At 67.4% G+C, this 54810-nt stretch carries 64 protein-coding genes (1 of these 64 only partly in view); 33 read left to right on the top strand and 31 right to left on the bottom strand.

Annotation, left to right across the window (positions count from 1 at the left end):
* A protein-coding gene (locus AWC18_RS05140; RefSeq protein WP_234806427.1) for a glycosyltransferase family 39 protein crosses the window boundary here: on the top strand, positions 1 to 839 show its 3' portion. It extends 616 nt beyond the left edge of the window; 839 of the gene's 1455 nt are visible here — the last part of the coding sequence; its start codon lies beyond the left edge, outside the window; the stop codon is at positions 837 to 839.
* Here AWC18_RS05140 and AWC18_RS05135 read toward each other — a convergent pair.
* Entirely contained in the window at positions 833 to 1639 is an 807-nt protein-coding gene (locus tag AWC18_RS05135; protein ID WP_064996806.1) for a purine-nucleoside phosphorylase, read from the bottom strand. The two genes, AWC18_RS05140 and AWC18_RS05135, sit on opposite strands and share 7 nt — an antisense overlap.
* 43 nt (positions 1640 to 1682) lie before the next feature.
* On the opposite strand from AWC18_RS05135, the gene AWC18_RS05130 reads away from it, so the two are divergent.
* Both AWC18_RS05130 and AWC18_RS05125 read left to right on the top strand, forming a co-directional pair.
* Entirely contained in the window at positions 1683 to 2861 is a 1179-nt protein-coding gene (locus AWC18_RS05130; RefSeq protein ID WP_085137992.1) for a M20 family metallopeptidase, read from the top strand.
* A 197-nt stretch (positions 2862 to 3058) separates the two neighbouring features.
* Positions 3059 to 3943, top strand: a complete 885-nt coding sequence (locus AWC18_RS05125; protein ID WP_064996808.1) for a type IV toxin-antitoxin system AbiEi family antitoxin — start codon at positions 3059 to 3061, stop codon at positions 3941 to 3943.
* 112 nt (positions 3944 to 4055) lie between these two features.
* Here the strand turns inward: AWC18_RS05125 and AWC18_RS05120 are convergent, their stop codons facing one another.
* Positions 4056 to 4547 carry a gamma-glutamylcyclotransferase family protein gene (locus AWC18_RS05120; RefSeq protein WP_076049909.1) on the bottom strand — a complete coding sequence of 164 codons (492 nt, stop codon included), beginning with the start codon at positions 4545 to 4547 and terminating at the stop codon, positions 4056 to 4058.
* Positions 4548 to 4588: 41 nt separating this feature from the next.
* On the opposite strand from AWC18_RS05120, the gene AWC18_RS05115 reads away from it, so the two are divergent.
* The 4 genes from AWC18_RS05115 (at position 4589) to AWC18_RS21610 (ending at position 9194) form a co-directional block, all read left to right on the top strand.
* A complete protein-coding gene (locus tag AWC18_RS05115; protein ID WP_208858318.1) occupies positions 4589 to 6013 on the top strand; it encodes an NAD(P)H-quinone dehydrogenase in 1425 nt (474 codons plus the stop codon).
* A 54-nt stretch (positions 6014 to 6067) separates the two neighbouring features.
* On the top strand, positions 6068 to 7780 hold the full coding sequence (locus tag AWC18_RS05110; protein ID WP_064996811.1) for a glycerol-3-phosphate dehydrogenase/oxidase: 1713 nt from the start codon (positions 6068 to 6070) through the stop codon (positions 7778 to 7780).
* 28 nt (positions 7781 to 7808) lie between these two features.
* Positions 7809 to 8681, top strand: a complete 873-nt coding sequence (locus AWC18_RS05105; RefSeq protein ID WP_085137990.1) for a pseudouridine synthase — start codon at positions 7809 to 7811, stop codon at positions 8679 to 8681.
* A gap of 78 nt (positions 8682 to 8759) precedes the next feature.
* Complete coding sequence (locus AWC18_RS21610; protein WP_064996813.1) at positions 8760 to 9194, top strand: hypothetical protein; 435 nt, start codon at positions 8760 to 8762, stop codon at positions 9192 to 9194.
* A 93-nt stretch (positions 9195 to 9287) separates the two neighbouring features.
* Here AWC18_RS21610 and nei2 read toward each other — a convergent pair whose 3' ends face one another.
* Positions 9288 to 10037 carry an endonuclease VIII Nei2 gene (gene nei2, locus AWC18_RS05100; RefSeq protein WP_085137989.1) on the bottom strand — a complete coding sequence of 250 codons (750 nt, stop codon included), beginning with the start codon at positions 10035 to 10037 and terminating at the stop codon, positions 9288 to 9290.
* Positions 10037 to 14455, bottom strand: coding sequence for an ATP-dependent helicase (locus AWC18_RS05095; RefSeq protein ID WP_064996815.1), 4419 nt, complete (start codon positions 14453 to 14455; stop codon positions 10037 to 10039). The genes nei2 and AWC18_RS05095 overlap by 1 nt, the downstream gene beginning before the upstream one ends.
* 23 nt (positions 14456 to 14478) lie before the next feature.
* Between AWC18_RS05095 and AWC18_RS05090 the strand changes: the two genes are divergently transcribed.
* Both AWC18_RS05090 and AWC18_RS05085 read left to right on the top strand, forming a co-directional pair.
* Positions 14479 to 14991, top strand: coding sequence for a hypothetical protein (locus AWC18_RS05090; protein ID WP_234784367.1), 513 nt, complete (start codon positions 14479 to 14481; stop codon positions 14989 to 14991).
* Between the two features lie 29 nt (positions 14992 to 15020).
* Positions 15021 to 15368, top strand: a complete 348-nt coding sequence (locus AWC18_RS05085) for a hemophore-related protein (protein WP_234806426.1) — start codon at positions 15021 to 15023, stop codon at positions 15366 to 15368.
* A 2-nt stretch (positions 15369 to 15370) separates the two neighbouring features.
* On the opposite strand, the gene AWC18_RS05080 is transcribed toward AWC18_RS05085, so the two are convergent.
* The 3 genes from AWC18_RS05080 to mbp1 form a co-directional block, all read right to left on the bottom strand.
* Positions 15371 to 15691 (bottom strand): hypothetical protein, encoded by a 321-nt coding sequence (locus AWC18_RS05080; protein WP_085137988.1) that lies wholly within the window; start codon positions 15689 to 15691, stop codon positions 15371 to 15373.
* A gap of 12 nt (positions 15692 to 15703) precedes the next feature.
* The gene (locus AWC18_RS05075) at positions 15704 to 16378 is read right to left on the bottom strand and encodes a winged helix-turn-helix domain-containing protein (protein ID WP_085137987.1); all 675 of its coding nucleotides are present in this window, start codon (positions 16376 to 16378) and stop codon (positions 15704 to 15706) included.
* Between the two features lie 133 nt (positions 16379 to 16511).
* Positions 16512 to 16751 carry a microaggregate-binding protein 1 gene (mbp1, locus tag AWC18_RS05070; protein ID WP_064996819.1) on the bottom strand — a complete coding sequence of 80 codons (240 nt, stop codon included), beginning with the start codon at positions 16749 to 16751 and terminating at the stop codon, positions 16512 to 16514.
* A 155-nt stretch (positions 16752 to 16906) separates the two neighbouring features.
* Here mbp1 and AWC18_RS05065 point away from each other — a divergent pair, with 155 nt between their 5' ends.
* The 4 genes from AWC18_RS05065 to AWC18_RS05050 all read left to right on the top strand — a co-directional run bounded on the left by AWC18_RS05065 (position 16907) and on the right by AWC18_RS05050 (position 19215).
* Positions 16907 to 17278 carry a hypothetical protein gene (locus AWC18_RS05065; RefSeq protein WP_064996861.1) on the top strand — a complete coding sequence of 124 codons (372 nt, stop codon included), beginning with the start codon at positions 16907 to 16909 and terminating at the stop codon, positions 17276 to 17278.
* 165 nt (positions 17279 to 17443) lie between these two features.
* On the top strand, positions 17444 to 17755 hold the full coding sequence (gene usfY / locus AWC18_RS05060; protein ID WP_085137986.1) for a protein UsfY: 312 nt from the start codon (positions 17444 to 17446) through the stop codon (positions 17753 to 17755).
* A 237-nt stretch (positions 17756 to 17992) separates the two neighbouring features.
* Complete coding sequence (locus AWC18_RS05055) at positions 17993 to 18430, top strand: ATP-binding protein (protein ID WP_064996821.1); 438 nt, start codon at positions 17993 to 17995, stop codon at positions 18428 to 18430.
* Positions 18427 to 19215: an RNA polymerase sigma factor SigF gene (locus AWC18_RS05050; protein WP_064996822.1), complete on the top strand. Its 789-nt coding sequence runs from the start codon at positions 18427 to 18429 to the stop codon at positions 19213 to 19215. The genes AWC18_RS05055 and AWC18_RS05050 overlap by 4 nt, the downstream gene beginning before the upstream one ends.
* Positions 19216 to 19221: 6 nt before the next feature.
* Here AWC18_RS05050 and AWC18_RS05045 read toward each other — a convergent pair whose 3' ends face one another.
* Entirely contained in the window at positions 19222 to 20727 is a 1506-nt protein-coding gene (locus tag AWC18_RS05045) for an FAD-dependent oxidoreductase (RefSeq protein WP_085137985.1), read from the bottom strand.
* A 128-nt stretch (positions 20728 to 20855) separates the two neighbouring features.
* On the opposite strand from AWC18_RS05045, the gene AWC18_RS05040 reads away from it, so the two are divergent.
* Positions 20856 to 21440, top strand: coding sequence for a hemerythrin domain-containing protein (locus AWC18_RS05040; protein WP_085137984.1), 585 nt, complete (start codon positions 20856 to 20858; stop codon positions 21438 to 21440).
* Between the two features lie 9 nt (positions 21441 to 21449).
* Here AWC18_RS05040 and AWC18_RS21605 read toward each other — a convergent pair whose 3' ends face one another.
* Positions 21450 to 21605: a hypothetical protein gene (locus AWC18_RS21605; RefSeq protein WP_165607190.1), complete on the bottom strand. Its 156-nt coding sequence runs from the start codon at positions 21603 to 21605 to the stop codon at positions 21450 to 21452.
* A gap of 29 nt (positions 21606 to 21634) precedes the next feature.
* Entirely contained in the window at positions 21635 to 22525 is an 891-nt protein-coding gene (locus tag AWC18_RS05030) for a manganese catalase family protein (protein WP_085137983.1), read from the bottom strand.
* A gap of 171 nt (positions 22526 to 22696) precedes the next feature.
* Between AWC18_RS05030 and AWC18_RS05025 the strand changes: the two genes are divergently transcribed.
* Positions 22697 to 23875 (top strand): alcohol dehydrogenase catalytic domain-containing protein, encoded by a 1179-nt coding sequence (locus tag AWC18_RS05025; protein ID WP_064996827.1) that lies wholly within the window; start codon positions 22697 to 22699, stop codon positions 23873 to 23875.
* 49 nt (positions 23876 to 23924) lie between these two features.
* Here the strand turns inward: AWC18_RS05025 and AWC18_RS05020 are convergent, their stop codons facing one another.
* Positions 23925 to 24575, bottom strand: coding sequence for a cutinase family protein (locus AWC18_RS05020; protein WP_234806425.1), 651 nt, complete (start codon positions 24573 to 24575; stop codon positions 23925 to 23927).
* 165 nt (positions 24576 to 24740) lie between these two features.
* Here AWC18_RS05020 and AWC18_RS05015 point away from each other — a divergent pair, with 165 nt between their 5' ends.
* The 5 genes from AWC18_RS05015 to AWC18_RS21600 all read left to right on the top strand — a co-directional run bounded on the left by AWC18_RS05015 (position 24741) and on the right by AWC18_RS21600 (position 28263).
* Positions 24741 to 25154, top strand: coding sequence for a hemophore-related protein (locus AWC18_RS05015; RefSeq protein WP_420093311.1), 414 nt, complete (start codon positions 24741 to 24743; stop codon positions 25152 to 25154).
* A gap of 443 nt (positions 25155 to 25597) precedes the next feature.
* Entirely contained in the window at positions 25598 to 26167 is a 570-nt protein-coding gene (locus tag AWC18_RS05010; protein ID WP_085137981.1) for a type 1 glutamine amidotransferase domain-containing protein, read from the top strand.
* On the top strand, positions 26164 to 26514 hold the full coding sequence (locus AWC18_RS05005) for a hypothetical protein (protein WP_064996829.1): 351 nt from the start codon (positions 26164 to 26166) through the stop codon (positions 26512 to 26514). Before AWC18_RS05010 ends, AWC18_RS05005 begins: the two co-directional genes overlap by 4 nt.
* Before the next feature lie 17 nt (positions 26515 to 26531).
* Positions 26532 to 27989, top strand: coding sequence for an aminotransferase class I/II-fold pyridoxal phosphate-dependent enzyme (locus AWC18_RS05000; protein ID WP_085137980.1), 1458 nt, complete (start codon positions 26532 to 26534; stop codon positions 27987 to 27989).
* 118 nt (positions 27990 to 28107) lie between these two features.
* Positions 28108 to 28263 carry a DUF6131 family protein gene (locus tag AWC18_RS21600; RefSeq protein ID WP_165607191.1) on the top strand — a complete coding sequence of 52 codons (156 nt, stop codon included), beginning with the start codon at positions 28108 to 28110 and terminating at the stop codon, positions 28261 to 28263.
* Between the two features lie 24 nt (positions 28264 to 28287).
* Here the strand turns inward: AWC18_RS21600 and AWC18_RS04995 are convergent, their stop codons facing one another.
* Positions 28288 to 29229, bottom strand: coding sequence for an esterase family protein (locus AWC18_RS04995; protein ID WP_064996831.1), 942 nt, complete (start codon positions 29227 to 29229; stop codon positions 28288 to 28290).
* Between the two features lie 256 nt (positions 29230 to 29485).
* Here AWC18_RS04995 and AWC18_RS04990 point away from each other — a divergent pair, with 256 nt between their 5' ends.
* Positions 29486 to 30208, top strand: coding sequence for a cutinase family protein (locus tag AWC18_RS04990; RefSeq protein ID WP_085137979.1), 723 nt, complete (start codon positions 29486 to 29488; stop codon positions 30206 to 30208).
* A gap of 125 nt (positions 30209 to 30333) precedes the next feature.
* Here the strand turns inward: AWC18_RS04990 and AWC18_RS04985 are convergent, their stop codons facing one another.
* Complete coding sequence (locus tag AWC18_RS04985) at positions 30334 to 30645, bottom strand: STAS domain-containing protein (RefSeq protein ID WP_064996833.1); 312 nt, start codon at positions 30643 to 30645, stop codon at positions 30334 to 30336.
* Positions 30646 to 31299: 654 nt separating this feature from the next.
* Here AWC18_RS04985 and AWC18_RS04980 point away from each other — a divergent pair.
* Positions 31300 to 31965, top strand: coding sequence for a GAF and ANTAR domain-containing protein (locus AWC18_RS04980; RefSeq protein WP_420093310.1), 666 nt, complete (start codon positions 31300 to 31302; stop codon positions 31963 to 31965).
* 67 nt (positions 31966 to 32032) lie between these two features.
* Here AWC18_RS04980 and AWC18_RS04975 read toward each other — a convergent pair whose 3' ends face one another.
* Both AWC18_RS04975 and AWC18_RS04970 read right to left on the bottom strand, forming a co-directional pair.
* Positions 32033 to 32761, bottom strand: a complete 729-nt coding sequence (locus AWC18_RS04975; RefSeq protein WP_085137977.1) for an STAS domain-containing protein — start codon at positions 32759 to 32761, stop codon at positions 32033 to 32035.
* A 221-nt stretch (positions 32762 to 32982) separates the two neighbouring features.
* Positions 32983 to 33615 carry a PAS and ANTAR domain-containing protein gene (locus AWC18_RS04970; RefSeq protein WP_109559992.1) on the bottom strand — a complete coding sequence of 211 codons (633 nt, stop codon included), beginning with the start codon at positions 33613 to 33615 and terminating at the stop codon, positions 32983 to 32985.
* A gap of 303 nt (positions 33616 to 33918) precedes the next feature.
* On the opposite strand from AWC18_RS04970, the gene AWC18_RS04965 reads away from it, so the two are divergent.
* The 5 genes from AWC18_RS04965 (at position 33919) to AWC18_RS04945 (ending at position 37176) form a co-directional block, all read left to right on the top strand.
* Positions 33919 to 34398: an MPT63 family protein gene (locus AWC18_RS04965; protein ID WP_064996837.1), complete on the top strand. Its 480-nt coding sequence runs from the start codon at positions 33919 to 33921 to the stop codon at positions 34396 to 34398.
* A 119-nt stretch (positions 34399 to 34517) separates the two neighbouring features.
* Entirely contained in the window at positions 34518 to 35480 is a 963-nt protein-coding gene (locus AWC18_RS04960) for a TIGR03557 family F420-dependent LLM class oxidoreductase (RefSeq protein WP_085137975.1), read from the top strand.
* A complete protein-coding gene (locus AWC18_RS04955; RefSeq protein ID WP_085137974.1) occupies positions 35480 to 36163 on the top strand; it encodes a UdgX family uracil-DNA binding protein in 684 nt (227 codons plus the stop codon). The genes AWC18_RS04960 and AWC18_RS04955 overlap by 1 nt, the downstream gene beginning before the upstream one ends.
* Positions 36164 to 36271: 108 nt before the next feature.
* Entirely contained in the window at positions 36272 to 36952 is a 681-nt protein-coding gene (locus AWC18_RS04950) for a HemK2/MTQ2 family protein methyltransferase (RefSeq protein WP_272937685.1), read from the top strand.
* The gene (locus AWC18_RS04945; protein ID WP_085137972.1) at positions 36949 to 37176 is read left to right on the top strand and encodes a CDGSH iron-sulfur domain-containing protein; all 228 of its coding nucleotides are present in this window, start codon (positions 36949 to 36951) and stop codon (positions 37174 to 37176) included. The genes AWC18_RS04950 and AWC18_RS04945 overlap by 4 nt, the downstream gene beginning before the upstream one ends.
* 15 nt (positions 37177 to 37191) lie before the next feature.
* Here AWC18_RS04945 and AWC18_RS04940 read toward each other — a convergent pair whose 3' ends face one another.
* Complete coding sequence (locus tag AWC18_RS04940) at positions 37192 to 37398, bottom strand: Rv3202a family protein (protein ID WP_064996841.1); 207 nt, start codon at positions 37396 to 37398, stop codon at positions 37192 to 37194.
* Positions 37395 to 37811 carry a MerR family transcriptional regulator gene (locus tag AWC18_RS04935; protein WP_064996842.1) on the bottom strand — a complete coding sequence of 139 codons (417 nt, stop codon included), beginning with the start codon at positions 37809 to 37811 and terminating at the stop codon, positions 37395 to 37397. Before AWC18_RS04935 ends, AWC18_RS04940 begins: the two co-directional genes overlap by 4 nt.
* Positions 37812 to 37931: 120 nt before the next feature.
* Between AWC18_RS04935 and AWC18_RS04930 the strand changes: the two genes are divergently transcribed.
* Positions 37932 to 38354: an Hsp20/alpha crystallin family protein gene (locus AWC18_RS04930; RefSeq protein WP_076047383.1), complete on the top strand. Its 423-nt coding sequence runs from the start codon at positions 37932 to 37934 to the stop codon at positions 38352 to 38354.
* A gap of 573 nt (positions 38355 to 38927) precedes the next feature.
* Here AWC18_RS04930 and AWC18_RS04925 read toward each other — a convergent pair.
* The 4 genes from AWC18_RS04925 to AWC18_RS04915 form a co-directional block, all read right to left on the bottom strand.
* Positions 38928 to 39572, bottom strand: a complete 645-nt coding sequence (locus AWC18_RS04925) for an MEDS domain-containing protein (protein ID WP_272937684.1) — start codon at positions 39570 to 39572, stop codon at positions 38928 to 38930.
* A gap of 192 nt (positions 39573 to 39764) precedes the next feature.
* Positions 39765 to 40721, bottom strand: a complete 957-nt coding sequence (locus AWC18_RS04920; protein WP_085137971.1) for an anti-sigma factor RsbA family regulatory protein — start codon at positions 40719 to 40721, stop codon at positions 39765 to 39767.
* Positions 40722 to 40817: 96 nt separating this feature from the next.
* Positions 40818 to 40973 carry a DUF6131 family protein gene (locus tag AWC18_RS21595; protein ID WP_165607192.1) on the bottom strand — a complete coding sequence of 52 codons (156 nt, stop codon included), beginning with the start codon at positions 40971 to 40973 and terminating at the stop codon, positions 40818 to 40820.
* A gap of 15 nt (positions 40974 to 40988) precedes the next feature.
* Positions 40989 to 41222, bottom strand: a complete 234-nt coding sequence (locus tag AWC18_RS04915) for a hypothetical protein (RefSeq protein WP_076047347.1) — start codon at positions 41220 to 41222, stop codon at positions 40989 to 40991.
* Between the two features lie 195 nt (positions 41223 to 41417).
* On the opposite strand from AWC18_RS04915, the gene AWC18_RS04910 reads away from it, so the two are divergent.
* On the top strand, positions 41418 to 41921 hold the full coding sequence (locus tag AWC18_RS04910) for a universal stress protein (protein ID WP_085137970.1): 504 nt from the start codon (positions 41418 to 41420) through the stop codon (positions 41919 to 41921).
* Between the two features lie 81 nt (positions 41922 to 42002).
* A complete protein-coding gene (locus AWC18_RS04905; protein ID WP_064996847.1) occupies positions 42003 to 42416 on the top strand; it encodes a ChaB family protein in 414 nt (137 codons plus the stop codon).
* A gap of 51 nt (positions 42417 to 42467) precedes the next feature.
* On the opposite strand, the gene AWC18_RS04900 is transcribed toward AWC18_RS04905, so the two are convergent.
* On the bottom strand, positions 42468 to 43157 hold the full coding sequence (locus tag AWC18_RS04900; RefSeq protein WP_085137969.1) for an HAD family hydrolase: 690 nt from the start codon (positions 43155 to 43157) through the stop codon (positions 42468 to 42470).
* A gap of 79 nt (positions 43158 to 43236) precedes the next feature.
* Here AWC18_RS04900 and AWC18_RS04895 point away from each other — a divergent pair, with 79 nt between their 5' ends.
* Entirely contained in the window at positions 43237 to 45384 is a 2148-nt protein-coding gene (locus tag AWC18_RS04895) for a catalase (RefSeq protein WP_109559991.1), read from the top strand.
* A 4-nt stretch (positions 45385 to 45388) separates the two neighbouring features.
* Here AWC18_RS04895 and AWC18_RS04890 read toward each other — a convergent pair whose 3' ends face one another.
* Together AWC18_RS04890 and AWC18_RS04885 are read right to left on the bottom strand one after the other, a co-directional pair.
* The gene (locus AWC18_RS04890; protein WP_082960960.1) at positions 45389 to 45826 is read right to left on the bottom strand and encodes an STAS domain-containing protein; all 438 of its coding nucleotides are present in this window, start codon (positions 45824 to 45826) and stop codon (positions 45389 to 45391) included.
* A 192-nt stretch (positions 45827 to 46018) separates the two neighbouring features.
* A complete protein-coding gene (locus tag AWC18_RS04885; protein WP_064996850.1) occupies positions 46019 to 47029 on the bottom strand; it encodes an iron-containing redox enzyme family protein in 1011 nt (336 codons plus the stop codon).
* Between the two features lie 81 nt (positions 47030 to 47110).
* Between AWC18_RS04885 and AWC18_RS04880 the strand changes: the two genes are divergently transcribed.
* Entirely contained in the window at positions 47111 to 48094 is a 984-nt protein-coding gene (locus tag AWC18_RS04880) for a TIGR03557 family F420-dependent LLM class oxidoreductase (protein WP_085137967.1), read from the top strand.
* Between the two features lie 90 nt (positions 48095 to 48184).
* On the top strand, positions 48185 to 48469 hold the full coding sequence (locus tag AWC18_RS21410; protein WP_133054979.1) for a hypothetical protein: 285 nt from the start codon (positions 48185 to 48187) through the stop codon (positions 48467 to 48469).
* On the opposite strand, the gene AWC18_RS04875 is transcribed toward AWC18_RS21410, so the two are convergent.
* From AWC18_RS04875 to AWC18_RS04845, 7 genes are all read right to left on the bottom strand, one after another.
* Positions 48416 to 48778 carry a GNAT family N-acetyltransferase gene (locus AWC18_RS04875; RefSeq protein ID WP_082960961.1) on the bottom strand — a complete coding sequence of 121 codons (363 nt, stop codon included), beginning with the start codon at positions 48776 to 48778 and terminating at the stop codon, positions 48416 to 48418. The genes AWC18_RS21410 and AWC18_RS04875 overlap by 54 nt on opposite strands.
* Positions 48779 to 48783: 5 nt before the next feature.
* Entirely contained in the window at positions 48784 to 50577 is a 1794-nt protein-coding gene (locus AWC18_RS04870) for an acetyl/propionyl/methylcrotonyl-CoA carboxylase subunit alpha (protein ID WP_064996853.1), read from the bottom strand.
* A 91-nt stretch (positions 50578 to 50668) separates the two neighbouring features.
* Complete coding sequence (locus AWC18_RS04865; protein ID WP_064996854.1) at positions 50669 to 51085, bottom strand: SufE family protein; 417 nt, start codon at positions 51083 to 51085, stop codon at positions 50669 to 50671.
* 8 nt (positions 51086 to 51093) lie between these two features.
* Positions 51094 to 51993 (bottom strand): sulfurtransferase, encoded by a 900-nt coding sequence (locus AWC18_RS04860; RefSeq protein ID WP_085137966.1) that lies wholly within the window; start codon positions 51991 to 51993, stop codon positions 51094 to 51096.
* Between the two features lie 80 nt (positions 51994 to 52073).
* A complete protein-coding gene (locus AWC18_RS04855) occupies positions 52074 to 52715 on the bottom strand; it encodes a Maf family protein (RefSeq protein ID WP_085137965.1) in 642 nt (213 codons plus the stop codon).
* Positions 52716 to 52722: 7 nt separating this feature from the next.
* Positions 52723 to 52983, bottom strand: a complete 261-nt coding sequence (locus AWC18_RS04850; RefSeq protein ID WP_064996857.1) for an acyl-CoA carboxylase subunit epsilon — start codon at positions 52981 to 52983, stop codon at positions 52723 to 52725.
* A gap of 22 nt (positions 52984 to 53005) precedes the next feature.
* Positions 53006 to 54658: an acyl-CoA carboxylase subunit beta gene (locus AWC18_RS04845; RefSeq protein ID WP_085137964.1), complete on the bottom strand. Its 1653-nt coding sequence runs from the start codon at positions 54656 to 54658 to the stop codon at positions 53006 to 53008.
* Positions 54659 to 54810 lie beyond the last annotated feature (152 nt).

The following is a 54810-nucleotide window of genomic DNA, read 5'->3' as shown; positions in this document are numbered from 1 at the left end:
ACGCGGCACACGGCTGGCCCAATCTGGAATTCGCCCACGCGATGTCCGTGCGGATGGGCGGCCCGGTGGGCTCGCTGACCCAGCTGCCACTGCTGCTGCTCCTGTACGCCGGCCCGCTGCTGGTGCTGTTGTGGGTGATCGGGGTGCGGTGGCTGGCCTCCGACGAGGCCGTTGAGCACCGCTGGATGCTGGCGGTTCCCGCGGTCGCGTTGCTGCTGTGCGTCGTCACCGGCGGTCGGTGTTACTACGCGGGTCCTGCGCTGGTGGTGCTGTTCGCCGCCGGGGCGGTGTGGATCGAAGACGAGAATCCCGACCGGCCGCCGCGAGGCTGGGTGGTTGCACTGGTGGCCCTGTTCGCCGGCGCGGTCGTGTTCTGCCTGCCGGTCCTGCCGCCAACACAACAGACCATGTTGCGCCGCTTCAATCCCATTCCGATGGAGACCTACGGCTGGCCGCGATTCGTCGAGCAGGTCGCGGCTGCCGCGGCGCCGCTGCCCGACGACGTGCCGATCTTCACCAGCAATTACGGCGAAGCCTCGGCACTGCGCATTCTCGGCCCCGCGGCCGGCGTCGACCGTCCGGTGGTCAGTGGTGACAGCAGCTACGCCCAGTGGGGGCCGCCGCCCGGCGACGCCGGCACGGTGCTGTGCGTCGGCCGATTCCCGGTCGCGAAATTGGCGCAGTATTGGCGGCACGTCACCTACCTGGCGTCCATCAGATTCCCCAGCGGGGTGCACAACGGGGAGAGCTCCGCCAAGGTCTATCTGTGCGAGCAGCCCGTCGGCAGCTGGGAGACCATGTGGCCGCGGATGCGGCACAGCTCAGGGGTGAGCTACTGAGCTGACGGGGCGGGCAGCAGCGCGATCACGTCGGCGAGCAGCGCGCCCATGCGGGCCGCCGATTCCCGGCCGGCCGCCAGCACCTCGGCGTGACTGAGCGGCTCACCGGTGATCCCCGCCGCCAGGTTGGTCACCAGCGACAGACCCAGGACCTGGGCGCCCGCGGCCCGGGCCGCGATCGCCTCGTGCACGGTCGACATGCCCACCAGGTCGGCGCCCAGGGTGCGCAGCATCCGGATCTCGGCGGGCGTTTCGTACTGCGGACCGGCCATACCGGCGTAGACGCCCTCGGCGAGCGTCGGGTCGACCTGGTGGGCCAGCGCGCGCAGCGACGGGGTGTAGGCATCGACCATGTCGACGAAGTGCGCGCCCTCGAGGGGGGAGCGCCCGGTCATATTCAGGTGGTCGCTGATCAGCACCGGTTGGCCGACGTGGTAGCTGGTCCGCAGGCCGCCGGCCGCGTTGGTCAGCACCACAGTGTTGGCCCCGGCCGCCACGGCGGTGCGTACCGGTCGGACCACGTCGGCCAGCGGATGGCCCTCGTAGGCGTGGATCCGGCCGACCAGCACCAGCACCCGGTGCGAGCCGATCTGCATGGACATCAGCTCGCCGGTGTGGCCTGCCGCGGTGGGGGCGCTGAAGCCGGGCAGCTCGGCCATCGGCAGGGTTGCCGTCGCGGTGCCCAGGGCTGCGACCGCGGGCGCCCACCCGGATCCGAGCACGACCGCCACGTCATGCGTCTGCACGCCGGTGCGCCGGGCTACGGCCGCGGCCGCCTCAGTTGCCAGCGGTACCGTCACAGGCACTGAGTTTAGTGGCGCGCCACGATGGGATACTGCCTGAATGTCTCCAACGCCCGTGTCGCACGCCGTCGAGGCGTGGCTGGCGGTCTATGCCGAGGAATTGGTGGCATGGCGGCGGCATCTGCACCGCCACCCGGAGTTGAGCCGGCAGGAGTTCGCCACCACCCAATTCATCGCCGAGCGCCTCGCCAGCGCCGGGCTCAATCCCAAGGTATTGCCCAGCGGAACCGGCCTGACCTGCGACTTTGGTCCAGAAGATGGGCCGCGCGTCGCGTTGCGGGCCGATATCGACGCTTTGCCGATGACCGAACTGACCGGGGCGCCATACGCCTCGCTGGTGCCCGGGGTGACGCACGCCTGCGGTCACGACGCGCATACCGCGATCCTGATGGGTACGGCGCTGGCACTGGCATCCGCGCCGGAGCTGCCGGTCGGGGTGCGGCTGGTGTTTCAGGCCGCCGAAGAACTGATGCCGGGTGGGGCGATCGATGCGATCGCCGCGGGTGTGCTCAGCGGGGTCAGCCGGATATTCGCGCTGCACTGCGATCCGCGGCTGGAGGCTGGCCGGGTGGCCACCATCGCCGGACCGATCACCTCGGCGGCCGACACCATCGAGATCACCGTCCACGGCCCCGGCGGCCACACCTCGCGACCGCACCTGACCGCCGACCTGGTCTACGGGCTGGGCACGCTGATCACCGGGTTGCCCGGGGTGCTGTCCCGGCGTATCGATCCGCGGAACAGCACGGTGCTGGTGTGGGGTGCGGTGAACTCCGGGGTTGCGGCCAATGCCATACCGCAGTCGGGGCGTCTGGCCGGTACGGTGCGCACGGCCAGCCGGGACACCTGGGTGGCCCTGGAAAGCATCGTCGAAGAGGCGGTGGCCTCGCTGCTGGAGCCGCTGAATATCGAACACACGCTCAACTACCACCGCGGCGTGCCGCCGGTGGTCAATGAAGCGGTGTCCACACAGATGCTGACCCACGCGATCGAGGCCATCGGGCCCGAGGTGCTGGCCGCGACGCGCCAGTCCGGTGGCGGGGAGGATTTCTCCTGGTACCTGGAGCAGGTGCCCGGCGCCATGGCCCGCCTCGGGGTCTGGCCGGGCCGCGGCCCGCAACTGGATCTGCACCAGCCGACGTTCGACCTCGACGAGCGGGCTTTGGCCGTCGGCGTGCGGGTGATGGCCGGCGTCGTCGACCAGGCCGGCATGCTCTAGCTCCCCCCCTTCTCCGCGAGCGTGCCCCCCTTTTCGGCGAGCGTGCGTGTCTGTGCGCCGACACGCCGCGGATCCCGTACAACGACGCACCCTCGCGCCACCGCGGGGACTCCACAGTCCTGCCGTTGTCCACAGGAGACGCCCACCGGGCGGCAAGCGGGAAGCGATGTGCATTCCCGGCGTCGACGATCGGCCGCATGGACCAACGACTGCACCGGCTACTCGATCTGCAAGGCGGCGTGGTCACGTCCGCTCAGGCGCTGACCTTCCTGACCCGCCGCGGGCTGGAAGCAGAGTTGAAACACGGCCCACTGCAAAAGATTTGGTACGGGATCTACGGCTATGGAACAGTCACGACCGAGCTCCTTTTGCGTGGGTTGGACCTGGCGACCGATACTCGCGTCACGGTCTGTCTGGGGACCGCGGCTGCGGTACACGGGTTCGACACCGAGGAACCTGTCGATCTGCACGTCCTCAACCCGCCGCATCAACAGCTCCGGTCAGCCGACGGACTGGTCGTGCATCGGCGCGAGGGCGCCCCCCTGAGTGAAGTCGCGGGCCGGCCGGTGACTGCCCCGGAGTGGACGGCCATCGAGGTGGCCCGGTCGTTGCGCCGGCCCCGGGCGCTGGCCACGCTGGACGCTGCTCTTCGCAGCGGAACCTGCTCGCGCCGCGGGCTGCAGCGCGCGGCCAGTCGGCAGGCGGGCCGACGCGGCATCGTGGCCGTGCGTGAGCTGCTACCGCTGGCCGACCCGCTGGCCGAATCGGCGATGGAGAGCGAGTCGCGGCTGATGATGCTCGACGGTGGCTTGCCCGCCCCGGTCCTGCAGCATCAGATCGTGGACCGCGATCACCGGATCTGGCGAGTCGACTTCGCCTGGCCGAGCCGGCGGGTCGCAGTCGAGTACGACGGCGTGGTCTGGCATGAGGGGCCGGAGGCATTCGTCCACGAGCGCCGGCGCCGCGCCGCATTGCAGGAGATCGGCTGGGTGGTGGTGTCGATCATCGCCGACGACGTCCGGCGCCGGCCGTGGGAGACCATCCGCCGTATCGAGACCCAACTGGGGCGTGCTGCCGCCTGACCCGGGTCCCTGCCGGGTGAGCGTGCACCGTTGTACGGCATCCGCGGCGTGTCGCCGTACAAACACGCACCCTCGCGCCAAGGAGGAGGAGGAGGAGGAGGAGGAGGAGGAGCTAGGAGCCGGGGCCGATGTTGCGGGCCGGGCGGGTCTGCAGGTTGCGCACGTATTCCTCTGGGGCACCGGCGATCTGGGCGGCTTCGGCCACCACGCCGAGGTACCTCGCCGACGGCAGCCCGCGCTCCCAGGCGTCCACGACATACAGCCACGCCAACACCGGCGCGGGCTCGCTGTCGACCGGGTCCGAAGTGATCCCATCCACCCGGTCCACCCGCAGACGGATCTTCTTGTGGATGCCGAACTCCGAGCCTTCCCAGCTGTCCATGTTCTTCTCGTCCTCGGGAGTGACGTCGTAGAGCACGACGAAAACACTCGAGTCCGGGTCCTCGACCACCGTCGCCAGGGCGCCCTCCCAGCCGATGTCCTCACCGGCGAAGGTCAGCCGCCAGCCACGCAACCAGCCGGTGCCGGTCATCGGGGAATGCGGTGCCCGCTGCAGCATCTGTTCGGGATGCATGTTTGACCCGTAGGCGGCGTAGAGCGGCACGGCAGAAATCTTAACGCCACGCTCCAGATAGGTTAGTCGCTGTGACTCCTGCCTTGACGCGCATCGTGATCGTCGGCGGCGGCCCGGCCGGCTACGAGGCGGCGCTGGTTGCTGCCGCCAAGGGTCCCGAAGCGGTATCCGTGACGGTGGTGGACTCCGACGGCATCGGTGGTGCCTGCGTGTTGTGGGACTGCGTTCCGTCCAAGACCTTCATCGCTTCCTCAGGGGTGCGCACCGAGCTGCGGCGTGCCCCGCACCTGGGCTTCGACATCCATTTCACCGACGCCGAGATCGAGCTGAGCCAGATCCACGAGCGGGTGAAGTCCCTGGCCGCGGCGCAGTCCGCCGATATCCGCACCCAGCTGATCAACTCCGGTGTCGAGGTCATCGCCGGCCGAGGGGAGCTGATCGACGCCGAAGCCGGCCTGGCGCATCACCGGATTCTGGTCACCGAGCACGGCGGCGGGCAGCGTGTTCTGGCCGCCGACGTGGTGTTGATCGCCACCGGGGCCAGCCCGCGCACCCTGCCCGGCGCCGAGCCGGATGGCGAGCGGATTCTGACCTGGCGACAGCTCTATGACCTGCGCACACTGCCCGAGCACCTGGTGGTGGTGGGTTCTGGAGTCACCGGCGCGGAGTTCGTCAACGCCTACACCGAACTCGGCGTCAAGGTGACCGTGGTGGCCAGTCGTGACCGGGTGCTGCCGCACGAGGACCCCGACGCGGCTCGGGTGTTGGAGAGTGTGTTCGCCGAACGCGGCGTGACCCTGGTCAAGAACGCGCGGGCCGCCTCGGTGACCCGCGAAGGAGACGGGGTGCTGGTCACCATGGCCGACGGCCGCACCGTGGCGGGCAGCCACGCGCTGATGACGGTCGGATCCGTGCCCAACACCTCGGGGCTGGGCTTGGACCGGGTCGGGATCAGACTGGCGCCCGGAAACTATCTGCAGGTAGACCGGGTGTCACGGACGTCGGTGCCCGGAATCTACGCCGCCGGCGACTGCACCGGACTGCTGCCGTTGGCCTCGGTGGCCGCCATGCAGGGCCGGATCGCGATGTATCACGCGCTGGGGGACGCGGTGGCTCCGATCCGGCTGCGCACGGTGGCCGCCGCGGTGTTCACCCGCCCCGAGATCGCCGCGGTGGGCGTGCCGCAGTCGCAGATCGACGACGGGACGGTGCCCGCACGCACCGTGATGCTGCCGCTGCAGACCAACGCGCGGGCGAAGATGAGCCGGACGCGATACGGGTTCTTGAAGCTGTTCTGCCGGCCGGCGACCGGCACCGTGATCGGTGGGGTGGTGGTGGCCCCGATCGCCTCGGAGCTGATTCTGCCGATCGCGCTGGCGGTCCAGAACCGGATCACAGTGGCCGACCTGGCCCAGACGCTGGCAGTGTATCCGTCGCTGTCGGGCTCGCTCACCGAGGCGGGCCGCCGACTGATGACGCACGACGACCTCGACTGAGGTGAAGCGAGCATCACAGCTTGTTTTGGCGGGCGGCCACGTAGCCTGACACACGTGAGCACGCTGGGACCGGACCAACGAGCACGAGCCTGGGAACGACTGGGCAGTGAGCAGTTCGACGTGGTGGTGATCGGCGCCGGTGTGGTGGGCGCCGGCTGCGCGCTCGACGCTGCCACCCGCGGCCTGAAGGTGGCGCTGGTCGAGGCGCGTGACTTCGCCGCTGGGACGTCGAGCCGAAGCTCCAAGATGTTCCACGGTGGACTGCGCTATCTGGAGCAGCTGGAGTTCGGGCTGGTGCGCGAGGCGCTGCACGAACGTGAGCTGTCGCTGACCACGCTGGCGCCGCACCTGGTCAAGCCGCTGCCGTTTCTGTACCCGCTGACCCGGCGGTGGTGGGAACGGCCCTACGTCGCCAGCGGGATCTTTCTCTATGACCAGCTGGGCGGAGCGAAATCCGTTCCCGCGCAACGGCATCTGACTCGCGCTGGCGCGCTGCGGCTGTGCCCGGGGCTGAAGCGCAGCGCGTTGATCGGCGGTATCCGCTACTACGACACCGTCGTCGACGACGCCCGTCACACCCTGACGGTGGCACGCACGGCGGGGCACTATGGCGCGGTCATCCGCACCTCCAGCCAAGTGGTCGCGCTGCTGCGCGAAGGCGACCGGGTGACCGGGGTGCGGGTCCGCGACTCCGAGGACGGTGAAGTCACCGAGGTACATGGCCACGTGGTGGTCAACGCCACCGGTGTGTGGACTGATGAGATCCAGGCGCTGTCGCGCCAGCGCGGCCGGTTCCACGTCCGGGCCTCCAAGGGCGTGCACATCGTGGTGCCGCGGGACCGGATCGTGTCGGAGGCCGCGATCATCCTGCGGACCGAGAAGTCGGTGCTGTTCGTCATCCCGTGGGGCACCCACTGGATCATCGGCACCACCGACACCGACTGGAATCTGGATCTGGCCCACCCCGCCGCCACCAGGGCCGACATCGACTACATCCTGACCCACGTCAACACCGCGCTGGCCACGCCGCTGACCCACGCCGACATCGAAGGCGTGTACGCCGGGCTGCGGCCGCTGCTGGCCGGGGAGAACGACGACACCTCGAAACTGTCGCGTGAGCACGCGGTGGCGGTTCCGGCACCGGGTCTGGTGGCGATCGCCGGCGGCAAGTACACGACGTACCGGGTGATGGCCGCCGACGCGATCGATGCCGCCGCCGAGTACATCCCGACCCGGGTGGCGCCCTCGATCACCGAGAAGGTGCCGCTGCTGGGTGCCGACGGCTACTTTGCGCTGGTCAACCAGGCCGAGCACGTGGGTGCCCACCAGGGTCTGCACCCCTACCGGGTGCGTCACCTGCTGGACCGTTACGGCTCGCTGATCCACGATGTCCTGGCGGTGGCCGACGGGCAGCCGGATCTGCTGGACCCGATCGCCGAGGCGCCCACCTACCTGAAGGTCGAAGTCGCCTACGCGGCCGCCGCCGAGGGTGCACTGCATCTGGAGGACGTGCTCGCCCGGCGGACGCGGATCTCCATCGAGTTCGCCCACCGCGGGGTGAACTGTGCTCGCGAGGTCGCCGAGGTGATGGCGCCGGTACTCGGCTGGGACGACGCCGACATCGACCGGGAGGTGGCCAACTACGCCGCGCGCGTGGAGGCCGAGATCCTGTCGCAGGAGCAGCCCGACGACGCGTCGGCGGATGCGTTGCGCGCGAGTGCTCCTGAGGCGCGAGCCGAGATTCTGGAGCCGATTCCGCTGACGTGAACGCAGCGCCATCACCGCGGGACCGGTCTTGACCCGCCGACGGCCGGCGCCGCTGCCGCCGCGCGACGGTCTGGGGCCGGTCCGGCTGCGTCTGCACGGTGGTCCGGTCGCCGCCGAGCTGCGCACGCGGTTCGGCGCGGCCACCGCGGCGAAGGTGGCTGCCGGCGAAGTGGTCACCGCGGACGGGACGGTGATCGACGACACCACGGTGTTGCCGGCTGGTGCGCACATCTTCTTGTACCGCGATCTGCCCGACGAGGTCCCGGTGCCGTTCGAGGTTCCGGTGCTGCACCGTGACGCGGATCTGGTGGTGGTCGACAAGCCGCATTTCCTGGCGACTATGCCGCGCGGCAGGCACGTGGCCCAGACCGCTCTGGTGCGGCTGCGGCGCGAACTGGACCTTCCGGAGCTGAGTCCGGCGCATCGATTGGACCGACTCACCGCCGGGGTGCTGCTGTTCACCACCCGCCGGGAGCTGCGAGGTCCCTACCAGACCCTGTTCGCCCGCGGCGTGGTGCGCAAGCAGTACCTGGCACGCTCCTCCGCCGAGCCGACCGTCGCGTTACCGCAGCTGGTGCGCAGTCGCATCGTCAAAGAGCGTGGTTGCCTGCAGGCGCGCGAAGAACCCGGCGAGCCGAACGCCGAGACGCTGGTCGAGTCGCTGGGTGATGGCCGCTACCGGCTGACCCCGCGCACCGGACGCACCCACCAGCTGCGAGTACACCTGGCCTCACTCGGCCTGCCGATCGACGGAGACCCGCTGTATCCGCAGGTCATCGATGTTGCACCCGACGACTTCTCGCAGCCGCTGCGACTGCTGGCCCACCGCCTGGAATTCGACGACCCCTTGACCGGACAATCCCGCACTTTCGTGAGCGAACGCGACCTCGACGCCGACTGACCGCGGCTGCCGGTGTTTCGGCCGTGACGGTCGTGGGTACAGCAACGCACGACCAGAGCAGAGGGGAGTCTGAGTCTGATGAAGGCACACAGCAAGATGACGATCGCAGTGCTCGGCAGTGCTGTCGCGTTGGTGGCAGCCGGTTGCAGCGGCACCAGTGAAGAGGGGCCGGGTACCAGCACGACCTCGACCACCACGACGACGACCACTGAGTCGGAGACCACACTGGAGCCGGTTCCAGGTGCACCCGGACCCGAGAACCCGGGCGAGCCGGGCGAGCCGGGTGGCCCGACCGGTGGCGGCGGACCGGGTGGCGGCGGGGGTTCGATTCCCGGCGGCCCGACCGGTGGCGGCGGACCCGGCGGTGGCGGCGGCGAGATCCCAGGCGGCCCGACCGGTGGCGGCGGACCCGGCGGTGGCGGGGGTTCGATTCCCGGCGGTCCCACCGGCTGGGGCGGTCCCGGCGGCGGCGGAGGCTGCGTGCCCGGAGTGGGCTGCGGCGGATGGCCGTGATCGACCAGCAATTCTGTTGCTGACAGCCGAAAGCCGGCCGGCACGTCAAGTCCGGCCGGCTTCGGTGCTGTCAGCGGCCGGCATGACCCGGCATCACCGCTGACAAGACGGGCACCAGAAGCGAATCCGCTCGCCGTTGCGGTCGGACGCCACAGTGGTGCCGCACCGCCGACAGGGCAGGCCGGCCCGGCCGTACACCCACAACTGCCTGCCCTGCCGAGTGTCGCCGGTGGTACAGCGTGACCAGCGCAACCGATTAGCCCACAACATTTCCCGGGCCCGCGACACCAGCCGGCCCGGATTGTTCAGGTCGCCCACGGGTGTGGTGGGCAACCGCCCGACAACGAAGCACAACTCGTTGCAGTAGACGTTGCCGATACCGGCCATCACCGTCTGATCCAGCAGCGCCGAGGCCAGTGGACGCCGCGCATCGGCGATCAGGCGGGCCGTGGCCACAGCCGGGTCCCAGTCGTCGCCCAACAGGTCCGGCCCGAGGTGCGCGACGACCTCGCCGTCACGGTCGCGGTCCAGTACCTCCAGCACCCCCAGATCGACTCCTGTGGCGCGAACGGAGCCGGCCTCCAAGATGATCCGTGCCCGGTGATTCGCGACTCGCTGCCCGATCCGCCAGCTGCCCTCCATCTTCAGATGCGAATGGATACTGGCCGATCCCACGCGGATGAAAAGGTGCTTGCCGCGGCTGATCACCTCGTCGACACGCTGCCCGCGCAGATCGACTTCGGCGTAGCGGGGGACGCGGATATCGCAGCGGGTCAGGGTCTTGCCCGTCAATGCGGTCGCCAGCACGGCGGCGGTGTGAAAAACGGTGTCCCCCTCGGGCATCAGCGCATCCGCAATCCCCGGGGCGTGCGGGAGAAGCCCGCCTCGATCAACGCGTCCAGCGTCGGCGCCTCGGGGAGTTCCAACACCGGTACGCCGTCGACCCGCTCGATGAGAATCCCGTCCACCCGGCGATCGGTGATCAGCCGTGCCAGCGCCCCGGCGGCGGCATGCTGAGCCTCGGCGGCGTCGGCGAAGTTCAACAGCGTCCGGCCGCCACGCTCGACGAACCATGCCAACTCCCCGTCGACCAGGACCACCAGCGCGCCGGCTTTGCGGCCGGGCCGGGCAGTTCCCGGGTGCGCCGGCCAATTCAGCGCCGCGCCATAAGGGTTGGCCGGATCCGCCGCGGCCAGCGCCACCGCGTGGTAGTCGGGGCGGGCCGGGTCGACACCATCGAGGTAGCCGCGCAGCCGGTCTACGGTGGAGGCCAACGCGAACTGGGCTGCCCCCAGCGACTCGATGAAATAGCCACGCTGGCAACGGCCGGCGTCCTCGAACGCGGTCAGCACCTTGTAGACGTTGGCGAAACCGCCCGCGATGGCCTCGGCGGCGACTGCACCGCGGGTCAGCACACCGTAGCGGTGCAGCAGCAATTCGGCGGTGTGGTGCGCCCGCACGGTGGAATCCTCTTGCGGCGCAGGCAAAATCGACCAGCGCCCGGCCACCGCCGGGTCGGCGGCTCGGGCGGCGGCGTGCGCGACGCTGTACCGGCTGAGCCGGGGTGGGCGTCTGCTGCGGTGCGCCGGGGCGGCGCGCCGGGTGCCGGTCAGCACCGCGCGCACCGGAGCGAAGGTGTCGCCGGTGATCCATCCCGCCCAGATCAGTTCCCACAGCGCTGCTTTGCGTTCGGCCTCACTCGCATCGCCGCACAGCTGGCGGAAGAAGAACGCACCGCCGCCGCCGAGGGCATCCAGAATCGCGTGGTGGGCGTCGCCGAACTCGATCGGCGTCGCGGGTGTCAACGTCAGCGGCGCCGAATCGGCGGTGTGAAAGCGGATCCACCCGTCGGTGGCCGGGGCGTTGCCGGCCGGCGCGCCCGCGCCCGACCACAGCACCTCACCCGAGGCCAGCAGCTCGTCGAGCATGGCCGGTGAGTAGTCGCGCACCCGCGGCCCGAAGATCAATGGTTCCACCGCCGATGCCGGCAGTGCTACGCCGGCCAACTGCTCGATCACCCCGGCCAGGCCGTCCACCCCGGTGGCGGTGACGTCGTCCGCGCCGACCTGCTGCCAGGCCGGCAGGAATCGTCCGTAGGCAGCCGGCGACACCGGCTCGATCGCCGCCCGCAACGCCGCCAATGACCTGCGCCGCAGGATGCGCAGCACCTCGGTGTCGCACCACTGTTCGCCGGGCGAGGCCGGCAGGTCGGTGAATTCGCCTCGCGCCACCCGCCCGTCGGCCGCCAGTCGGCCCAGCGCATCGGCCGCCACCCGCACGCCCAACCCGAACCGGTCTGCGGCCTGCCCGGTGGTGAACGGGCCCCGGGTGCGGGCGAACCGGCCCAGCAGCTCACCCAGGGGATCGGTGACCGGTTCGGTGAAGCCCGTCGGAACCCCGGGCGGCACCGCCACCCCGAGGCCATCGCGCAGCCGGCCGATGTCCTCGATCGCCACCCACCAGCGCTGCCCGGCGAACGCCACCGCGAGCACGCGGCGGGCGGTCAACAGATGTTCCAGCCAACCACCCACGGCCGCACCCGCGGCCCGCGCACTGATCTCTTCGGTGGTGAGCGGACCGAGCAGGCGCAGCAGGTCAGCCACCCCCTCGGCATCGTGCACGGCCTTCTCCGGCGTCAGATGCTGCAGTTGCGCACTGAGGCCGGTGATCACCTCGGGGTCGAGCAGCTCGCGCAACTCGACTCGGCCCAACAACTGCGCCAGCAGAGTGGGATCCAACGACAGCGCCGCCGCGCGGCGCTCGGCCAGCGGGCTGTCGCCTTCGTACATGAAGGCCCCGACGTAGCCGAACAGCAGCGACGCCGCGAATGGCGACGGGGTGGCGGTCTCGACTTGGGACAGCCGCACCCGGCGTTGCGCGATCTGCGCCAGCAGGGTTGTCAGTGCGGGGACGTCGTAGACGTCCTGCAGGCATTCGCGCACCGTCTCCAGCACGATCGGGAACGTCGGGTACCTACGGGCCACGTCGAGCAGTTGGGCCGCACGCTGGCGTTGCTGCCACAGCGGGGTGCGTCGTCCGGGATGCCGGCGCGGCAACAGCAACGCCCGGGCCGCGCATTCCCGGAACCGGGAGGCGAACAGCGCGGAGCCGCCCACCTCGGCGGTGACGATCGACTCGATCTCGTCGGGGTCGAACACGAACAGCTCCGCCCCGGGGGCGTCCGCACCGGAGTCGGTGTCGGGCAGCCGGACCACGATGCCGTCGTCGGAGGCCGTCGGTTTCTCGTCGATGCCGTAGCGTTCGCGCAGCCGCCGGCCCACCGCCAGCGCCAGCGGACCGTGCACGCGTAGGCCGTAGGGGGAGTGCAGGACCACCCGCCAGTCGCCGAGTTCGTCACGGAACCGCTCAACGACCAGCGTGGTGTCGGTGGGCACCGTCCCGGTGGCGGTGCGCTGATCGTCGAGCAGTCGCCGCAGGTTGTCGATCGCATAATCGTCGAAACCCAATCCCGCGCAGCGCCTGTCGAACGACTCCGCGTCAAGTCCGGCCAACTCGCCGGTGAACGCACCCAGTGCTGCGCCCAGTTCGGCGGGCCGACCGACACCATCTCCGTGCCAGAACGGCAACCGGCCCGGCTGGCCGGGGGCCGGCGTGACCAACACCCGGTCGTGAGTGATCTCAGTGATCCGCCAGGTGGTGGCTCCCAAGGAGATCACGTCGCCGGGCCGCGATTCGTAGACCATCTCCTCATCGAGTTCGCCGACTCGGGAGGGTTTCTCCGCGCCCGCCAGGTATACCGCGAACAGTCCGCGGTCCGGGATGGCGCCACCGGAGGTGACGGCCAGCCGTTGTGCTCCGGGCCGGCCGGTGAGAGTCCCGGTGTCGCGGTCGTAGACCAAACGTGGCCGCAGCTCGGCGAATTCGGTCGACGGATACTTTCCGGAAAGCAGATCCAGCGTCGCCTCGAACACGCCGCGCGACAGGGTGGCGAACGGTGCGCTGCGGCGCACAGTGTCGAACCAGGTTTCGGCATCCAGTGGCTCCAGTGCCGCCGCAGCCACCGTGTGCTGGGCCAGGATGTCCAGCGGATTGGTCGGTACCGTCAGGGTTTCGATCTTGCCCGCGAGCATCCGGTCTACCGCGACCGCGCAGCCGATCAGATCGGTGCGGTGCTTGGGAATCAGTACACCCGAGGATATTTCGCCGACCTGGTGTCCGGCTCGGCCCACCCGTTGCAGGCCGCTGGCCACCGATGGCGGCGCCTCGATCTGGATGACCAGGTCGACCGCGCCCATGTCGATACCCAGTTCCAGGCTGGACGTCGCCACCACCGCGCGCAGTCGCCCGCTCTTGAGGTCCTCCTCGACGTCGGCTCGGGTCTGCAGCGACACCGAGCCGTGATGGGCACGCGCCAGTGGTGCAACCGCCTGAGCGGTGTCACCGCAACGCTCGTCATGGATCTCGTTGAGCCGACCGGTCAGTCGCTCGGCGAGCCGCCGGGAGTTGGCGAACACGATCGAGGAGCGGTGGGCTTCGATCAGGTCGACGATGCGTTCTTCGACCTCGGGCCAGACGGTGCCCTCCGCCGGATTGGCCATATCGGGCACCGGGACCTGAACCGTCAGCTCGAACGTCTTGGCCGCTGGGGGAGCCACGATCGTGGTGGGCGCTTGGCCCGACAGGAATCGGGCGACTTCTTCGGCTGGGCGCACAGTGGCGCTCAACCCGATGCGCTGAGCGGGACGGGCGAGCATCGCGTCGAGGCGTTCGAGCGACAGTGCCAGGTGAGAGCCCCGCTTGGTGCCGGCCACCGCGTGTACCTCGTCGACGATCACCGTGCGCACCCCGGTCAGCGTCTCCCGCGCCGCCGAGGTCAGCATCAGGAACAGCGACTCCGGCGTGGTGATCAAGATGTCGGGCGGCTTGGCGATCAGCTCCCGGCGCCGCGCCGCAGACGTATCGCCGGAGCGCACACCCACGGTGATGCCGGGAGCGGGCAGCTCACGCTGTGCGGCCAGCCGGGCGATGCCGGCCAATGGAGTACGCAGGTTGCGCTCAACGTCGACCGCGAGCGCCTTGAGCGGCGAGATGTAGAGCACCCGGGTGCCCTGACCGTGCTGTGCGGTCAGTTGGTCCACCGCCCACAGGAATGCCGCCAGCGTCTTGCCCGACCCGGTGGGCGCCACCACAAGCGTGTTGTGGCCGTCGGCGATGGCCGACCAGGCCTGCTCCTGCGCCGGGGTCGGTGCCGTGAAGGTACCGGTGAACCATTCCCGGGTCAGCGCCGAGAACCGTTCCATCGGCGCCGGGGCGCCCCGGTCGTGTGGGCTCACCCAGCCATGGTGCCAAGTTCGCCGGCGGAATGCTCCCGCGCTGCGGTTTTGTGCGCATCGTCGCCGGGTATCCGCCACGTGGTGATGTCGATGATCGGAGGTGGGGGATGATCATCCTGGACGAGGGGCCGAGGGTGGTTCGGCCGATATTCGCCGATGCGCAGCCCCGTGCGGCAGGAGGGCCGCCCCCTGAAGCGCCGCCCCGCGACTGGACTTGGGTCAACTGGGTGCTGTCCTTGCTGACCGCGCCGGCTGCCGCAACGCTGATGGCCTTCGCGCTGTCGCGGGTCTCTGGCTCTGCACTGTGCAGCAGGGCGGCGTGCCCGGAGCTCAAGGTGAACGGGTCGCTGTTCGGCGTGCTGTACCACGGGGCGGCGGGCATAGCGGCCCTGACGCTGTTTCTCGCCTTCTTCCTCGCGACGCACCGCCGCGGGATGGTGGTCTGGGCCTGCGGGTGGGCGCTGTTGGCGGTCGACCTGGCGGTCTTGGTCCTGCGGTTCTGACCACCCGGATCAACAGAGGAGACCGCGAGATGTCTGAGCTGATGAGACTGGCCGGTGGGGGCGGCATCATCGTTTTGACGCTGACTGTTGGGCGGTTAGCGGCTGCCGCCGGCCCCGACACCGGACCCGTGGTCAACACGACCTGCAGCTATGCGCAGGTGGTGTCGGCGATGATCGATCGGTCACCGGACGAGGCTGAGCGGTTCAACGCCACACCGGCCGCGCGGTCGTGGCTGCAGAATTTCCTGGCCGCCCCGCCGGAGCAGCGCCAACAGATCGTGGACGCGGCTCAGGACACCGTCGATGGCGCACACTACGTCGCGCTGTTCGTCCCCTTGGCCGACCACTGCGACAACTACTACAACAACTACTACTGAGCTCACTCTTCGACGGTGAAGAGCGAGTCGCCGTCTTCGGGACTTCCGGACACCTGTGCGCGGTGCCGACCGCCTTCGGCGGCCTCGTCGGCTTCATCGGGTTCATGATTCGAGTCGGCCACGTCGGGCTGCTCGGCTGCCAGCTTGGCGTCCAACGACTCATGTGCGGTCTCGCTGTCGGCGGCTAGCCAGTGATCGGGCGGGGTGACGGTCGCGTCGCCGTCGTCATTGCGCAGCTCGTCGGAGTCGGTGGCCTCGCTCGGCGGCAACGTTGCGTCGCCGGTGGTGTCGGTGGCCGCTGAATCGTGATCGGGTGCAGGCATGGCGCGTGCCTTTCAGTTGGCGATGGCCCATTGCGGATGAGGCGATTCGGGCGCCATGTATCCGACGCCGCGGACGGTGTCGACAATCGACTCGTAGCCGGCACCGAGTTTGGCGCGCAGGCGCTGCACATGGACGTCGACCTTGCGGCGGCCGCCCTCGTCACCCCAAATCTCGCGCAGCAGCCGGGAACGGGTGAAAGCATGGCCGGCGTGGGCCACCAAGTGGGTCAGAAGCTTGAATTCAGTCAGTGTGAGGTCGAGATTGCGATCGGCCAGCGTCGCGGTGAAGCTGTCCGGATGGATGATCAGATCGCCGAATTGCAGTGTTTTGTCGGTGGATTCGCGTCGACGTCCCAGAGCCAACCGTAGCCGCACACTGGCCTCAGCTGGGCTCGCGGTCGAGATCAGCACATCGTCGACGTGCCAGTCGAGGCCTGCGGCGGCGAAGTCTTCGGCGGCGACGACGGCCAGTACGGCAGCTGAGGGCTCCCAGGTCCCGACTTTGCGGCAGCTCTCCCGTGCCGCCGCCAGGTCGCCGCAGCCGTCCACCAGTACGGCTTTCGCGCCACGGCAGTCGGCTCGCGCGGTGTCGGCCAGGGGTCTGCGGACGATCGAATGCCCGAAGGCGCCCAATCCCGACAGGGACTGCGCGAATTCGTCGCGGTCGGTGAGTAACACTATCTCCATGCCTGGCTCCATCCGTGGATGCGGTGCCGTATCAAGGCTTTCAGGCTTGTACTACCCGCTGCGCCCAGGAAGTAACCCCTTGCGCAACGACAGGCCCGGTCCGTCAGACGGACCGGGCCTGCCTCCCCCCGCGCTACTGGTGAGACTGTTCGCGCGCCTCGGCTGCCTTCGCTCCAGCTCGGGCCGATTCGGCCTCGGCTTCGTGCTTGGCGGCGTCGCGCTGTGCTTCGCCCTTGTCCTGCTGCGCGCGGCCCTCGCGCGCCAGCTCGTCGTTGCCGGTCACAGCACCCAACGCTTCCTTGGCCTTACCCTTGAGGCCCTCGACGGCGCCGCTGATGCCCTCTGCGGTGGCACTGTTCTTGTCGTCCGACATAAGTTCTCCCCTTCCTGTTCTGTGGCCGGCCCGCGCGGTGTTGCGGCCCGCCACAACCGCAAGGCTTCCCGGGCGGCCGGGCATCCAAACGTGGGCCGCCGCGATGAATCACCTTGACGCGGCGCTCATCAGCGCGGACGGTGAAAGATGTGGGACTGCGCACACCGCATTCGGACGCCGGTGGCGACCGGCTGGGTCAGGAGGACCGGGAGGTCCGGGCGGCTGCCCGATTCGCCGGGGTGATCACCGCTGCCGCGCTGGGGTTCGTCGTCCTGGCGGTGGTTGTGGTGGGGTCGTGCGACCCGCAGTCGGTCACGGCGGGGTGCGGACGGCCGTACCGGACCGTCCTCGCCGTCGGCGGGCCGGCGATCCTGGCCGGTGGCGGGCTGTGTGCGTTTGCGCGCACCTACCGCGTGTGGCGCGTGCGGGGCACCTGGTGGGGCTGGCAGGGCGCCGGATGGTTCTTGATGACGTTGATGCTGGTGATCTTGCTGATCAGCGCCGTGCCGATCATGGGAGTGGACTGATGTCGGCACGGTCGCCGTCGCTGTGGCATGGCTGTGAACGTGCTGCCAAGCCCGGGCCTGACCCGGATCATCGCCATACGATATGTCAGGGTCGCGGACTGGGTCGCCTGATATCGGTCGGTTTCTGGGGCGACTCAAGATTGCTGCTCAGGAGGAGGAATTGCCATGGGTGACACATTTCACGACCCCGTCGACCATGTCCGGACAACCCGGCCCCATGCGGGCCGCGCCATGATCGACGTGTTGGGGTGGCCGGGCTACTCACTGTTGGTGATCGGCATGGTGGCCGGGATCGGCTGCCTCGCCGCATTCGGTACCGGGCATGATCGCCAAGGTGTGGAGGTCGCGGTTCTCGCGGTGCTCGCCGCCGCCTTGGGCGCAGTGTGGCTGCTGTTCGAGCATCGCCGCATCGGCAGAGTGAACCATCAGTGGCATCTGGCGCACGCCGAGATGCGGCAGCGGCCCTCCACGAGTTAGCCCGAGGGGTCAGTCGGCCCGGCCGGAATTCCGGCCGGGCCGCGCTATGTACCGAAATCGATGATTGAGACCCCCACGATGGGGTACAGACTTCCCATGACTGATCTCCGGACAGCCGGCGTGCGATGTTGACGGTGTCGGCTGAAGGCGGATGCACGAGAAGGCCTGCAAGCGAGGGTGGTGAACAGTCGATTGACACGCAGCAGTAGTCTCGGTCCAATTTCGCCGGGAGGCCTCATGACCGACATTGACAGCGACCGGGATCATCGGTCGTGTAGTGAACGAGCCGTCGAACTACGGGTCGCGCCCAGGTTGGAAAGCCTGGCCGTGGTGCGCATGTTGGTCGGTGCGGTCGCCACCTACGAAGACTTGGACGTCGACAAGGTCGCCGATCTGCGCTTGGCCATCGATGAGCTGTGCACCCAGCTGATTCGTAGTGCCGCGCCCGGTGCGATGCTGACGGTCGTCATCGACCCGCACGACGACTACGTGACCGTTCAGGCGTCCGCAGCCGGGGACGGGGCCGGCGTCCTGACCCCGGGAAGCTTCAGTTGGCACGTGCTGACTTCGCTGGTCGACGACGTCCAGACCTTCCGCGACGAGCATCAATCCGACGGAGCGGGTGAGGTATTCGGGGTCACCTTGACAACCCGCCGGGCGGGCTCCGGGCGGTGAGTCCGCGTGCCGCCGGCAGCGGCTCAAAGTCCGGATCGGAGTACTCCGATGTCGGCGACATGTTTCGGGAGCTCGCCGAATACGAGCCCGGCTCACCCGACTTCCGTAACCGCAAAGACAAGATCGTGGAGCGGTGCCTGCCGCTGGCCGACCACATCGCCCGCCGGTTTGAGGGTCGCGGAGAGCAGCGCGACGACCTGGTGCAGGTAGCCCGGGTCGGCCTGGTCAACGCCGTGACACGCTACGACGTCGAGACGGGTTCGGATTTCGTCTCGTTCGCGGTTCCGACGATCATGGGCGAGGTCCGCCGCCACTTCCGTGACAACAGCTGGTCGGTGAAGGTGCCGCGCCGGCTCAAGGAACTGCATCTTCGGTTGGGGGTGGCCACCGCTGAACTGTCCCAGCGACTGGGGCGGGCGCCGACCCCCTCCGAGCTCGCCGCCGAGCTTGAGTTGAGCCGCGACGAGGTGGTCGAGGGACTGGTCGCAGGCAGTTCGTACAACACGCTGTCGATCGACGGCGGCGGCAGCTCGGATGAGGACGACGTTCGTTCCATCGCTGACACTCTCGGTGACGTCGACACCCGGATGGATCGGATCGAGGACCGGGAGGCGTTGCGCCCCTTGCTGGATGCCCTTCCGGAACGCGAACGCACCGTGCTGGTGCTGCGGTTCTTCGAGTCGATGACCCAGACCCAGATCGCCGAGCGGGTCGGTATCTCGCAGATGCATGTCTCGCGCCTGCTGGCCAAGTCGCTGGCCAAGTTGCGCGACCAGCTGCAGTAACGCCGTTCAGCTGCCCGGGGTCAGACCGCGGGTGGCCGGGCCTTCCAGAAGAGTGCCGTCCGGGGCGAAGCGCGACCCGTGCAGAGGGCACTCCCAGGCCCGGTCGGCGTCGTTCCAGCTGACGATGCCGCCCAGGTGAGGGCAGACCGGGGAGACGCGGTGCTCCACGCCGTCCACCCGGCACTGGGCCTGCAGATTCCACGGGGGTCCGCTGACCACGCCGCCGTCCTCGCCCACGCCCTGCTGGCCGATGTAGGCCGTCGGCGTGATCCAGCCCTTCGCCAGGTGGATGCCGACCGAAAGATTGGCCGCCAGAGCCGTGGTCAGGCCGCGCAGCTCGCTGGTTCTCCAACTGGCGAATGCCCGGTCCCACGCTGGTCGTTCGCCCAGCAGCCGGCCCGACAAAGCCAGGGCGGCGGCCGCTCCGTTGGTCATGCCCCATTTGTTGAACCCGGTTGCCACGTAGATGGTTTCGTTCTCCGGAAGGATGGGTCCGACATAGGGCAACTCGTCGACGGGCGCGTAGTCCTGTGCTGACCACAGATGCGTGCGGGTGGCTCCCGGGAAATGTCTGACGGTCCATGACTCGAGTTCGGCCAGGCCGTCGGTGGGGTGCTTTTCGCGGCCGACGGTGTGCCCGGCCCCGCCGACCAGAAGCAGATCCGAGCCGTTGACCGGGGCGTACCGCAGCGATCGGGTGGGTGAATCGGTGGAGATCATCATCGGACGAGTGATCTCGCCGGGTACGTCGAACGCCATGCAGTATGACCGCTTCGGCTTGACGCGTGCGAAGTATCCGCCCCGGTCCAACACCGGGATTCCGGTGGCCAGCACCAGTTGCGTGGCCCGTAGATCGGTGCGCCCGCGTGGGCCGTCGACCTGCAACCGAAGTCCATGACGGCTGCTGGACACATGCTGCACGCGGGTGTGTTCCACCAGCTGTCCGCCGCCGGCGAGCAGCTCGGCGCGTAGCGCGTCCAGGAACGGCATCGGGTCGAACTGCGCCTGCTCGCCCAGCCGGGTGCCGCCGTGGTAGTCGAATGGCACGTCGGCGTGTTTCTCCCACGTCACCGGCAGGCCCAGCGCGCGGCAGGCCTCGAACTCAGCGCGCGCCGCCGCCACCCCGCGTTCGGACTGAGCGAAGGTGTAGGCGTCCTCGCGCTGGACCGGCACTCCGGCGGACTCACAGAACGACAGCACCCAGTTCTGTCCGGCGCGGTTGCCGTCCAGGTACGCAGCGGCCAGGTTTTTGTCCTGCTTCGCCGAGATCGTCGACAGCTGGGTGCCCTGCAGCAGGCTGATCTTGGCGGTGGTGTTCCCCGTCGCGCAGGAGCCGACCGTCCGGGCCTCCAGCACCAGCACCTGGCGGCCGGCGCGCGCAAGCAGCACCGCGGTCATCAGACCGGTGATACCGGCGCCCGCCACCACCACATCGGCGAAGCCGGGCAGATCTTCTGCGGTGCCCGAAGAAGGTGAGGTCTCAATCCGGTCGGCAAGCCACAACGAGGTCATGGTCGATCAATACCCCGCGGGGCGGGCGCGAAACGTGTGAGCGCTCACGAGGGTTTCGGCCCCATCCCGGTGGGTATGCGACCGGGCGGGTTCGGATCCGGACCCGCCAGTCAACGGGAGGGAAACCCATGGACGCATTGAGCTTTCTTCGCGCCGACCACGAGAGCGTGTTGGGCATGTTGGAGGTACTCGACGGTGCGCCGCAGAGCGACGGGGCGCAGCAGAGCGGCTTGGCGACCATGGTCACCAACTTGGTGATCGCCGAGTCCCAGCACGAAGCGGTCGAGGAGCAGATGTTCTGGCCGGCGGTCCGCGCGGCGCTTGACGACGGCGATGACCTGGCCGACCACGCCATCGCCCAAGAGGAGGCCGGCAAGGTGCTGCTGCAGCTACTCGAGGACGGTAGCCCCGGTGAAACCGAGTATCACCGGGCCTTGGGCGAATTCGTCACGGTGGCAAGGGAGCACATCGACTACGAGGAGAACGTGGTGTGGCCGCGGCTGAAAGCGGCGGTCAGTGCCGAGGATCTCGAGAAGCTGGGCGACAGGCTGCATGCCGCGAAGAAGATCGCGCCGACCCGCCCGCACCCCAACGCCCCGTCCGGCGGGCTGGCCCAGAACACCCTGGGACTGGCTGCCGCGACGGTCGACCACCTGCGTGACCACTTGAGCGGCCGGGCGGCGGATAACCCGCCCGACGCGCCCAAGAGCTGAACCAAGCGGCTAGTCGGGCGGCTCGTCCGGATTGCCGCGTTTGGGCGTCTCGCGAGCGCGGGCCTCAGATCCGTATTCCCGGGCGACCTTCTCGTCGAGGCGATCGACGGTGTCTCCCAGGTCCTTCGGCCCGCGTTCGCGATCTTCGCCACTGCTTTCGGGCATTGCGCCGACTCTCCAGTCTTCCTCGTCCACTACGTTGTGGCGCAGTGCTGCTCGTGGGCGAAGGGCTTCTCGGCGTGTACAGCAGGGCTGCCGTCCGGGTTGTCCTGGGGGCCGCGATTCTTTCGCGCGGAGCCGCCGAGCCAATCACGCGTCGGGGTCTTGACGTACTCCCACTCCATGCCCTCCGGCCACGGGCCCTGCCCCTGGTTCCAGGGGCCGCGCGTGGTCTCGCCCTCGGACAGGTTGAATGCCACGTTCTGGAAGCGCTCGTCGCCGGGCGCCTGTCCGGGCGGGAAGTTGACCGGCAACTCGTTGAGCGCGGCGGTGAACTGCTGGAAGTGGGTGACCTCGCGGGTCATCAGGAAGGTGAGGGTGTCCTGCACGCCCGGGTCGTCGGTGAACTGCTTCAGGTATTCGTAGACCACCTTGGCCCGCGACTCGGCGCCGATGTTGCTGCGCAGGTCGACGGAGGGGTCGCCGTTGGCGTTGATGTAGGCGCCGGTGAACGGAGTGCCCACGGCGTTGCTGACGTGCGGCCCGCCGCCGGTCTCAACGAAGTGCAGTGGGTTGATCGCGACCTGGTGGATGATGTGTTCGCGGCCGTTGGGGCTGGCCACCGCCGGCATCCAGTCGCAGAGCTCGTTGGCGTTCTTCAGATCGTCGTTGAGGCCGTCCAGCAGCATGGTGATCATCGAGCCGACCATCTCCAGGTGGCTGAGCTCCTCAGTGGCGATGTCCATGAACAGGTCGTACATCTTCGGGTTCTTGCGGCGCAGCAGGAACGCCTGGGTGAAGTACTGCATCGCCGCCTTGAGTTCACCGTTCTCGCCGCCGAACTGCTCCTGCAGCAGCCGGGCGAAGCGCGGGTCGGGCCGGTCGACCCGGACCTCGAATTGCATCTCTTTGTTGTGTACGAACATGGTGGCTCCCTTGTGTGAAACGGCTGCAACAGCGGTAGTTGGCTTCCTGCCTCCGGCGTACCCGCATGGGTGTCCGCCTAACCTTCCGGGCGCCGAAGTTGACCCCTGCGTTTGCTTCGGTGCACCCGCGGGTAGCCGGGCGGTGTTCGGCGACACGACGGAGGCGATCACATGCGGGCGGTCACGTGGCAGGGAAAGCGCAAGGTCCAGGTGGACACCGTGCCCGATCCCAGGATCGAGCAGCCGACCGATGCCGTCATCGAAGTGACGACCACCAACATCTGCGGGTCCGATCTTCACCTCTACGAGGTGCTCGGTGCTTTCATGGACCCTGGCGACATCCTGGGGCATGAGCCGATGGGCGTGGTGGCCGAGGTCGGCAGCGCGGTCAGCAACCTCAAGCCGGGCGACCGAGTGGTCATCCCGTTCCAGATCGCCTGCGGCCATTGCCGTATGTGCTGCAATGGGCTGCCGACGCAATGCGACACCACCCGGGTTCGTGACCAGGACACCGGCGCCGCGCTGTTCGGTTACTCCAAGCTCTACGGTCAGGTTCCGGGCGCGCAGGCGCAGTACCTGCGGGTGCCCCAGGCGCAGTACACACACATCAAAGTGCCCGAGGGGCCGCCGGATTCGCGATTCGTGTACTTGTCCGACGTGCTGCCGACCGCGATGCAGGCGGTCGACTATGCGGCGATACCCGAAGGCGGTTCGGTGACGGTGCTGGGACTCGGGCCGATCGGTGACATGGCGGCCCGCATCGCCGCGCATCAGGGAGCCCGGGTGATCGGCGTGGATCTGGTGCCCGAGCGGCTTGGCCGGTTGGCCCGGCGGGGGATCGAAATCGTCGACCGCAGTGAAGTGTCGGATCTCGGTGAGGTGATTCGTGATCGCACCGAGGGTCGCGGGACCGATGCGGTGATCGATGCCGTCGGAATGGAGGCGCACGGTTCCGGCGCAGCCAAGGCCGTGCAGCAGTTGAGTTCTATGCTGCCGGATGCGGTGGCCCGACCGATGATAAAGACGGCCGGAATCGACCGTCTCGCTGCACTGTATGACGCGATCGACGTCGTGCGACGCGGCGGCACCGTGTCGATTGTCGGTGTCTACGGCGGCAAAATCGACCCGCTGCCGATGTTCACGCTGTTCGACAAGCAGATCACGCTGCGGATGGGTCAGGCCAACGTCAAGCCGCGCGTCGACGCGCTGATGCCACTGCTGACCGACGATGACCCGCTGGGCGTCGACACCTTCGCCACCCACGAACTGCCGCTGGAGCAGGCGCCGGAGGCCTATGCGATGTTTCAGGAGAAACGCGACGGCGCAGTGAAGATCACGCTCAAACCGTGAGTGGATCCGTGTGGGGCCCGAACCGCCGCTCTCCCGGGCACGGGCTGCGTCAATGCGGCTGACGTGAATCGCTTCCGGGTGGCAGGAGGTGTTCGACGACAAAGTCCGCCGCCTGCGCGGTCATGCCGTTCATCGCGTACGCCGCGTGCGCGGCGCCATCGCCGCCAGTTGAGCAGACCGGATCGGCGGGTGCGCACAGGTCGATCGTCTTGGCTGCATAGCTCGCCCCGATCGACACGGGCGGCGCGCCGATGGAGTCCAGGAACGCCGCCGACGGCCTTCCCAGCAGCACCACAGCGGCGACGTGCTCGGCCGCCTCGGGCGGTAGCGCAGTTCCCAGCCCGCCGGCCGTCGGTTCGGTGAGGTATCCCATCAGTGCAGCGCCGCGCGAGTAGCCGCCGAGGACGATTTGGGTGTTCGGACAACCGGCTGTCATGTCGCGGATGTGGATGGCTGCGTCGGTGACACCGGCGGCGGACGGCTCGAAGTCGGGTACCGCCGAAAAGTTGACCGGGTAGACATCCAGGTTGCGGCCCCAGGTTCGCCACCGTAATGCGTCGATGAACTGTTGGCCGATCCATCCGACGCCGGGCGCCTCGCCGGTGCCGCGGGCGAACACTATGTGAAGATCAGGGCATTCCGCGGCGCCCGCTTCGCCGCCGGCGGGGGAACACAGCAGCGTCCACCCAGACAGGGTCACCGCGGTGAGGATCCGAGTAATCACAGCACTTCGTGCGGTACCCACGACAGGCGGCAGGCAAACCGTGGTTTATCTCCCACTAAAACGGCAAGCCTATTTCGATGCCGTCGTCGACGGAGCATGTGGACGAACAATGAATTGCAGTATCAAAGGGGGAGACCAATGATCACAATGTCTTGGACCAGGCTTGCCGTGGTCGGCGGCATGGCGCTGGCGTTGGCGGGCGGCACCGGCCTGGCAGATGCAGCACCGGACCAGCCGACCCAGCCGGGTCAACCGGGCCAGCCGGCGCAACCAGTCGAGCCGGGACAGCCCGGACAGCCGGGCCAGTGGTCGCAGAACCCTGCGGTGAACACGACTTGCACATATTCCCAGGTGGTGGCAGCGATGAACGCTCAATCACCGGATGCCGCAGCACAATTCAACGCAGCACCCATGGCGCAGTCGTTCCTGCGGAACTTCCTCGCGTCACCGCCGCCGCAGCGTGAGCAGATGCTCGAGCAGGCCCAGGCAGTGCCTGAGGCGGCGCAGTACGTCAGCCTGATCGGCCCCATCGCCAATACCTGTAATAAGTACTGAGGGGCCGTCGGCGGGTGCTCAGGCCGTAGCGCTGCCTGACGTCGTACTTCGACACTGCGCCCGCAACGTGGGAACGCGGCGATGTGTGCTGCGCATCGTCGTCGATGCTGATTTCTGGGCAGGGCGTTTTGGTGCGCTGACCAAGGCCGGCTGGACTCCGAAGCGCCAGGGGCCGAGCGGCGAGAGGGGAGGACCGGGCCGGTCCGGACGGGTAGACCGGCCCGGTAGTCAAGGGCGGACAGCACCGAAATGCTGGACGCGGGAACAAACGGTGAAAGCGCTCGCGCGCATGGTGACCCCCGCCGCTGTGCCCGCCGTCCGCCGTTTCATTAGGGCGGAGTACCCGCGCAATTGCCTTGCTACACCGCTTCGTTTGTGGGTTCGGCCGCTCGGGTATGCGGGTCGGTATTGGGAAAGTTGTCCGCGGCACGAAGGGAGAGGTCATGTCCGGATCGCTGGAAGGACGACGGGTCGCAGTTCTGGTGGCGCCAGAAGGCGTCGAACAGATCGAGTTGACCGAACCGTGGCGGGCGGTGACCGAGGCCGGCGGACAGCCGATGCTGGTGTCGACAGCCGAAGGACCCGTTCAGGCCTTCGACCACCTGGATCGCGCCGACAAGTTCGATGTCGACCGGCAGGTCCAGGATGTCTCGGCGGATGACTTCGATGCGCTGGTCCTGCCGGGCGGGGTGGCGAACCCTGACCAGTTGCGCACCGATGAACGCGCGGTGTCGTTCATCCGGGAGTTTTTCGACGCCGGCAAACCGGTCGCTGTGATCTGCCACGGCCCGTGGACGCTGGTGGAAGCCGGCGTCGTCGCCGGGCGACGGATCACGTCGTGGCCGAGCCTGCGTACCGACATCGTGAATGCGGGCGGCGATTGGGTCGACGAGGAGTTGGTGCGCTGCGACTGCGGGCCGTCGATCCTGTTGTCGAGCCGTAAACCCGATGACCTGCCGGCGTTCTGCGATGCATTGGTGCAGGAGTTCGCGGCACGGGGGGCAACGCTGTGACGTCAGAGCCGATGCCGGTGCCTGCCGAGGCGGACAATCGCCGCGCGCGGCTCTGGGTCAACTGGGCTGCCGCTGTGCTGACCGCCGCGGGGGCCGCGTTGGTGATGGTGTTCGCGATGGGCGCGGTGATGAGCACCGCCGCCTGCAGCACCGCCGAATGCCCCGATCTGGGGCCCAGCGAGGCGGTCTTCGGCGTGCTGTACTACGGCGCACCGGCGATCTCCGCGCTGACCATCCTGGCCTCTTTCTTCACGGCCGGGCGACGGCGTGGATTTCTGGTGCCGGTGGCGGGTTGGGTGCTTCTGGGGGTCGATCTGCTGGCTCTGCTCATCGCATTTCGGCGTTAGGGGGAGGCGGTTCGTCGATGGATCAGCGCCGCGCACCTGTGCTGGAAGCCCTGGCCGACTACCAACGCAAAGACCGATATGGCTTCAGCCCGCCCGGACACCGCCGGGGACGGGGCGCGGATAAGCCGGTGCTCGACGTGCTGGGCACCGATCTGTTCGGTGCTGATGTGCTTGCCCGGGGCGGCTTGGATGACTGGGAAGCGCGCGGAGGTTTCCTGACTGAGGCCGAGCAGCTGATGGCCGACGCCGTCGGTGCCGAGATGGCTTTTTTCTCCACGTGTGGAAGTTCGCTTTCCGTTCGCGCGGCGATGATGGCGGTGGCCGGCTGCTCGGGCGGCCTGCTGCTGCCCCGCGACAGTCACAAATCCGTGGTGGGCGGGCTGATCTTCTCCGGTATCCAACCGCGCTGGATCGCGCCGCGCTGGGACGCCGAACGGCATCTGAGTCACCCGCCGTCACCGGAACGCGTTGCCAGTGCGTGGGAGGAGCACCCCGACGCCGCTGGCGCCCTGGTGGTCAGCCCGTCCCCGTACGGAACCTGCGCGGACTTGGCTGCCATCGCTGAGATTTGTCATGCACGGGGCAAGCCGCTGATCGTCGACGAGGCCTGGGGTGCGCACCTGCCCTTTCACGAGGATCTGCCGACCTGGGCGATGGACGCCGGCGCAGATGTCTGCGTGGTCAGCGTGCACAAGATGGGAGCGGGGTTCGAGCAGGGGTCGGTGTACCACGTCCAAGGCGATCTCATCGACCGGGAGCGACTGACGGCGTGCGCCGATCTGTTGATGACCACCAGCCCCAGCGTGCCGATCTACGCGGCATTGGACGGATGGCGTCGCCAGATGGTGCACCGGGGACATGAACTGCTGGACACGGCAATCAGATTGGCGCGCGACGTGCGCGGACGAATCGACGAGATCGCGGGAGTCGACGTGCTCGAGCAGGCACTGATCGGTACGGAGGCATCCCACGACCTGGACCGGCTACAGGTCCTGGTCGACGTGTCGGCCACCGGGACGTCGGGCTACCAGATCAGAGACTGGCTACGCGACCAGCGATGCATCGACGTCGGGCTCGCGGATCACCGGCGGATCCTGCTCACCATGTCCTTCGCCGATGATCACGGCACGGCTGACCGGCTGCTGGATGCGCTGCGCACATGGCGAGACGCCGCAACAACTTTCGACACTCCGCCAGTAATCCAGCTACCCTCCCCGCGGGAACTGCAACTGGAGTCCGTGCAGCTGCCCCGGGAGGCGTTTTTTGGCCCGACCGAGATGGTCGCCGCATCGAGTGCGCCCGGGCGTATCGCGGCAGAGCAGCTCACGCCGTACCCTCCGGGAATCCCGGCGGTGGTGCCCGGCGAGCGCCTCAACACCGCCGTCATCGACTATCTGCGGTCCGGGCGGACAGCCGGGATGGCGGTGCCTGACGCCACCGACAACACCCTTGAGCAGATCCGCGTGGTGGCCTGAGGGTCTGCGAAGGTTTTGCGCGGACCTCAGCGGGGTAACCCACAGCAATGACACTGACATTGCACAGCCCCACGGACGTGGTCGATGGGGCCCGCGACGCGAAATTGGGGTGTGACTCATGATCGGACTGGGCTTGCTGCTGCTGATCCTCGGGTGGCTGTTCGGCGTCTACGTGCTGTGGGCGATCGGGATCGTCCTGCTGGTCGTGGGTGTGGTGTTCTGGATCTTGGGGGCGATGGGCCGGCCGGTCGCCGGCAGGCGCTACTGGTACTGAGTACGGGGGCAGCCAGAGCGGCTGTCAGACTCGGCCGCCGGTGCCCAGCGTGGCTTGCATGTCCGCTTTCATGGCCACCAGCTGGGCGTTCCAGTAACCCCAACTGTGCACCCCGTTGCTGTCGATATTGAATGTGGCGTTGTGTCCGCCCGCACCGGTGTAGGCGTCGCGGAACGCGATGTTGCTCTGCATCACGACCTGCTCGATCACCTGGCCGGGCAGGCTTCCCTCGCCGATCTCGGACGGGGTGCCGTTCCCGCTGTAAATCCACAGTCGGGTGCCGTTGCCGGCAAGGCGACCGGCTTGGACCGTCGGGTCATTACGCTGCCATCCCGCGCTGCCGGAGGGACCCCACATGTCCTGGGGGTTGAATCCGCCTTCGTCGTTCATCGCCATTCCGATCAGGGTGGGCCCGTTGCCGCTGGACGGCGTGAGCAGCGCCGAAAGCGAAGCAGCATAAGCGAACTGCTGTGGATGATAGGCCGCCAGGATCAGCGCTGACGACCCGGACATGGAGACGCCCACCACCGCATTGCGGGTGGAGCGCACGCCTTTCCCCGCGAGATAGCTCGGCAGTTCACGGGTAAGAAACGTCTCCCACTTGTAGGTCTGGCCGTTGGCCGATCCATACCAGTCGGTGTAGAAGCTGGAGCGACCGCCGACCGGGGCCACGACCGATATCCCCGAACCGCTGTACTCACTGAATGCCGGCGTATCGATGTCCCACCCGCTGCGATCGTCACGGGCCCGCAAGCCGTCCAACAGGTAGACCGCCGGCGCGCCACCGCCCTGGAACTCAACGGTGATGTTGTGTCCCATGCTCGGTGAGGGCACCGACAGGAATTCCGGACCGGCGGCGCCGGCGGGCGGGGCCGATGGGCCCACACCCATTAGTGCCGACAGTAACCCCGCCGAGGCAGCGACCGCGCTGATCCGGCGCCGCCGGTGCGTTGCGTTGTTCCACATCGTTCTCCCCTTTCGCGCAGACCCGAGCGCCAACGCCGTCGGCCGGGCGTGCGAGAGGGGAGAGGTCGACACAGGGCCCGGAGGCGTTGGGGCCAACCGTGGGGCATTTTCGAAAATCCGCGGATGGTTGCCCTGCAGTCTGAGACAGTTTTCTGACCTTCTTGTCCTAACAAAGTAGTGGACCGTTGTCCAGGGTGTTCGCCAAAGCGCTGCGGAGACGAAAATTTCCGGGCATGCGGTTTGAGTCCGGGTTGCGATGGGCACCTACACCGTCATGTCTGCGCGTACCATTCTGGATTCTCTTGGCCCGCTGACGATCGCGGTATCCGCAGCCGGTGCCGCGATGCTACTGACTCCGGGTGTTCCCATCGCGAGCGCCGAGCCGTGTCCCGACACCGAGGTGGTCTTCGCGCGTGGAACCGGCGAACCTCCGGGGGTGGGCCCGACCGGCCAGGCGTTCCTCAATGCGCTAAACGCGCGCCTGGGAACGAGCCCGACCGACTACGCGGTCAACTATCCGGCAACTGATCATTGGGACACCGGCATCGAGGGCATTCGGGACGCGGGTGCTCACGTCGTGTCCCGGGCCACCAGCTGCCCCAGAACCAAGATGGTGCTGGGCGGCTACTCCCAGGGCGCGGCGGTGATGGGCTTCGTCACGTCGGCCCAGGTGCCTGACGGCGTTGACCCGGCGACGGTGCCCAAGCCACTGGACCCCGACGTCGCCGAGCATGTCGCAGCGGTCGTGCTGTTCTCGATGCCCAACGAGCGGGCGATGAATTTCCTCAACGAACCCACGATCGTGATCGGCCCGCTGTATCAGGCAAAGACCCTGCAGGTGTGTGCGCCTGAGGACGCGGTGTGTTCGGACGGAATGGATTTCGCGGCCCACGACAGCTATGCGGGCCCCGACTCAACGATGGTTCAGCAGGGGGCCGACTTCGCCGCCCGCCAGCTCCTCGACGCCCACGTGGGTTAGCCCACGGGCCGTCGAGCTGGGGGCGCTCAGGCGCTGGCGACGCACGATGGCCCCGGCCTACCTATTGGTTGCGGCCGGAGCCATCGGAGCGATCGTTTCCCCCAAGTTGCCGGGGGCGTACGGGTTTAGTGGACGTGCCGGAAGCCGTCCACGCCCGCCAGCGCGTCAGCCACGGACGAGGTGGTCGGCAGCGCCTTGCCGGGATCGCAGATTCGCAGCAGGCGCGACACCGCGGCTCCGGGCACCATAGTGCAGTAGACCATGGCATCGACGCATTGGCCGGCAATCGTCTGGAGTGACGAAAAACCAGCAATACCAATGAATTCCAGATCATTGAGGTCCAGTATCAGCCACTCGCAGGAGGCCACGCAGCGATGCACGTATTCGGCCAGCTGGTCGGCGTTGGAGGCGTCTAACTCACCGGCCACGCTGATCACGGCACCGGAGCGTCCCCAGCGGGTGACGCAGCGGGCAGTGCGGCTGGCCCAGGTATCTGATTGGGACGGAAAATCTAGTCGGGTCGCCGGACGGACCGGTCCGGCGATATCTAAAGCGGGCATTGAACTACTCCATCAGTCGAAACTCGTACTGTGGATCGCGTCGATGCGAGTTACACCTTCACGGATGAAAAGCAGGGAGTCAGCTCCCTGGCTAGCGTGGGTGACGCGTCTTCCGGGGCGGCTGTGAACTCAACCTGCAGATAAACCTACGCCATTCCTCGCCGTACTGCAACGATTCGGTAACGCTGCTTTTGTCGGGCGGTCTCGAATTCCCTTGCAGCAAACCGTTTCGGCCGTCGCCACGTTGAAGGGTCCGGTGGTGTGGTTGACGACCGGTTATCGCATTTCCGCAGACCACAGGGCATTCGCTGCTCTTCTGCCACATGCGTGGCTCGCGGATGGATGCCTTCGTCGCCGGCGGACGCCGCTACCTCATTCGGTATTGCCTGAGCGTTGTCTGGCAAGGAATTCGATTCCGCCCCAGAATGTCGTCCGCTCCGTTGCCGCCGCCCGACGGCTGGGGGAACATAGGTGCATCTGGTGGGGGATATGGGCGGAGCGATGACCGTGGCTGTGACGAGCCGCACCGGCATGATGCACGACGTGGCGGAGCTGGTTGAGACGCTGAATCAGCGTTCCCGCGTGGAATCCGATGGCGCGCTGGATGAGTTGGTGGTGAATCTGCTCGCGCACATGTCTTGCGCTCAGCATGCTGGAGTCACGCTCACCACGTCCGGCGGCGATGTGCAGACGCTTTCTGCAACCGACCCGTACCCGGCGGCACTGGATGACATTCAGCGGCGCCGGCGCGAGGGGCCGTGCCTGGCCGCGGCCTGGAATCACCACGTGGTCCGCCTGGATGACATCTGCAGCGAGGAGCGGTGGCCGTCCTACTGCCAGGAGGTCGTGGCCACCACGCCGATCCGGTCTCTCCTGGCGTTTGAACTGTTCACCGGTGAGGGCAGCACCGGTGCTCTGACCTTTTATGCCGACACCGCCCATGCTTTCGCCGATGACGCGGTGGAGCTGGGTCTGATTCTGGCCACGCACGCGGCGCTGGCCTGGCACATGGTTCGTCGCGACGAACAGTTCCGCAGTGCCCTGGCATCGCGCGACATCATCGGCCAGGCCAAGGGCTTGCTGATGGAGCGGTTCGGCATCGATGCCTTGCAGGCCTTCGAGCTGCTCAAACGACTGTCGCAGACCTCCAACACCCCGTTGGCTGAGGTGGCGCAACGGCTCGTGAGCCACCGCTGACCCCCTCGGCAGCCGCGGCGTGTCACACGACGGCTCGACTACGCCCAGGCGGTCGGTTCTGGCTGGGTCAGAGCTGACTCTCCGGGTCAAGAACGGCCCACACCGTCTTGCCGCTCGGCGTGGGGCTGCTGCCCCAGGCGCGACACAGGGCACCCAGCACCGCCAGGCCGGAAGCCCACTCAGGGCCGCCGCCGGCGCTTTCGCGCAGCATCGCCGGGCTGACATCGGTGTCCTGGACGGCGATGGTCACGGTGGAGTCGGCGCATTCCAGCAACACCACCGGGGAGCTGTCGGTATGGCACAGGACATTCTCCACCAACACGTCGACGACCACTTTCGCCGTGGGGATGAGTGGCTCGCGCGACCAGTTGGCCAGCCACTCAGCCACGAAATCGCGGGAACGGCGCAGACTGCTCGCGGCATGCGCCAAGGCGATACGGGCCCGGCGCCGCGGGGGCGGGCCGTGGGTCAGCGAGGCCACCGCGGACTCGACATCGGCGTGCACCGAGACGTAGCGGGTCACCCCGGCGCTCGCGATCCGCGCGGCAACATTCGCTCGCGGACAGACCAGCAGGATCGGGATATCGGGCCAGGTGCTCACATGCCACTGGGCGCTGGCGAAGACCGACCATGCCGAAGGCGCCGGGACTTCCAGCCGACTGACATCGACCAGCACAGCTGGCGGCTCATCGAGTGCCGCGTTGATTACGCTGTCGCGAAGTTCGCGATAGGTGGTGCTGTCCAATGTCCCGGCGGCAGTCAACAGGCAGCCACCGGTGACGGTGGCCGCTGTCACCGTCAGTTGGCTCGCCGCGCTACTCAGGGCCGCTCTCCTGAGGTGCGTCAGACCCGTCAGATCGGCGCACTCCGGCTTCGGCGGAAAGGTGGCCGCGATCCTTCAGCGCGGCCACACCAGCAGCAGACGCCCCAACGCCGAGGACGTTGAGCGGCCCGGGGTGGCGCGCCATTGCAGTAACCATCGTGAGGTGGCTACCCACTCCGGCTTCGCCGGCAAACTCAGGTCACGGTCAATAACGTGTGATCCAGGTCCGACAACACCTCGCTGGGCAGCTTGCCGGTGAAAGCGGCCAGGAACCGGGCCGCCACGTCGCGCACCTTGATGTTGGTCTCCTGGGACCGCCACACAAGGATGTCGAACGCACGCTCCGCGGAGATCCCGTACGCGACCATCAGCACCCCCTTGGCCTGCTCGATCACCGCACGCGACTGGGCGACCTCGGAGACCGCGGCGCTGACATCGGCCTGCAACACGGTGGTGACGTCGACGTAGAAGCCGGCGGTGCCGGTCACGGTGCCTTTGTCGTCGAGCATGCGATCGCCGACCACGATCACCCAGTGCACCTGCCCGCCGGTGTCGATGATCCGGTGTCGGCTGCTGAACGGTTCGCCTTCGATGACCCGCGCCAACACCGCTGCCACTTCCGCGCGGTCCTCGGGGTGTTTGTGCTGCAGCAGCAGTTCGGTGGTGGGCACCACCGAGCCCGGCTCGTAGCCGTGCATACGGGCCACGTTGTCCGACCACTCCCAGCGTTGCTCGCCGAGCCAGTAGTGGAACCGTCCAACCCGCTGAGGTTCGCCGTGGCCGACTACCAGATCGAGGTCACTGTGGACCTCGGCGTCGTCGCCCATGGGCGCCGCAAACGAAGCGTTGAGATCCCCGACCACCGCATACCCGCCTTCTCGTACCCCACCAGTATGAGCTGATTCCATAGGCCGGCGGGAGTACCGCAGCCTGTAATCGCAGGAATGTATGCACAGACGATCCAGACCGACGCTGGCTACTGAATGCCCGGGCGACGTAACTATCCACAATTTCGCGACGCTGCGCAACCACACGCCGTGTTTCCCTGCCGGCGGTGCCGGTACGCGCTGTGGCAGGTGTGTTCCAGCAAAGCGGACCGCCAAGTATCGACTCGATGGAAGGAGTCACAAGTGAAGCTCTCCAAGACTGCGGCCAAGACGGCCGCCGGCGCGGCCGGTATCGCCGCGCTGAGTGTTTTCTCCGCGACCACCGCCATGGCCGAGCCGGCGATCCACCCGTTCGGCACGCCCGAACAGCTCGAGAACGGGGCGATGGTCACGTCCTACACGGTGAGCAACCTGACCCCGGCGCACGTCACCATCCCCGGCTACCAGCCGCAGGGCAATCTGTACCAGGCGGACGTGACCGCCCGCGCCGAACGCGGAATGGTGACCCCGGTCGTCGCGGGCTTCAACGCCCGGGCATCCGACAGTGAGACCTACCGCGTGATCAACACGGTGCCTACGCCGGGCGGCATCAACCCCGGGCCTCTCGCCCAGGGGGCCGTTGCGAACGGAAAGATCTACTTCGACGTGACCGGCCCGGCGCCGGACGGGGTGGTCTACAACGACGGCGTCCAGGACGTGCTGGTCTGGACCAGCCAGACCTGATGCGCAGCTGAACTGGGTCCGAGGGGGTCGGGCCCAGTTCGGCGTGTTCCGACTCCGCCCCGGGAGCATCCGAACCGCTGACGCGATTAGTCACCGCCACGACGGGTATCTCATGAGTCATGACGACTTTGGGTTATGCGTTGTCCTGCGAGGAGTTTCATCCCACCGAGTTGGTTCGCCAAGCGGTGCGGGCTCAAGAGGCCGGCTTCGAGGCGCTGTGGATCTCTGATCACTTTCACCCCTCGAACGACCGGCAGGGCAACAGCCCCTTCGTGTGGTCGGTCATCGGCGCGCTGTCGCAGGCCTGCACTCTCCCGATCACCACCGCGGTCACCTGCCCGATTGTCCGGGCCCATCCGGTGGTCATCGCCCAGGCGGCGGCGACCAGTGCCGCACTACTGAACGGCCGCTTCACCCTGGGAGTGGGCACGGGAGAGGCATTGAACGAACACATCACCGGCCGGCGGTGGCCCTCGGCGGCCATCCGGCGCGGCATGCTCGACGAAGCGGTCGCGGTGATTCGAGAACTGTTCACCGGTGCGCAGGTCAACCACCACGGCCGCTACTACACAGTGGAGAACGCCCGGCTCTATACCCTGCCGCCGCGACCGACTCCCATTTATGTCTCGGGATACGGTCCGCACTCGGCCCGGCTGGCGGGCCGGATAGGCGACGGCTATCAGTGCAGCATGCCGGCGGCAGAGCTGGTTTCGGAGTTCCACCACGCCGGCGGCTTGGGCAAGCCCGCCCAGGGCGGGTTCAAGGTGTGCTACGGACCGTCGAAGGAGGAGGCGGTACGCACCGCGCGCGCCACCTGGCCCAGCGAGGAGCTGCCCGGAGAACTGGGCCAGAACCTGCCCACCCCGGCCCATTTCGAGCAGGCGGCGAGCTTGGTCACCGCCGAGGCGGTGGAGCGATCAATTCCCGCGGGGCCGGACGCCAAGCCGTATCTGGACCGGATTCGCGAGTTCACCGACGCCGGCTTCGACGAGGTATACATTCAGCAGATCGGAGCAGACCAGGAGGGCTTTTTCGCCTTCTGGGAGTCCGAGATCGCGGCGGAACTGGCGGCGTCGGCGTAATGGCGGCGACGAAAGAGATTGGGGCGCAGCGCTACTTGCCGGAACGGCGGACGCTGGGCGCACTTCGTGAGGCGGCCGCGCAGTGCCGCGGGTGCGGGCTGTACCGCGACGCAACGCAGACTGTGTTCGGTGAGGGGCGCCGTGATGCTCCGCTGATGCTGGTGGGGGAGCAGCCCGGCGACCACGAGGATCTCGAAGGCCACCCGTTTGTCGGGCCTGCCGGGCAGCTGTTGGACCGTGCGATGCGCGACGCGGGTATTGATCCAGCGCTGATTTATGTGACCAACGCGGTCAAGCACTTCAAATTCACCCGCCGCGACGGCAAACGCCGCATTCATCAGAAGCCCGGTCGCACCGAGGTGGTGGCGTGCCGGCCATGGTTGATCGCTGAGATCGACTCGGTGCAGCCGGAAGTGGTGATCTGCCTGGGCGCCACTGCTGCGCAGTCGCTGCTGGGTCCCTCGTTTCGTGTCTCCACCGGGCGCGGTGAGCTGCTGTGCCTGCCCGGCTTGGCGGGGTCCAACGGGCGGCCGAGAGTCCTGGCCACTGTTCATCCCTCGGCGGTGCTGCGTGACCACAGCGACCAGCGGGCACAGGCCTACCACGCATTCGTTGCTGACCTGCGGACAGCTCGTAACGCCGTGACCGGCGGTGGAGCAGCGCTGGTGCATCCCGCCGTTTGACAAAGCCTGTGGCGGGTAACTGTATGCGTGTTGAAGGGAGCAAACTATGCCGAAATCCCCGGCTTGGCGCCAACGAACGGCGGGTAATCGCCGATGACCATATTAGGTGTGCCTGGCGGGCTGCAGCGCCGTCCACCCAACCTGGACGGCGTCTACGCGCCGCAAGAGGATTCGCATCTTCTGATCGATACGATGGAACGCAGTGGGCTGGCGCCGCGCGCCAAGGTGCTGGATCTGTGCACCGGCAGCGGGGTGGCGGCCATAGCGGCGGCCGAGCTGGGCGCGCAGAGCGTCACCGCGTTCGACATCTGCCCGAAGGCGGTGCGCTGCTCTCGAGACAATGCGCGTGCCGCCGGGGTGACCGTGACGATCCGGCAGGGGCCATGGAGTGCCGCGTCGCGCTACGCGCCGTTCGACTTGGTGGTGGCCAACCCGCCCTATGTTCCCTCGCCACGCGGCGGCGGGCCCATCCCGACGGCTGGTGGCCCCGAATGGTCCTGGAACGGCGGAGTAGACGGCAGAGTGGTGCTGGATCCGCTCTGCCGATCGGCGGCCTCGCTGCTGCGGCGGGGCGGTACTTTGCTGCTGGTTCAGTCGGCTCTCGCCGGCGTCACCGCGTCATTGGAGACGTTGCGTAAATCGGGTCTTGCTGTAGAAATAGCGGCGGTCCGCAGTATCCCGTTCGGTCCGGTGCTCTCAGCGCATGCCGGCTGGCTGGAACAGACGGGCCGGCTGCCGCGAGGTTGTCGGGTTGAGCAGCTGGTGGTCATCCGGGCGGACAAGCCGTGAGTGGGCTGCAGCCCACGGTGGTCCGGCCCGTCCGGCAGGGGCCGGTGCTGATTGCCGGACCGGTACGGATTGAGACACCGGACGGCACTGTCGAATCGGATCGGTTCATGGTGGCAATCTGCACCTGTGGGCGCAGCCGCAACTATCCGCTGTGCGACACCAGTCACCGCCGCCGGAAGGGGTCGGCGCGTGGCGCCGACGGGGAGTCCGTCAAAAAAGGCTAGTGTCCCGCAGGCGACTCACCGCTCGGTGTAGTCGTCGTCGGGCAGTGGAACGCTGATGGCCTGATCGATCAGGTCGGCCGTGCTGGCCTCGACCTTCCCGACGCGGTCCAGTACGGCCGGGTCGAGTCCTTCGTCGTCAGAGGCGTCCGCGGGAATCAACTGGTCCGCGAGATCTGCCTCTGAAACGGCGTCGGGTGCCGGCAACCCTTCGGGTTGGGTCATGACGACTCCTTTCGTCTCCGCGCGCGTGGCGTGCCCGAGGCAGACTGTGCGGCGCGTTCGGCGGCGAGCAGCGCATAGTCCGCTTTCAGTTGATTGTTGTCCGATCGGAGCCTGTTGTTGTCGGATTCCAGTCGATTGTTGTCCGACTCCAAACGGGCGTTACGCGCTTCCAGGCCGAGGATCTGTCCAATACCCGCCATGTTGATGCCGATGTTCGCCAGTTCGGTGATTCGCCGCAGGCGGGCAAGGTCGTCATCGCTGTAGCGACGTGTTCCGCCGGCCGTGCGCGCCGGTGTGAGCAGGCCTCGGGCCTCGTAGAGCCGCAAGGTCTGCGGACCGATGCCGGACAACTCGGATGCCACCGAAATGCCGTACACCCCAAGCCCGGACCGGGCATTCGTCTCGTCGGCCACTGTGTGTCGCTCCGCTCGTCGAAATCCTTCAGCGATCTGTTGCACAAACGTACCACAAGTGCTATATAAAAATCTGTGTCGGTAGACATAGATGATCTGCCGTAGATCAAGGAGGTGGAGATGATGTTGATGCGTACCGACCCGTTCCGTGATCTCGACCGCTGGACCCAGCAGGTGCTGGGCACCGCAGCACGGCCGGCGGTCATGCCCATGGACGCCTGGCGAGACGGTGACCAGTTCATCGTCGAATTCGACCTGCCGGGGGTCGCCGAAGACTCGCTGAATCTGGACGTCGAGCGCAACGTGCTGACGGTGCACGCCGAGCGTCCCGGGCTGGACCAAGACCGCGAGATGGTGTCCGCCGAACGGCCGCGCGGAGTGTTCAGCCGACAGCTGTTCCTCGGTGACAACCTGGATGTCAACCAGATCCAGGCCAGCTATCAAGACGGCGTGCTGCGGCTGACCATCCCGGTCGCCGAAAAGGCAAAGCCACGACGCATCAAGATCGCCAGCGGCCACGGCGAGCGGGCCATCAACGCCTGATTGCGAGGGGCCGGGCGGCGGCCTGCTACCCGGTGAAGGAGGTGAGCACAATGACCACCGACACTGCGACCGCGGCGGCACTCGACGAGGCGGAGAACATTGTGCGCGCCGAATGGCTGCGCCTGTTGACCGCCGCAGATACCGGGAACTTGACCGCGGTAACCACCGAATTGCCCGTCGCCCGGCCTCGCCCCCCGAAGCTCGCCCCATGCGGCATCACTTTTGGCCGGCGTGATGCGCCGCTGCCGGCCGGCCGGCGACACCGGCCGGCCACGCGGCGGCGTAACAGGAGAGTGTGGCCGACGCAGCGGTCGCCTCCGTGGCCGCTGCCGAGTTGGTCAAGTGCTTGCCGGCAAGGGAGGTGGTGCTCCATCACGATCGACAGCGGGCGGTGACTCGTGCGTCGCAAACCGACGTCTGACCAATGAGCGTGTTCGACGCAGACGGGCTTGCGCGCGCATCGCCACCGACGTGGCAGCCAAACAGGTGGGCCGCGCGCGAGGTCACCGCAAGGTGCGGCGGGGCCCCGCTGCTGTCAATGCTCTCCCCGGCAGCGGGCCTCGTCGACCTGATCTACAAACGACACGGCGTCGTCTCGACGCGGACGTTGGCCAGGCCCAGAAGGTTGACCAGCCGGTGTACGACAGCTTGATCGCTGCGCAGCAGGGCCTTTCGGCCGTGGGCGGCACAGCAGTGGTCGAGCAGGCACAGTTGGCGATGCCCGACGAACTCCAGCTCCCGAGCATCGATTTCGAGGGTGTCGTGGCGCAGTAGCGGCAGAATCCGCTGCAGGGTGGTGAGCAACAGTGGTTCACCGGCGGCGTCGAGATTGCCGGCCAGTGCGATCGCGTTGCGCCCTGCGGGCTGGGCATACAGTTGGAAAGGCAATGAGCTCGGTCCGGCCGCCGGATGCAGACAAACCAGGCCGGCCGCCGCGTCACCGAGTTCAGCGACGTTGTAGCCACACATCGCCGCAACCGGCAGGGTAGAGATTCGCCGGTCACCGAGAAATTCCAAGGCCGCCTGAGCGTCACGCTGAGCGGGGGTGCGCACCACGGGTGTCACATCCACGACGATCCGAAGTCCGCTGAAGCCGTCGGCGACCGCGGCCACTGCGGCCGCCGCGTAACGTTCGGCCATCAGGGCGGCGTCGACCCACCCCTCCCCGGAACAGATAGTGCTCCGGCACTGTCTTGACGTGCACCTCGCGTGAGCCACTTCCGAGGCCGGCCGCGGCCAGGGCAGCGCGCGTGGTGGCGGGATCGTCCGCGCCGACGTAGGCGACTCGCTGATCGAGTTTCAGCCCGTCCGCGAGGTAGTCCGCCGCGCGGTGCATGAACTCTGCGGGATCCCGGTATCCCCAACCGACGTGGCCGAACTCGCCCGATCGATCTGCTCGGTACACCCTCATCACGCCGACTTCCTCATGCGCAGATGTGCCTGCACGGTGGTCCCGCTCGCTGTGGAGTGAATACGCACCAGGTCGGCGGTAGCGTTGACCACGAACAGGCCGTATCCCTGGTCGTGGCCGTTGGTGATCGGTCTCCGCCCGGCCAATCGGTCGGTCAACTGGCCCGCATCGCGTACCTGGCAGATCAATTGGTCATCCGCCGCCCACAGCAACAGGGTGCAGGGGCCCGGCCCATGCTGCAGGCTGTTGGATGCCAGCTCGTTGACTATCAACTGCAGGTCCGCGATCCCGGCATCGGCGAATCCGAACCAGCGGGCGTATTTGGCGGAGAACTGCCGGGCACCGGCCAGATCGGTGAGCCGGTGCAGGGTATAGCTGGCCGCTGAGGGGCTGCTGGGCAGTGGCTCGTTGTAGCGCTCCCACGCGGCATCGGGGGCGAAGTCGTCGCTGGTGCACTCGGGGTGCCCGACCCGGCCCAGTCGCGGATGGGTGATCTCGGCATCGACGAGGATGTCCGGGTCCAGATGTGTTGAGTCATAAGGACAGAGCAGCGAGATGTCGCGGTCGGCGAACGCCTCGTTGACCAGCGCCTCATGCTGAACACAGGCCGGATACTCCAGCTCCGTGCGGCTGCTCCAGGCCAGCTCGCCGATCATTCGCACCGGGCCCGTCTGGTGTCGTGCCGCGAAGGTGCCCAGCACACCTCCCAGGATGTGACCCGGATTGCGTCCCACCCGGTTCATGTCGGCCAGAACTACGGCCTCACGCGTGTCCGCCGGCAAGGCATCCCGCAGCGCCGAGAGATTTGGTTCGGGAACCGCAACTAACACCGGTTGACCGGCGGCCACGGCGTCGGCGACATACGGCACCAAGTGGTCGAGATATTCCTGAGGCGATCGGTAGAACAGCGCAATATGGCTGAACGAACCGCGATCAGTGTCGGCGCTGACCGTCATCGCATGTGCCCCTGTCATCGACCGCGAACAGGCCGCAGAGTCGCCCCCGAAGTGTGCGAGGCACGCCCGACTGTTGGCGGCGTGCCGAGCACGGGATCAATACCAGTAGCGCCGGCCCGCGACCGGACGCCCCACCGCTCCCAGGATCCACAATGCAGCGCCGACAACCAATAGGATGACACCGACAGTCCACAAGACGTTGATCTTGAAGATCAGCGCCAGAATAAGCAGGACCACTCCCAGAGCAATCATCACTAACCCTTTCTCTTACACAATCAAACCGACCGCACCCAACGAAGAGGGTTGCGGCAAATGGCAATCGGACACGACGGGGTTGAACCCCAGGTAGTTCAAAGGACCCGCCAACGTAGTGACGGCGATGGTTCCCGCGTTTGCACAGCTGGCTTGGCTGCCATGGAAATAGTCGCGTTGCCAGGCGGCGAAAACACCGATCAGCAGCCAGATCAGCACAATGGTCCCGGCCAATCCACCGATTCGCATCCGTCCTCCATTCATCTGTACAGCGATCAATTCCCCGTTCGAGCGGTGTCGAAACCTGGCAATTTTTTGAGGGTTCCGGCCAATCGTTGATCCGAGCGTGCACTGCGGCTTTCGACGGAACATCAGCCGAGAAGACTCCGGGCAAGGCCCGCATGCGTAGGGTTTGGTAGCTCCGCACTGCGGCTAACCTCCGCCATGGCTTCGGACACAGCAGGTGTGGGAATCGTGGTCGGTGTCGATGGGTCGCCGGCATCGCGGGCCGCGGTGCGGTGGGGCGCCCGGGAGGCGGAACGCCGCGCGCTGCCACTGACCCTTCTGCACGCGGCGTCGACACAGTTGTCGCCCCTGATGGCCCGATGGATCGTGTTCGGTCAACACGAATTGCCGCATCGCCGGGTGCAACGGATCGTCGCTGACGCCGTCGAGGTCGCCACGGACAGCGCCTCAGACGGCGCTCCGGCGCAGCTGAACACCAAAGTGGTGTTCACCGATCCGGTGGACGCGCTCGAAAAGTTTTCCCGGCACGCGGATCTGGTCGTTATCGGATCGAGCGGGCGACGGATGCGGCAGCTGTTGTTCGGCTCGGTCGGTTCGGAGCTGTCGCCGCGCTGCCGCTGCCCGTTGGCCGTCCGGCACGGCGACGAGCCGGCGTCACCGCCCTCGGACGTCGCGGTTCAGGTCGACCCGTCGGGCTGGTGACAAGCGCGGGTACACCGAAAGGGTTGCCGGGTCGGTTCACGGGGTAATCAACCCCGATCACAGTCGCTGATTGGAGGTCTCATGCCCAAGACGACGAAGAGCGGCACCGCCAAACGCAGCGAGTTACCCAGCACGCTGCAGCGCTCGAGCGCCAAGGCGCAACGCACCTTTGCCAAAGCGCACGATGCCGCCGCCAAGGAGTATGGCAGCGAGCAGCGCGCCCACCGGGTCGCCTATGCCGCGCTCAAGCACAGTTTCGAAAAGGTTGGGGACCACTGGGAACCCAAGAAGCAGCGCGGCCCGTCGGATAAGCGCGCGGCCCGAGGCGGCCCGAACAATTCCGGTCCGACCGCGGAGGGCGTGGACGCCAACGCCAGCAAGCAACACCTGCTGGACATCGCCCGGCGGCTGGATATCCACGGACGCTCCACGATGCGGAAAGCTGAACTGGTCACGGCGATCAAGAAGCACAACCGCCGGGTCCGCGGTAAATAGCGCGCCCACCGATCGCTGGGCGAAAGGCGCTGCCAAGCGTCAAGCGTGGAGTCAGCCAGGCTGGATTCGCCCGTCGGCCAAGCCGGCGATCGGTGTCTGTTCGAGGTGCTGCAGCAGATCTTCGGCGTTGTCGAAAACGACGGCCGCACCGGCCGTCTCCAATTCGGTGCGTGAGACCCCGCCGCTGAGCAGGCCGATACTGGTGACCCCGGCGCGCGCACAGGCCTGGGCGTCCCAGACCGCGTCGCCCACGAATACGGCACGCTCCGCCGTTGCCCCGACCCGGTCCATCGCAACCCCGATGATGTCCGGATTCGGCTTGGCGACATCGACATCAGCCGACGACGTGACCGCGGTGATCAGATCATCGCAGCCGAGCACCTTGCGCAGCACCGCCAGCTCGTCCTCAGGTGCTGAGGTGGCCAGAACTATCGGAAGGTACAGGGCGGCAATACTTTCCAGAAGTTCTCGGGCGCCCGGAAGCGGCGACAGCAGGGCCGATGACTCCAGGTAATACTGTGAGTGCAGATCTTTGAGTCGCCGGCGAACATCATCGGGTGCGTCGTCGGACAGCAGCCGCACCAGTGCGGATCCGTCCATTCCGATGGCGCGATGAATGCGCCACGACTCCACCTCGAGATTCAGCTCGGTGAACGCGCGACACCAGGCGTGCACGTGCAGATAGTTGGAATCGACCAGCGTGCCGTCGACGTCGAACAACACCGCAGATTGGGCACTCACGCCTTTTCCCTCCTTTTCACCGATGGTCCTGGCCGTTTGCGGATCACCTTGCCGGGATACCCACGCAGGGACTTCCCAAATGCCGACGAGAGGAAAACCTGTGGCGACCGAGGACCATGACGGCAAACAGCGACAGCTCGACGATCACCGGGTCGACCGGCAGACCGGATACCTCACCACTCAGCAGGGGGTGCGCGTCGACCACACCGACGACGCGCTGACGGTCGGTGAGCGCGGGCCGACTCTGCTGGAGGACTTCCACGCCAGGGAGAAGCTCACCCACTTCGACCATGAGCGGATTCCCGAGCGGGTGGTGCACGCCCGCGGGTCAGGTGCCTACGGCTACTTCGAGCCCTACGACGACTCGCTTGCGCAGTACACCGCGGCACGCTTTCTCACCACTCCCGGCACCAGGACTCCGGTGTTCGTGCGGTTCTCCACCGTGGCGGGCTCGCGCGGTTCGGCCGACACCGTGCGTGACGTACGCGGATTCGCGACCAAGTTCTATACCGAGCAAGGCAACTACGACCTGGTGGGCAACAACTTTCCGGTGTTCTTCATCCAGGACGGAATCAAGTTCCCCGACTTCGTGCACGCGGTGAAACCGGAGCCGGACAACGAGATTCCGCAGGCTCAGTCCGCGCACGACACGTTATGGGATTTTGTGTCGCTGCAGCCCGAGACGCTGCACGCGATCATGTGGCTGATGTCGGATCGCGCTCTCCCGCGCAGCTACCGGATGATGCAGGGTTTCGGCGTGCACACCTTCCGCTTGGTGAACGCCAGCGGCCAAGGGACGTTTGTGAAGTTCCACTGGAAGCCGAAGCTGGGTGTCCATTCGCTGATCTGGGACGAATGCCAGAAGATCGCCGGCAAGGACCCCGACTTCAACCGTCGCGATCTGTGGGACGCCATCGAGGCCGGTCAATTCCCGGAGTGGGAACTCGGTGTCCAGCTGGTCGCAGAAGAAGACGAATTCGCGTTCGACTTCGACCTGCTGGACGCCACCAAAATCATCCCCGAGGAACAGGTCCCGGTGCGTCCGGTGGGCAGGATGGTGCTCAATCGCAATCCGGAGAACTTCTTCGCCGAAACCGAGCAGGTGGCGTTCCACACCGCCAACGTCGTACCGGGGATCGACTTCACCAACGACCCGCTTCTGCAGCTGCGCAACTTCTCCTACCTGGACACACAGTTGATCCGGCTCGGCGGACCGAACTTCGCTCAGCTGCCGGTCAACCGTCCGGTGGCGCCGGTGCGCAACAACCAGCACGACGGCTACAGCCAACACGCGATACCGCGGGGCAAGACCAGCTACCACAAGAATTCGCTCGGGGGCGGCTGCCCGGCCCTGGCCGACGAGGGAGTGTTCCGGCATTACACCCAGAAGTTGGACGGGGCCAAGCTCCGTAAGCGCGCCGCGAGCTTCGAGGATCACTACAGTCAGGCCCGGATGTTCTACCGCAGCATGACCGAGGTCGAGGCGAAGCATATCGTCGCCGCCTACGCTTTTGAGCTGGGGAAATGTGAAAGCGTCGAGATCCGGGAGCGCACCGTCGAACAGCTCAACTCAGTCGACCATGACCTGGCGCGGCAGGTGGCCGAGAAGCTGGGCCTGGCCACACCCGAAGAACAGCCCGTCGATGAGGTCGTGCTGTCACCGGCCCTCTCGCAATTCAGCGATGCCGGTACCCCCGCAACCCAGGAGGCGCCCGGTATCGAAAGCCGCAAGATCGCGGTGCTGGCCGCCGACGGGGTGGACGTCGTGGGCGTGCAACGGTTTGTGGCAGCGATGCGAGAACGCGGTGCGGTCGCCGAAGTGCTGGCGCCCATCGCCGGCGGTGAACTCACCGGCGGCTCCGGTGGCCGGTTGAAAGTCGACCGGGCCTTCACCACGATGGCGTCGGTGCTCTACGACGCAGTGGTCGTGCCGTGCGGACCCGACGCTGTGCAGACGCTGGCCGGCGACGGGTACGCGATGCACTTCATCACCGAGGCCTACAAACATCTCAAGGTGATCGGTGCGTTCGGCGCGGGCGTCGATCTGTTGCCCAAGGCCGGTGTCGCTGAGCGGCCGGCCGAAGACACCGCGGTCGTCGTCGCCTCCGGTGTGGTGACGACGACGGCCGCGGCTGATGACTTAGGTGACGAGTTCTTCGGCGCGTTCGCCGCCGCACTCGCCGGGCACCGCGCGTGGAACCGCGATGCCGACGCGGTTCCTGCCTAGATGATCACGGCACCAGGCGAAGCGGCCGGCCGGACCGCTGAACCTCGGCCAGCGCGTCCGTCAGCGAGTCCACCAACGGAAGTCGAGCGTGCGGATCGCAGATCCGCAGCAAGGTCGACAGTGCGGGACTCGGGACCACCTTCAGCTCGGTCTGCGTGCTGGAGCATTGCGCGGTGATCGACTGCAGAGCCGAAAAACCGGTGGTCCCAATGAATGTCAGTTCAGAGAGATCCACCACCAGCCATTCGCAGCACTCGGCGCAGCGCTTGGCGTACTCGGCGAAGGGGGTGGCATTAGCCGCGTCGATCTCCCCCTCTACGGCGACGACGGCTCCGGTCCGCCCCCAGTGGACAGTGAATTTGGCGGTGTGACTCCGCCAGACTTGAGTGGCTTCCGTTGCGGGAGTGGCGAAAGCGTTCTGAGAAAACATGGTGCTCGACATATCTGTGACTCCATCAGTCGACGAATCGTGCTGTGGATCGCGCCAACGTAATCAACATACGGGCTGCATTGAGAACGGTGACGCTTCACTGCGGCTGTGAGCTCAACCGGAGGATCCAAACGTTACCAGAACTGCGCGGCAAGCCAAGAGGGTGCCGACGATTTCTGGAGAATCCCAGTGAAACCTTAGCTTTCAGGTTGCAAGCAGCGACGAGCGTCCCGCTGACCATGCCGATGTCATCACCTCGGCGAGCCGTCCTTCCACCACGTCGAGAGCTCGCATACCGAAGACGACATCGGTCTCCAGCTGCGGAGAGCGGTCCAACAGATCGCCGATCACGTCGGTTCGGACCACCTGTTCATGGACTGCGTCGGCCTCGACGTGCTCGGCGTAGAAGGTCACGCACGGCTCCGGGGCCCCCATCCGCCGCAGCGCCGCAACCAGCCGGCTCGAGCCGGGAGGGGAGGTGATCTCGGTGGCGGCGAAATGGCCGGCGGCCGCACCGCGCCAGCGGCGATGCAGCCCGAACAGCGACATCAGATTGACCACCGCCAGCGACTCGGCCGGGACCACGTCGAGGTAGGCGAGGTACCCGGCATCCAGTCCGGCAGCGGTGAGCAGGTCGGCGAAGAGCTGCTGGTGCAGCCGAGGCCCCTGCCCGGCGCCGTATTCGTCGAATTCGACGGCCACAAACGACGCCTTGGCCTGACCGGTCAGGCGCGGGATGATCCACGCGTGCGGATCGCCCTCCTTGAGGTGATAGAGCGATCGGTGGACGAAGTACTCGCGGGCCTGCTCCCAGGTGCCGTGGTCGCGCAGATACCACGAGGGCCCGGTGCCGCGCACGGGCTCGGTGGCCGCGGCGTCCATCTCGGCGACGGCGGTCGCATCCGGCTCAATGGCTCCGACGTCGCGGCGGACACGCTCGAGGAATGTGTTTTCGAGTTGGGTCCGCAGTCCGAGCAGGGTGGTGTCCCATTCCCACTCCGGGTCCACGTCGGCGAACCCGCGGTAGTGCAACTCGTAGCAGACATACAGCGCCAGTTGCAGGTCGCGGCCATAGGGGTCGGCCTCGATGGTCGGTGGGATGACCACCTCATGGGCGGCGCCGACGGGTTGGCGCAAAAGACCGCAGACGGCCGCGGACAGGGGCCCGCACGCGGCGGGAAGACGAGGTTCGGTGTGGATCGTTGCGGTGCGCACGCTCTGCGGATACCCCTGAACCGGGTCACGCCAAACGGCGCCCCGCCGTTTCGGTGGCCGACCGTGGGGTATTCCCGCAGCATGACACGCTTTGGCTACACCCTGATGACCGAACAGAACGGGCCCGCTGAGCTGGTCGGCTACGCCGTCGCCGCGGAGGAACGCGGTTTCGACTTCGCGGTGTGCAGCGATCACTTCTCGCCGTGGCTGGCATCGCAGGGCCACGCTCCCAACGCGTGGGCGCTGCTCGGCGCGGTTGCCCACGCCACCCGGGAGCTGGGTCTGTACAGCTTCGTGACCTGTCCGACGATGCGCTACCACCCGGCGATTGTGGCCCAGCAGGCTGCCACGGTGCAGATTCTGGCCGAGGGCCGGTTCACCCTGGGGCTGGGCAGTGGGGAGAACCTCAACGAACACATCGTGACGGGAGCAGGCTGGCCGAACGCAGCGCGCAGGCAGGCCATGCTCGGTGAGGCCATCAAGATCATCAGGGAACTGCTGATGGGGGAGACGGTCGACCACGACGGCGACTATTTCCAGGTCGACCAGGCCCGGCTGTGGGATCTTCCGGAGATCCCGGTCGCGCTCGCCGTGGCCATGTCGGGCCCCAAGGGCGTCGACAGATTCGCCGCGGCCGCCGATCACCTGATCGCGGTGCAGCCCGACCCAGATCTGGTCCAGTCCTGGCATGCCGCACGGCAGGCGGCGGGGCTGGAGCCTGGGCGCGTCATCGGGCAGGTGCCGGTGTGCTGGGATCCCGACCGGGAGAAGGCGATAGAGCGTGCCCACCGGCAGTTCCGCTGGTTCGGCGGCGGCTGGTCGGTCAACGCCGAGTTGCCGACACCGGCTGCGTTTGCGGCCGCAACCCGCTACGTTCAGCCGTCCGATGTCGCCGGTGCCATTGCGTGCGGGCCGGACCTGGACGCGATCGTCGACGCGGTCGGCGCCTACCGAGAGGCAGGATTCACCGACGTAGCGCTCATCCAGATCGGCGGGGAGACCCAAGAGGCCTTCCTCAAAGAAGCCGCGGAACCGCTGTTGGCGGCGCTGCGTGACGCAGCCTGACGGCGACCGCGAGGGCACGGAGTCGGGTGAAGCAGGTCGGCACCATAGCGTGAGGGTTTCGGTTCGACACGCCGAGGGTATTCAGGCCTCATGAGTGACGTGAGCGACACCGACGAGGGAATCGATCAGAGGCGCACCACGCAACCGCGGGTCGGACTGGTGTTCAAGGACCGTCGTGAGTTGCCGGGCTTGGGCCTGCTGCTGATGGCGGCACTGTCATTGATGGGCTTCATGATTGCTGCGGCGCAGCAGGACAGCGGCTGGACGCTGGGCTTCGGGATCGCCGTCCTAGTGTTGGCTACCAGCGGCTTGACCTGGGTTTTAATCGGGCGTAACCGCACCACCCACGCCGGTCATCACCGGCGTCAGACCTAACGCGCCGGCAGCGAACCGGGACACCGCCTGTGCACCGGTCGTCGCTGCCTGGCCATGACCGGTCCGGTAACGACTGGTGATCTCGCCCGAGGCCGGAGTCAGCGTCACCTCAGCCAGCAACTCGCCCGTCGTCGGCTCGCAGACTGCCCACAGATAGCGCGAGTCGTCGGCCCAACCTGCGGCAGCCTTCGCGACATAGTCCGGGTCCGTTTCGCCCAGATCGGCCAGGGCTGACCGATCGTCGACCCGTTCGTCAGCCCGTGGCATCCGCAGATACCACGGGCCGGCGTTGATCTCGACGGGTTCGATGGCTCCTACTTGATCTCGCAGAGCACGGTGCCCTGCGTGATCGCCGATCCGGCCTCGGCCGACAGACCGGTGATGACACCGTCCTTGTGAGCGGTGACCGGGTTCTCCATCTTCATGGCCTCCAGGACGACGACCAGGTCACCCGCGGCGACCTCCTGGCCCTCCTCGACGGCCACCTTCACCACGGTGCCCTGCATGGGCGCGGTCACGGCGTCACCGGACGCGGCCGCGCCGCCGTGGGCGCCACGCTTGCGGGCCTTCGGCTTCTTGCGGATTGCTCCCGCAGCGCCGCCGCCCGCACCGCCCAGCGCGAGGTCACCCGGCAGCGACACCTCGAGGCGCCGGCCACCGACCTCGACGACCACCTTCTGCCGCGGCTGGGGGTCCTCGTCGTCGAGGGGCTCACCGCTGGTGAAGGGCTCGATGTTGTTCTCGAACTCGGTCTCGATCCAGCGGGTGTGGACCGTGAATCCGTTCTCATCGCCGATGAAGGCCGGGTCGCGGACCACCACGCGGTCGAACGGGATGACCGTGGCCAGCCCCTCCACGTGGAACTCGTCCAGGGCGCGGCGGGCGCGCTCAAGGGCCTCGGTGCGGGTTGCGCCGGTGACGATCAGCTTGGCCAGCATCGAGTCGAACTGGCCGCCGATCACCGACCCGCTCTCCACACCGGAGTCCACCCGGATGCCGGGGCCGGTCGGCGCGTCGAAGCGGGTGATCGGGCCGGGGGCGGGCAGGAAGCCGCGACCGGCGTCCTCGCCGTTGATCCGGAACTCGATCGAGTGGCCGCGCGGCTCCGGGTCCTCGGTGATGTCCAGTGCTTCGCCGTTGGCGATCCGGAACTGCTCACGCACCAGGTCGATACCCGAGGTCTCCTCGGTGACCGGGTGTTCCACCTGCAGGCGAGTGTTGACCTCCAGGAAGCTGATCAGGCCGTCCTGGCCCACCAGGTACTCCACGGTGCCGGCGCCGTAGTAGCCGGCCTCCTTGCAGATCCGCTTGGCGGACTCGTGGATCTCCTTGCGCTGCGCGTCGGTCAGGAAGGGGGCCGGAGCCTCCTCGACCAGCTTCTGGAAGCGGCGCTGCAGCGAGCAGTCGCGGGTGCCCGCGACGACGACGTTGCCGTGCTGGTCGGCGAGGACCTGAGCCTCGACGTGGCGCGGCTTGTCCAGGTAACGCTCCACGAAGCATTCGCCGCGACCGAAGGCCGCGATCGCCTCACGGGTGGCCGACTCGAACAGCTCGGGAATCTCTTCGAGGGTGCGCGCCACCTTCATGCCGCGGCCGCCGCCGCCGAACGCAGCCTTGATCGCCACCGGCACACCGTGCTCCTTGGCGAAGGCCACCACCTCGTCGGCGTCCTTGACCGGGTCCGGGGTGCCGGGCACCAGCGGAGCCTTGGCGCGGGCGGCGATGTGCCGCGCGGTGACCTTGTCGCCGAGGTCACGGATCGACTGCGGGCTCGGCCCGATCCAGATCAGCCCGGCATCGATGACAGTCTGGGCGAAGTCGGCGTTCTCGGAGAGGAAGCCATACCCGGGGTGAATGGCATTGGCGCCGGACTGCGCCGCGGCGTCGAGGATCTTCTCGAACACCAGGTAGGACTCGGCCGAGGTCTGCCCGCCCAGGGCGAAAGCCTCGTCGGCGAGCCGGACGTGCGGCGCATCGGCGTCGGGCTCGGCGTACACCGCCACGCTGGCCAATCCGGCGTCGCGCGCGGCGCGGATCACCCGGACTGCGATCTCCCCGCGATTGGCGACGAGCACCTTGGAGATCTTCGAGCTGGCATGGTTCGCCACTGGCCCTCCTGATGGCATGTATAAGAAATGTCTTTAAGAATCTAGCTTCAGGCAGTGTAAAGCGCGACCACTGAACCTGTTCCAGTGCCCCTTACGCGGCGCGCAAATGCCGCTTGATGCGGGTCAACATGGCCGACATGCCCCGCAGGCGCAACGGGCTGATCAGCTCGGCCAGCCCCAGCTGGTAGGCGAAATCCTCCGGCACGTCCAAGATGGCGTCGGCCGGCTGGCCGTCGAGGCCGGCAGCCCAGATCGAGGCGAAGCCGCGCGTCGTCGGGGCCTCCGGAGGTGCGCTGAAATACAGCCGCACCTTCTGCCGGTCGGAGGCGTCGACGTGCAGGAACAACGGCGACTGGCACTCCGGTACCGGTTCCATGGCGGATTCGGTCAGTTCATCAGGCAGATCGGGCAGCTCGTCGGCGAACTCGATCAGCAGCTTGAGCTTGTCCTGGCCTTCGACTTCGGCGAAGTCGGACACCACCTGGGCCAGTCCCTCCGGCAGGCTCATCAGCCGCCTCAGACCGCCCCGGCAGGGGCCGGACCCGGTTCGGGGCCGTCAACGATGGGCACCCGCACGGTGTTGCCCCACTCGGTCCAGGAGCCGTCGTAGTTGCGGACGCCTTCGAGGCCGAGCAGGTGGGTCAGAACGAACCAGGTGTGGCTGGAGCGTTCACCGATGCGGCAGTAGGCGATCGGGTTATCCCCGGGCTTGAGAAAACCGTAGAGCTCTTCGAGTTCCTCGCGCTTGCGGAACCGGCCGGCGTCATCGGCCGCCTTGCTCCACGGCACCGAGACCGCGGTGGGGATATGGCCGCCTCGCAGCACACCCTCCTCCGGGTAGTCCGGCATGTGGGTGCGCTCACCGGTGTACTCCTGCGGCGAGCGAACGTCGATCAGCGGCACCTTGCCGATATTGGCCAGCACGTCATCCTTATAGGCCCGGATGGGGGCGTCGTTGCGCTGAACGACGGGGTAGCCGCTCGTGGTCTTCGACGGCACCTCCAGCGTTGTCTCGCGGCCCGAGGAGACCCACAGGTCGCGTCCGCCGTCGAGGAGTCGCACGTCTTCGTGGCCGAACAGGGTGAACACCCACAGCGCGTAGGCGGCCCACCAGTTGGACTTGTCGCCGTAGATCACCACGGTGTCGTCGCGGGAGATGCCCTTGCGATTCATCAGGTCGGCGAACTGCTCGCCGGTGATGTAGTCGCGGACGGGGGAGTCGTTGAGATCGGTGACCCAGTCGATCTTGACGGCGGTCGGAATGTGGCCGATGTCGTAGAGCAGGACATCCTCATCGGACTCCACCACGACCAGGCCGGGCCTACCCAGATTGCCCGCGAGCCAGTCGGCTGTCACCAACCGTTCCGGGTGAGCGTAGGACTGCAGGGAGGGGGCGGGATCAGCAGGCACTGGCACGAAGCCGAGCCTACCGGTCGGTAACCGTTGTGCCACTCCGGAGCCGGAAATCCTTCGGCGGCAGGTGGACCAGATCGGGGTCAGGTGACCGGGTTGGCCGCCCATAGCGCAGCGACCGAGAGCCCGGCCGGGCGCAGCAACCGTCGCAGCATCGGCAGGCTGATCCCGATGACGCTGGAGGGATCGCCGTCGACGCCGTCGACGAACCAGCCTCCCAGGCCATCCAGGGTGAATCCGCCGGCCACTCGCAGTGGCTCGCCGCTGGCCAGGTAAGCCTCCAGATCGTCGTCGTCCGGGTTGCCGAAACGCACTGTGGTGACGGCGGTCTCGGTGATCTGATGGGTGATCTCGTTGTCGCGCAACCGGATCAGGCTGTGGCCGGTGTACAGCTCGCCGGAATTGCCTGCCATCGCTCGCCAGCGGTTGCGGGCCTCATCGACCGTCGGCGGCTTGCCGCACAGCTCGCCGTCGATGTAGAGCATGGAATCGCAGCCGATCACCACACAATCGGTGCTCACCGGAGGCTGCAGTGTGGCGGCGACCTCTGCGGCCTTCGCGGCTGCCAGAGCGCCGGTCACGGCATCCGGGGAGGCATCGGCGGGCAGGCCGGCCATAACGGCGTCCTCGTCGACCCCCGACACCACCACCAACGGGTCGATCCCGGCGCCGCGCAGGACCGCCAGCCGGCCTGAGGAGGCCGAGCCGAGGACCAGCCGCGTCACCGCCGGGTCACCGACGCATGTGGGTGCGCTCCAGCAGGGTGATCCGCTGCCAGCTGAACAGCGGCATCCGCAGCTTGTCGACCGGGTGGCCCCACATGTTGCGGTCCCGCTTCTCGGATCCGGCGCTCGCGCCACCGGCCGCACCGAGCACCGCGACCAGCGCCGCGATCTCGTGGTCGGTGGGGTTGCCCCGCAGCACCTTGATGAGCGGCTCGGCGGCCACCGGAGTCTCCTCGACCGCCGTGGTCGCTTCGGTCTCTTCGCTCACAAGCTTGCTCCGCTCGTTGCACTCACAGGGGAATGTTTCCGTGCTTCTTGGGCAGTGGCTGGACGATCTTGCGCTCGAGCAGCCGCAGCGACGTCGCAATGTAGCCGCGGGTGTGCGACGGTGGGATCACCGCGTCGACGTAGCCCCGTTCGGCGGCGACGTAGGGGTTGACCAGCGTGTCCTCGTACTCCTGTTGGAGCTGCAGGCGCAGCGCGTCGACGTCGTCGCCGTTCTTCGCGGCCTGGTTGAGCTGCTGGCGGTAGACGAACCCGACCGCTCCGGAGGCGCCCATCACCGCGATCTGGGCCGTCGGCCAGGCCACGTTGACGTCCGCGCCCATCTCCTTGGACCCCATCACGCAGTACGCGCCGCCGTACGCCTTGCGGGTGATCACGGTGATCTTGGCGACGGTGGCCTCGCCGTAGGCGTAGAGCAGCTTGGCGCCGCGCCGGATGATGCCGTTGTACTCCTGCTCCGTACCGGGCAGGAACCCGGGCACGTCGACCAGCAGCACGATCGGAATGTTGAAGCAGTCGCAGGTCCGGATGAACCGGGCGGCCTTCTCCGAGGCGTTGATGTCCAGGCAGCCGGCGAACTGGGTGGGCTGGTTGGCCACGATCCCGACCGTGCGGCCCTCGATACGGCCGAAGCCCACGATGATGTTCTGCGCGTATCCGGCCTGAACTTCCAGGAATTCGTCGTCGTCGAGGATCCGGGTGATGACCTCGTGCATGTCGTACGGCTGGTTCGGCGAGTCCGGGATCAACGTGTCGAGCTCGAGATCCTCGGCGGTGAGGTTGTCCTCGATGGAACCCTCGGGCACCGCCACCGGGAAGTGCGGCGGGTCGGCGTAGTTGTTGGGCGGCAGGTAGCTCAGCAGGTCGCGGACATACTCGAATGCGTCCTGCTCGCCCGAGGCGACGTAGTGCGCGGTGCCGGACTTGCCCATGTGGGTGTGGGCGCCGCCCAGCTCCTCCTGGGTGACGTCCTCACCGGTGACGGTCTTGATCACGTCGGGGCCGGTGATGAACATCTGGCTGGTCTGGTCGACCATCACGATGAAGTCGGTCAGGGCGGGGGAGTACACGTGACCGCCGGCCGCCGCGCCCATGATCAGCGAGATCTGCGGGATCACGCCGGAGGCGAGGATGTTGTTGTGGAAGATCTTGCTGTAGAGGCCCAGCGAGACCACACCCTCCTGGATGCGGGCACCGGCACCGTCGTTGATTCCGATCAGCGGCCGGCCGGTCTTCATGGCCAGCTCCTGGACCTTGACGATCTTCTCGCCGTAGACCTCGCCGAGGCTGCCGCCGAACACGGTGGCGTCCTGGCTGAAGATGCAGACCTCGCGGCCGTCGATGGTGCCGTAGCCGGTCACCACACCATCGCCGAGCGGACGCTTCTCGGCCAGGCCGAAGTTGGTGCTGCGGTGCTTGGCCAGCGCATCGAGTTCGACGAATGAGCCCTCGTCAAGCAGGGCGTAGACACGTTCCCGAGCAGTCAGCTTGCCCTTGGCATGCACCTTCTCGACGGCGGCCTCACCGACCGGGTGCAGGGTCTCCTCGGTCCGACGCTTGAGGTCGGCGAGCTTGCCCGCGGTGGTGTGTATGTCGACGACATGCTCGGCTTGCGCCTCTACGTGGGCCTCACCGGAGTGCTCAGTAACACTGGTCATAAGAAACGATCTTAAAGTGTGGGTCCTCAGAACACCCGACCGGACCGGCTAGGGCACGTCGTCGTCGCTTTCCTGTAGTAGCCGCTCGGGGTGGTGGTAGTGGTTGGTGCGGGGTTGGCCTTTGTCGTGGTGGGGTGGGGGCAGGGTTTGGG

This window comes from Mycolicibacter nonchromogenicus (genome assembly GCF_002101775.1).
In the GTDB taxonomy this organism is placed as follows: domain Bacteria; phylum Actinomycetota; class Actinomycetes; order Mycobacteriales; family Mycobacteriaceae; genus Mycobacterium; species Mycobacterium nonchromogenicum.
The sequence above is the reverse complement of the archived record's forward strand: the minus strand, read 5'-3'. Positions and strand labels throughout refer to the sequence as shown.

Coding starts and splice junctions, on each gene's coding strand:
- AWC18_RS05055 (WP_064996821.1), top strand. CDS start 17,993: ATGACCGACATTGACAGCGACCGGGATCATCGGTCGTGTAGTGAACGA.
- AWC18_RS04940 (WP_064996841.1), bottom strand. CDS start 37,398: ATGACCCAACCCGAAGGGTTGCCGGCACCCGACGCCGTTTCAGAGGCA.
- AWC18_RS05080 (WP_085137988.1), bottom strand. CDS start 15,691: ATGCCTGCACCCGATCACGATTCAGCGGCCACCGACACCACCGGCGAC.
- AWC18_RS21595 (WP_165607192.1), bottom strand. CDS start 40,973: ATGATTGCTCTGGGAGTGGTCCTGCTTATTCTGGCGCTGATCTTCAAG.
- AWC18_RS04865 (WP_064996854.1), bottom strand. CDS start 51,085: ATGAGCCTGCCGGAGGGACTGGCCCAGGTGGTGTCCGACTTCGCCGAA.
- AWC18_RS05095 (WP_064996815.1), bottom strand. CDS start 14,455: ATGGAACGGTTCTCGGCGCTGACCCGGGAATGGTTCACCGGTACCTTC.
- AWC18_RS05000 (WP_085137980.1), top strand. CDS start 26,532: ATGGATCAGCGCCGCGCACCTGTGCTGGAAGCCCTGGCCGACTACCAA.
- AWC18_RS04990 (WP_085137979.1), top strand. CDS start 29,486: ATGGGCACCTACACCGTCATGTCTGCGCGTACCATTCTGGATTCTCTT.
- AWC18_RS04920 (WP_085137971.1), bottom strand. CDS start 40,721: ATGACGGTCAGCGCCGACACTGATCGCGGTTCGTTCAGCCATATTGCG.
- AWC18_RS04845 (WP_085137964.1), bottom strand. CDS start 54,658: ATGACCAGTGTTACTGAGCACTCCGGTGAGGCCCACGTAGAGGCGCAA.
- AWC18_RS04980 (WP_420093310.1), top strand. CDS start 31,300: ATGATGCACGACGTGGCGGAGCTGGTTGAGACGCTGAATCAGCGTTCC.
- AWC18_RS04905 (WP_064996847.1), top strand. CDS start 42,003: ATGCCCAAGACGACGAAGAGCGGCACCGCCAAACGCAGCGAGTTACCC.
- AWC18_RS05045 (WP_085137985.1), bottom strand. CDS start 20,727: ATGACCTCGTTGTGGCTTGCCGACCGGATTGAGACCTCACCTTCTTCG.
- mbp1 (WP_064996819.1), bottom strand. CDS start 16,751: ATGTCGGACGACAAGAACAGTGCCACCGCAGAGGGCATCAGCGGCGCC.
- AWC18_RS04955 (WP_085137974.1), top strand. CDS start 35,480: ATGGCGGCGACGAAAGAGATTGGGGCGCAGCGCTACTTGCCGGAACGG.
- AWC18_RS04970 (WP_109559992.1), bottom strand. CDS start 33,615: ATGGGCGACGACGCCGAGGTCCACAGTGACCTCGATCTGGTAGTCGGC.
- AWC18_RS05130 (WP_085137992.1), top strand. CDS start 1,683: ATGTCTCCAACGCCCGTGTCGCACGCCGTCGAGGCGTGGCTGGCGGTC.
- AWC18_RS05025 (WP_064996827.1), top strand. CDS start 22,697: ATGCGGGCGGTCACGTGGCAGGGAAAGCGCAAGGTCCAGGTGGACACC.
- AWC18_RS04960 (WP_085137975.1), top strand. CDS start 34,518: ATGACGACTTTGGGTTATGCGTTGTCCTGCGAGGAGTTTCATCCCACC.
- AWC18_RS04995 (WP_064996831.1), bottom strand. CDS start 29,229: ATGTGGAACAACGCAACGCACCGGCGGCGCCGGATCAGCGCGGTCGCT.
- nei2 (WP_085137989.1), bottom strand. CDS start 10,037: ATGCCCGAGGGGGACACCGTTTTTCACACCGCCGCCGTGCTGGCGACC.
- AWC18_RS21605 (WP_165607190.1), bottom strand. CDS start 21,605: ATGCCCGAAAGCAGTGGCGAAGATCGCGAACGCGGGCCGAAGGACCTG.
- AWC18_RS04890 (WP_082960960.1), bottom strand. CDS start 45,826: ATGTCGAGCACCATGTTTTCTCAGAACGCTTTCGCCACTCCCGCAACG.
- AWC18_RS21410 (WP_133054979.1), top strand. CDS start 48,185: ATGAGTGACGTGAGCGACACCGACGAGGGAATCGATCAGAGGCGCACC.
- AWC18_RS05085 (WP_234806426.1), top strand. CDS start 15,021: ATGTCTGAGCTGATGAGACTGGCCGGTGGGGGCGGCATCATCGTTTTG.
- AWC18_RS04915 (WP_076047347.1), bottom strand. CDS start 41,222: ATGCGAATCGGTGGATTGGCCGGGACCATTGTGCTGATCTGGCTGCTG.
- AWC18_RS05040 (WP_085137984.1), top strand. CDS start 20,856: ATGGACGCATTGAGCTTTCTTCGCGCCGACCACGAGAGCGTGTTGGGC.
- AWC18_RS21600 (WP_165607191.1), top strand. CDS start 28,108: ATGATCGGACTGGGCTTGCTGCTGCTGATCCTCGGGTGGCTGTTCGGC.
- AWC18_RS04910 (WP_085137970.1), top strand. CDS start 41,418: ATGGCTTCGGACACAGCAGGTGTGGGAATCGTGGTCGGTGTCGATGGG.
- AWC18_RS05030 (WP_085137983.1), bottom strand. CDS start 22,525: ATGTTCGTACACAACAAAGAGATGCAATTCGAGGTCCGGGTCGACCGG.
- AWC18_RS05075 (WP_085137987.1), bottom strand. CDS start 16,378: ATGGAGATAGTGTTACTCACCGACCGCGACGAATTCGCGCAGTCCCTG.
- AWC18_RS21610 (WP_064996813.1), top strand. CDS start 8,760: ATGAAGGCACACAGCAAGATGACGATCGCAGTGCTCGGCAGTGCTGTC.
- AWC18_RS05125 (WP_064996808.1), top strand. CDS start 3,059: ATGGACCAACGACTGCACCGGCTACTCGATCTGCAAGGCGGCGTGGTC.
- AWC18_RS04930 (WP_076047383.1), top strand. CDS start 37,932: ATGATGTTGATGCGTACCGACCCGTTCCGTGATCTCGACCGCTGGACC.
- usfY (WP_085137986.1), top strand. CDS start 17,444: ATGGGTGACACATTTCACGACCCCGTCGACCATGTCCGGACAACCCGG.
- AWC18_RS05010 (WP_085137981.1), top strand. CDS start 25,598: ATGTCCGGATCGCTGGAAGGACGACGGGTCGCAGTTCTGGTGGCGCCA.
- AWC18_RS04895 (WP_109559991.1), top strand. CDS start 43,237: ATGCCGACGAGAGGAAAACCTGTGGCGACCGAGGACCATGACGGCAAA.
- AWC18_RS04880 (WP_085137967.1), top strand. CDS start 47,111: ATGACACGCTTTGGCTACACCCTGATGACCGAACAGAACGGGCCCGCT.